Raw genomic sequence first — 53,616 nt, forward strand, 5'->3', positions numbered from 1 at the left:
ACTGCTTGTAGATATCACCTCTCGTCTACCAGAAGGGGAAATCACCCTGGATGATCAATCAGGAGATAATACCGGAGAAGGTATAATTGTTACTCTCAAACCTAAAAGCGGACGTTATCAAGTCCGAGCAATGGGCGCAGAAGAATTCCCCGAACTACCTGTAATTGAAAACGCTGAAGCCATTACTCTCACCACAGCCGCACTAATTGAAGGATTGAAAGGTTCTTTGTTTGCTACCAGTTCCGATGAAACCAAGCAAGTCCTCACAGGCGTACATTTAACCCTAAAACAAGACACTTTAGAGTTTGCTGCCACCGACGGACACCGATTAGCAGTTTTGGAAACTACAAATGAGCGCCCTGTAGAGGGTAGCGAACAGGTAGAGGTGACAGTACCAGCAAGAGCATTGCGAGAACTACAACGGATGTTAGGACATAACTCCACATCGGAAGAAACTGTAGCCGTATATCTTGATCAAGGTCAAGTAGTATTTGCTTGGCAAAATCAACGCCTAACCAGCCGCACTTTAGAAGGGCAATATCCCGCTTATAGGCAATTAATTCCTCGGCAATTTGAACGCCAAGTCACATTAGAAAGAAAGCAATTTATTAGCACTTTGGAACGAATTGCTGTGTTAGCAGATCAGAAAAATAATATTGTCAAAGTCAGCATTGATAATGCCAATCAAGAGATTACTTTATCTTGTGAAGCGCAAGATGTTGGTAGTGGTACAGAATCAATGCCAGCACAAATATCTGGCGAAGATATAGACATTGCTTTTAATGTCAAATATCTGATGGAAGGTTTGAAGGAACTACCATCTTCAGAAATTCAAATGCACTTGAATCAAAGTTTAACTCCGGTAATTTTCACGCCTTTGGGTGGATTAAAAATGACCTATTTGGCTATGCCTGTACAGCTTAGAAATTAGTTTTTGATCCGTCACACAATTTTAGATTTTAGATTTTAGATTTTAGATTTATGCCACGAATAAATTCGCGGGCTTAGATGGTGTTTGAAAAGTCATGGTTGCTGTATCAAATGTTTTACCCCTCCCTAACCCTCCCCTTATAAAGGGGAGGGAACTGGATTTTCTTGTTTCCTCCCTTGATAAGGGGACACTAAGGGGGGTAACAATGTGATGAAAATTACGGGATACCACTTTTAAAACATCCTCTTAAGACCTTTTTGGATTTTGAATCTTCAATCCAAAATCTAAAATTTAAAATCTAAAATCCCGTCAGGGAATCTATTTTCTGTTCCCTGACAATTTGTATGACTGAATCAGGATAGTTTAGTAATAAATTTTACCGCCACCCCATTTAGTGCCAACAACTTTTGGTTCTAAGAGAATGTGTCCGGCGATCGCTTTCAAGTCCTTCTCAGTCAGATTTCGCATAACTCGGAAAATATTTGCACTCTTCAAACTGGGGTGAATTTCCGAAATTTCTGTTGCACCATCATAGGTAGTGGGATTTTTCATATAGTCCACCAAACCTTCAATATTATTGCGCTTAGGTAAAGCCCCTGCTAAGGCTTCTGGTTCAAGTCCCACATTTTGGTTAGTCTTGGTAACTCCACCGGCATGGCATTGAGCGCAAGCGTAATTGAATAGTCGTTTACCTTCTTTGACTTGTTTTAAGCTGAGAACAACTGTATCGCCTTTGTCATTTAATGGTACTGTACGGATAGTTTCATCCAGTTCTAAAGCTGTTGCAGTACCGACAACCATCTGTAATGTCAGCAAAATAGTAGCAACAACAACACCAATTAGTCTTTTAAACATATTTCTCCTCAAAGATTTTATTGAGTCACTGTAATACCAATATCATGTTAGGAGTCCAATTTGTTGCCAAAAATACGATCCCTTAAACTCTTGTAATTTAAATTTCTAGATAGGATAGGATCAACAAAGCTAAAATTGTTGTTGTTTTAGTGATGCCGTAAAAGCCGTGCAAATGTGCTACTGCAACGCTTGTTTTTGCTGGGAAATGGTAAGGGTGTAGTTGAACCTGTCTTGTGACAAATCACCCATATACAATAGGTATTTGCCTGGCTGCCAGTAACCGGAGAATTCGGCTTTGCCACCACTATAACTATCAGCAAGCACACAGAAGCGTCCTCCTGGTCCAGAAATCAATAGTGTTGGCTGTCCTTGACTTTCTACCGTCAATCGTAAATAAGGCAATGGCTCTGTAACTTCAATTATTTGATTAGGAGCGGTGTTAATATTCCCACAGTTACTTTTTACACTCCCTCCAGATGTACCGTTTAATACTAATGGGTCTTGATCAAACTTAGAGTTAATTTCTAATTGTGGGGTTTTAGCAAAGCTGGACTGATTCAGTAATAAGCCCATTGTGAGTGCTAAGGAAGCAATTGTAACTAGGCTCAAAGTTTTCATGTTATTTCTATGCTCTTAAATGTTTATATCGTTGTCAGGTGTCAGGAAGAAGAAGTTAAGTAGGTTGGCGTTAAAAATTGTCGTTATGGAAAACTTGCTTTGGGTAAGGAGTGTGTACACGGTAGCCTCTTCAATAGGGGAATAAGAGGTTTTTTATGTGTTATTGATATATAAATGTCTTAGATTTATTAAGCAAATAATCAGTAATTCTGACAGATTATTTATTTAGACGGGAACAATTAGATTGTGTTCCTACTGAACATTTTATCATTCCAGAGTGGGGAAAACAATTGGAAGATTGCGTTAGGCTGGATGAAACTGCAAAACAGCGGATTGTCTGATCCGTATAAATCCTGATAAAATTTCCTGATGTTCAAACTAAAGCATCTTCAAACGACTAACACAGGGTGGTCTTTGGATCAACGAGATCCAAGGTTCATCGAATCTATGATGCCTATCTTGGGCTTGTTATATAACTGTTATTTTCGAGTCCAAACCAGTGGCTGGGAAAATATCCCAAATGGCAAAATTCTCGTTGTCGGTTCTCATAATGGTGGACTGGCTTCTCCTGATACTTCCATGATGTTATATGATTGGTTGCGTCGCTTTAGTGTCGAAAGACAGATTTATGGTTTGATGCACCCTAAGGTTTGGGATGTGTTTCCACCAGCGGCAGAAATGGCGATGAAAGCTGGTGCAGTGAGGGCGCACCCCAAAATGGCTTACAAGGCTTTGCGGGCTGGCGCTAGTGTCTTGGTTTATCCGGGTGGTGCTGAGGATGTCTTTCGCCCCCATGCGATGCGGGATAAAATTTATTTTGCCGAACGGAGGGGGTTTATTAAGTTGGCGTTGCGGGAGAATGTACCAATTGTGCCGGCGATTTCCTGGGGTTCACATGATACTCTGATTGTCTTGGCTGATATGTATGAAATCATGCAGCAATTTCATAAAATGGGGATGCCTTGGCTGCTTGGGGTTGATCCTTTGGTATTTCCCATTTATTTGGGATTACCTTGGGGATTGGCTTTTGGACCTCTGCCTAATATTCCTTTGCCTGTAACTATCTATACTAGGGTTTGTCCGCCAATTGTGTTTGCACGCTATGGAAAAGAAGCTGCAAGCGATCGCACTTATGTGGACGAATGCTATGAGTTAGTCAAAAGCAAAATGCAGCAGGAGTTAGATATTTTAATTCAACAAGCCAGTCATTAAAATCATCCTGGCGATGCTTTTGTCGCCAGGTATTTCAACTCACTACATCTTGCAAAGAATCACTTTTTTCTCGGACAAGATGACCGTCTTCCATATAAACAATGCGGTCAGCAATATCTAAAATGCGGTTATCGTGGGTGACGAGTAAAATTGTACAGCCATGCTCTTTAGCTAATTTCTGCATTAGTTCTACTACATCCCGTCCTGATTGTTTATCTAGTGCGGCGGTGGGTTCATCTGCTAGGACTATTTTTGGTTGACTGACTAAGGCGCGAGCGATCGCTACCCGTTGTTTTTGTCCCCCTGATAAACTATCTGGATAGTAATTGAGACGATTTCCTAATCCTACTTCTTCTAACATTTGCTGTGACTGCATTAACATTTTTTTTGCTGACATTCTCGGCTGTACTTCTAAACCCATCCTGACGTTTTGGATTGCTGTTAAGCTACCGTGTAAGTTATGGGCTTGAAAAATATAACCGTTATTTCTGCGGGCTTGGGTTAATTGTTTAGCATTGGCTTGACATAGTTCATTACCTAATACCTGCAAACTCCCAAACTGGGCAGAACGTAACCCACCAGCCAAGGTTAATAATGTGGTTTTACCAGAACCAGAAGGACCTGTCATGATTACAATTTCCCCTGCATTTATAGTTAAGCTAATATTAAATAAAACTTGTTTTCGTAGTTGTCCAGATCCGAAGTAATGATCAAGATTGCAGATGGAAATTACAGGTTTAGTAGAGTTAGTAGTTTTCATAGTTGAGGTTTTAAGGATTTTTTTGCACGCAGAGCCGCAGAGACAACAGAGAGGAATTTTGAGGAATTTAAAACATATCTGCTGGGTCGGCTGATTGGAGTTTATTTGTGGTGCTTCCACTACTGCATCCATCTGATTTATTTGTCCAAGTTCGACAATGCCGTTACCGGATACTACTTCACCCGCACGGCTATAAATGTCAAAAATTACACAATTTTGAGGTGTTTTAACATAACTTTGAGCGAAATTGGCTTGTGCCTGTGCGGCTACGGCTATTTTATTTAAGGTGGCTTTAGACTAGAATATGCTGCATTGTGAAGAGATTTTATCAATGGAGAGCGATCGCTTGATTGATAATCTAGTTAATTTAGCGTTGCTGATAGCCTGCGTGGCGTAGCCATGTTGAGGTATGAAATTCCCAAATTGAACCTTTAAAACTCAAACCTCAGTGCGTCTACTCTTCGAGATCACGAAGCGTGATTGCGCCTTTGCGTGAGACTAAAATTCATACCCTTAATCAGCAACGCCTATGGAAATCAAAGCAATCACGAGAGGTTGCCACCAGGATATTGACCAATTACCAATTACCAATTTCCTCTATATATTCGGCAGTGGGAATCACTGGTGAATATTGGTGCAGTATCTTAGTGATTGCCGTTAAATTACAAGTCAATTCAATTTGTTCCCTTTCTAGCAACCCCAGAATAAAATCGGGATTGTCTTTAGCTACCACTGGTAATTGATGTAAACCACGTAATGCCATCCGGTCTAAAGCTTCAGATACAGGTTCATCATCCCAAGCATAGAGAATATCTGTAGTACAAATATCTATCAGTTTTTGACTAGATAAATATTCCTGAATTTCTGGCAATGAATTAGGAAGATTTTGGCAGATAAAAAAAGTTCGTTTAATATCTTCTAGGGAAAGAATTCCCACTAGTTTACCCGTATCATCATCAATGATTAAAGCACTGCGGATTCGTTCCCGCGTCATTACTACCGCAGTCTCTAATACGCCTAAAGTTGCTGATAATTTTTTGGGACAGGTGTACATAGCATCTGCTACTAACATTTGCTGCCAAAGTTCTACCTTTTCATCTTTCAATTCAGGTAAACCAATCTGTTGCAGATTAGCATTAGCATCTACAGTTGGTTTGATTAGTTCCACCAACCAAACACTTAAGCCCACTGCTGCCATTAAAGGTAAAACAATGCGGTAATCACGGGTTAATTCAAATAACATTAAAATTGCTGTTAATGGCGCTCTCACGCTACCTGCTAAAACCGCCGCCATACCTACCATTGCATAAGCTGGAGGCGCAGCCATATATTCTCCAATTCCTGGGATGATCAAAGCCAAAAATTTAGCGTAGGCAGACCCAAAGGAAGCACCTAAAAACATAGCTGGGGCAAATAATCCGCCCACAAAACCACTACCTGAACTTACCGCTGTCATTAGCAGTTTTAATACTAGTAAAATGAGTAATAAATTGAGGGAAAAATCTTCATCCTGTAGTATCGCTTCTACAGTTCCATAGCCGATACCTAAAATTTGTGGGTATTGCCAACCGACTAAACCAAGAATTACACCACCAAAAATTGGCTGAATGGACTGAGGAATTTTACCTAATAACGTTAACCCTGAGAAATTGCCAGCAAAGATAGCTTTAGCTAAACGAATGGATTCAGTATAAGTAAGAGAAATTAAACTTGCACCCAAACCTAAACCCAGATAAAGCGGTAATTCTAGGTAACTGCGAACTTGATAAGCGGGTAAAGCAAAAGCTGGTTGTGAACCTAAACCAATTTGAGCAATTAAAGCAGCTACTACGGCGGCAAGTAACACCACACTTACGGCAGAAGTAGCAAAATATGTACTGCCCATGACTACTTCTAAGGCAAAAAATACTCCCGCAATGGGGGCATTAAAACCAGCCGCTAACCCAGCCGCAGCACCAGCCCCCAATAGTAACCGCTGACGCTCCTGAGATACTTGTAATACATCTGATAACAACACCCCAAAATTAGTCCCAATTTCTACACTTGGACCTTCTGGACCTAAAGATGCACCACTACCAAGAGAAACTGCCGCCGCGATCATTTTTGTCACCGGTCGCAGGGGTTTTTTCGCTTCTTTTCCCTGAGAAACAGCTATCAGAGATGAAAGTCCTGGACCAAAATCTTGAGTTCGCCAACGCATGAGGCCAACAATGATACCACCGAGAATAGGAACAGCCGCTAAGGTCCAAGCACCCCAAATTCCAATCTGTCCCATCAGATTTTCCAACATGAAGTTGTTAATTAGCTGGATTAAATAGTGAAAGGTGACTATACCCATACCTGTGCTACTGCCAATTAGCACGGCTAAAAACAGCACTACTGTTTCGGGAGAGGCTTGAAAACGATTAATTAACTGAGTGAACCGCATGGAATATGGGGGAAAGTAGGGTTTTAATCATTGAGGATTCTTAGATATTGATAAACGGGGTATAATGTTGGAAAAATCCGTTTTTTGTCTATTATTTCTTATTGTGGTTCATTATCAGAGAAACTGCCTGCTCAATAATTAACTAACAAAAATCACAAAATATTTAGAAAAAATAATTCTACTTTGTGGTGCTAACAACTTGGGTTAATATTGAGGGGAGTACGTCTTTGGAGCAATTGCATTCTTAAACTCCATAATAGTATTTTGCCAATCACTATCAGTGATTATGGCACGATTACTAGGTCTACAGTAAAATTCAATACAGATATTGTTATAAATAGAATCGAGGGACTAGGTGGACGAGGTAGATGAGTACAAATACTTTTCATAATCACTATGTTACTTGCCCAATTTGCCAAAAAAATAACAGAACAAAGCCAATAAAGTCTTATATTGGTTTGTTTACCTGTCCTTATTGTCAAGAAAAATTAGTTGTTTGCCAAAGTGGCCACTATGTGCGTGATCCATTTATTTGGAGACAAATAATGATTTCGTCGGCTCTCCGTCGTCAAAGCCGACCTTTGGCAAGGATTATCAGAGATTTTATTGTCATTAAGCATCCTTTACTGTCTTTAGTTGTGGGAAGTGCAATTTTTTTCGGGATTGTGACTATGACTCAAGACAATATGAGTCGTAATGGTCAAGAAATTCCCCAAATTGAAAAAATGAATAGGGGTGAAAAATAGATTTCAAATTCAGGCGTTGCTGAATTGAGGTATGAAACTCAAATATTCTATTTCTCAAACTCTTACTCTCTGCGTCCTCTGCGCCTCTGCGTGAGAAAAAATCATACCTTTATTCACCAACGCCCAAATTCAATACTATTGCCAAAGCCCTGAAACCCTATTGATAAGTAATTGGACAAAAATATTTACAGTCATTGCGAGCGAAGGGAAGCAATCACAACCCTTGGAATTGCTTCATTTCACTTAGTTCCATATGGCTAACGCCACGCAACGCTTACACAATGACATTGTGTAATTAATTCTGTCTCACTACTTATCGTCACGATTTTATTGGGTTTCAGACATATTTTGGAAAACTGGCAATAGTATTGATATTTATACGGGTTTGAGCAAATACGGGTGTTGTTTCTATGTTTTTTGGTAAGGAAATACGGGGGGTTGCCAATACGGTTCTGGGCAACCACGGGCTGTTGCACCTACGATAACGGGTTTATAATGAGTTATTTTCTTTTGTAATTAATTGCCAGTCTTTTACTTGGTCTATGACTTTGATGGATTTAAATTGGAGGTTTTCTAAGGTAGATGTGTTAATGAGAAAATAAGGTTGGCTATCATATTGCCAGTAATATTGTAGTTCACCGATAGAAGCGGGAATAATGGTGCGATCGCTATAAAAATCCAAGGAAGGACGATGATAGGGAAAAGATGTATAGATTTCCTTAACTGCTGGATTAATTTTCGTGATCATTGCCGCTACGGGTTTAACGGGATAGGCTGTATTTAATTCCCAAACCCAGTAATTAGATTTCATTAATAATAATAGAGAAATATAACTTCCCCAAATTAAAATTTTCAGAAATTGTCTATCACCGCGTTCTGCTAAGATTGCGGATAAAGTCATAGTTAAAGCTACTGCGGCAAAAATAATCTGTAACTCGGCTTTGTCTAATGTTCTTCCCCCAAAATAAATACTGCTTGCAGAAGCCACTACCGCCAATATCGCTAAACTCGTTACCCAAGAGCGGGGATAGCCTGAGAATAAGGGGACATTTTCCATCTGGGCTAATTGAAACCCAAAAGCTAAAGCCAAACTAGGGTAAATGGGGAATATATACCAGGGGAGTTTAAAGCTAATGAGGGAAATAATTAATAGATAAACACCACACCAGATAATAATTAATTTCGCCCAACTTAAGTTATTATTTTCCCAGGTAATGCGGATAGTTTGGGGGAGAAATATCAACCAAGGCCATGTCCATTTAGCGATTTCTAAAAGATAATACCAAGGTGCTTGGGATGTGCCATTATTAATGGTTTGAATATGGGTTAAAGATGTATTGATGTCAATACTGAAGGGATATCCATAGTGCCATAATTGAAACCCATACCAGCAGCATACAGGTAGACAACCGATAAAAATACCTATCCAGAAATAATAACTTGTCAGTAGTCTGGGTGTATCCCAAAAAAGAAAGACTAAAACAATTGCACCTAAATAAATACCCATCATGCCTTGAGTTAGACAGATTAACCCAAAACTAATGCCTACACCTAAGCAGTAACGTAAATCCCGCCGCGATCGCAAGACAAACCACATCATCACAATTAAAAAACAGGCAACTGCCCCATCTAACATTGCCAACCTGCCATAACGTACCACAGGCAGCATTGTTAAATAAATCAAGGAACTATAAATAGCTGCCCAACGTTGACGAAATATCTCCCTTCCTAGACAATATAAGCAAGGCACAGAAGTTGCTGTCAAAATTGCACCAGGTAGGCGCGTTGTCCATTCATTGACACCACCCAGAGAATAAGCCCCAGCAATTAACCAGTGCATAAGTGGCGGCGTGTGATGATATGGTTCACCTCCCAAAGTGGGGTAAAGCCAGCGCATTGAATCTACTGGGGCTTGCCAAATTTCCCGCGCTACCCTGGCTACGGTTGCCTCATCGCCATCTTGTAAGGGCAAACCTCCAAGATTGATACTAAACAAAATCACCGCTGCTAATAACAATAGGATTAGCCATAGCCAATCAATCTTTTTTTCAATCACACGATGCTGTTTTTCTAGATGAGTCCAAACAAAGCTTCCTTCTTGCATATTCTATGCGAATCTTATAACTGCTAGGTTTAATCACATAGAGATCAAAGCGAATCTCCAATGTTGCCATCTAGGAACAATCTATATTCAAAGACAATGGCTAAATCCCAAATTAGCTCAGTTTCTCATGAATAGAGATAATTTTTTGGCGAAGATTTTCTTATTGATTTTTTAAGGAAGTTTACAAGCATCTTTACGATTAAATGATATAAATACTACCATTAGCATTTAGTCAACTACCCCGAAGGAGAATGTCAATGAACTTACCTTTTATTTTAGATGTGGCACTGGGTTTAATTTTTATTTACTTAATTTTAAGTTTACTGGCTTCGGAAATTCAAGAACTATTGACAACCGTACTGCAATGGCGGGCTGAACACTTGAGAAGATCAATTGAAATTCTTTTAGCTGGTGATGCTCAAACTTCAGAAAATCCCGAAATAATTCAACTTGTCAATAAAATTTATGGTAATCCTTTAATTCAAAGTATTAATCAAGAGGCGAAAGGTTTATTGGCAACTTTACCTCGGAAAGCGACTTGGGCAATTGGCTCATTCTTTAGTCTGTTTAGAAAGTCTAGTTCTAGATTTAAAAAAGAAACTGTGTTTGGTGATCAAAAACGTAGTGCGCCTTCCTATATTGGTGGTGAAAATTTTGCTAATACTTTTATGGATACACTCCAACTGCCAATATTGGTACAAAAATTAACTGAAATTAGGTTGGAGCAATTCAAAGCTGAACGGTTAGATGATGTTAGACAAATTTTGATTCAGTTACAAGTTTACATTAATAACCAGGAGCTATCTAGTGAATTTGCCACCAATATTGCCGCAGATTATAGACGGTTGGAGTTAGAGTATAACCTGATTATTGATGAATTCAAAAAGGAAAAATATGATATCTACATGGTGATAAATAGGATGGGAGATAGCCTAGCTAAATATATAGAAAGTTTTGTAGCGAGTATAGCTGATCATGAATATATTTTAGATAAGCCTTTGCGGGAACTAAAATTCTTAAAACAAGATATTTTTGAAAGTGCAGAAAAAGCCATAGTGATAGGAGGCTTAAAACCTAATATTAATGAAATTATCAAATCTATCAAGAAAGGTAGTGATATTCATGGTGAAGTCATAGCAGCTATCCAAGATAAAGATAGTGAAACATATAAAAAAGTTAAAGAATTGATTGATATTTTGCCAAGTTCTGTAGTTGATAACATTGAAACTATGGCAAAACGCGCCCAGATGAGAGCTAAAAGCACGGAGGAAGGTATTACTCTTTTGCGAAGAGAAATTGAAAATAGTTTTGATAGCTCAATGGAAAGAGCCGGTGGTGTTTATAAACGTAATGCTAAAGGAGTGGCAATTATCATTGGCATAACCTTAGCTATCACAACCAATGCCGATACTTTTCATATCATTAACCGTTTATCTAAGGATTCTTTATTGCGGGAAATAATTATTAACCAGGCTGTAAAAGTAGCACCACAAGACTCTAATCCTTCAGATATCAATAAAATAGATCCTAACGAGATTTTAAAGGAAGTTGAATTACCAATTGGTTGGACAAGTGCTAACGTACAACAGCAAATCAACAGCACAAAATATAGAGTTAATGGGTTGCCTGTTTTCAGTGTTTTAAGTATGATTGCTGGTTGGTTTGTCAGTGGTATTGCTATTGCGATGGGTGCGCCTTTTTGGTTTGATTTACTAGGAAAAGTGATGAATGTCAAAAATGCAGGTAAAAAAGGCAAACAGTCCCCCAAAAATCAAGATGAATAATCAATGATTCAGATCCCCGACTTCTTTGAGAAGTCGGGGATCTGGTGGTTTAGAAAATAAAAATTATTTGTACATCCCATTCTCTATTTTGGCGGATAATTTGAATTTGTTGGATAAATTCACGGAAGTAAAATCTTCGTTCTACCTCTGATAAATCTAGCCAAAATTGGGGAATGGAAACAGCTTCAGCTACGGAACGCAAATTCACAGGAGGAAGAATTGCTAACTTGGCTTGAAGTTCGGAAATTTCTGTGCGAAGTTTGTAAGCTCTTAATTTTGCAGTTTCTATATCTAAAATCCCCGTTTCTATGAAAGTGGGTAATTGCTGGAGGATTTGTTGCTGACGAGATATATCATTGCCTAAACTATTTTTAATTGCATCTAATTGGGGAAAATTTATCCCGGCGACAGCTAAAGGTAAATCTCGACAAACATGATCAATGGTTTTTTCTAAAACTACTTGGTAAGGGATAGCACGACATTTAGGCTGTTGAGGACAGTCGGTTGCACGTAAATATAAATACTCTTGATCCTGATGACGCTGAGTAACACTGGTGACAATCATCTGTAATTGACATTGATGACAAATGACTAAACCAGCTAAAGAACGGGGCGCACTAGCTGTCCGCGATGGTAAGCGGCTGTTGCGTCGTAATAGTCTATCAATTTGCGCTGCTTCTTCTCTGGATATAATTGCTGCATGAGTATTAGAGATAATTTCCCTGTTTTGATAGGCTGTATCACCGCGATAAACTGGATTAGTTAACCACCGTCTGGCTGTAGTGACAGAAATATTTTTACTGTATTTTTTACTTATATAACGGACGGTAGCACGGACAGAACCATAGAGTAAAAAATATTCAAAAAAGTCTTTAACAACGGGTGAGGTAGTGCGATCAATAATATATTTACCTTGTCCTCTCCGGTAGCCATAGGGGGATTTTCCCGGTGGTGGTGAGGTTTCTAGGCGATTACGAGCGTGTCCCTGACGAATTCGGCGGCTACGTTGTTGATATTGAATTTCTGGTAATAATTGTAGTATTTCGGTGGGGATTTGACTAGATTTGGAGGCATAGGGTTGTTGTGTCGTAATGACTATGACTCCCATTGTTTCTATTTGATTGAGGCGATCGCTCACTTGGGATAAACTATCACCTAATTCTTCTAATCGGCGCAGCAGTAGATAATTTACAGTTTCGGTTTGACAATCAATTAATAATTGTTGTAATTGGGTGCGTTTTCCTAAATCTTCATAAATTTTATCTACTTCCCAACCCCAATCATCTGGGCTGGGAACAGTATCTAGGAGTGGATCAGTATAAATATAAACAATAATTTTCATGGGGAGAAATAAGGGAGAATTGGATCTTTTCCTCAATTATTAATTGCAAAAACTCGACTAATCTCCTAATTATGCAATACTGATGACATTTTCTGAGGTGTTTTATAAACTGTGAGTCTGCAAACTGATATTGAAACAACAAACTTTTTGTTGAAAAATACAAAAGCAAAAGATAGCAATTTATCAGTAATTATATCCACTCTCTAATTTGTCATCAATTGACATGATAATATGAATTCTCTTCCAGTTGACATAGTTGAACCACTGGATATTCAGACTTCCAATCTTGACTCTTCACTAATTAAACAGTTTCCTAAGCAATTTACTAAAAACGATATTCGTACCAGTTTACAAGCTTCTGCGGCAGATGCTATTTTTGCATCTATTTTTTCTTTGAGTACGGGGGGAATTTTAGTCAGTAATTTGTTAGTCGAGTTGGATGCTACTCCAGTGATATTTGGAATGCTATCCTCAATTCCCATGCTGGTAAATTTTGTTCAACCTGTGGGTGCTTACATTTCCGAACAGACTACCAGTAGATTCAAGTATTCTCTATTAACCTTTGGAACTTCTCGTTTGTTATGGCTAATTCTGGTAATTGGTATTTTTGCTAATAATTCCAGTGTCCTAAATTCCCAACAATTGGTAGTATTAACACTGTCAATTGTTCTCTTTAGTCATCTTTTAGGAGGATTAGGAAGTGCATCTTGGCTAAGTTGGTTAGCAATTATTGTTCCCCGCAGGTTACGAGGGAGATATTTTGGGATTCGGAATAGTGCTTGTCATCTGACGAATTTAATATGTATTCCTTTAGCGGGATTAGTAATATCACATTGGTATGGTGGAACTATCCAAGGTTATGGATTAGTTCTATCTTTAGGGACTATTTGCGGGATTATTAGTTTGTTTTGCCAGTATTTCCAAGTAGATGTCAATCCGCAATTACAAAATCAGTATAGTTTAAATGGTTGTGAAAATCCTCCTGAAGATATTTGCCAAGAAAAAACTAATTGGACTAGTATTATTGGGGAGAACTCTAAATTCTTACTATTTCTACTTTATTTCAGTATTTGGATGTTGGCTGTGCATTTGAGCGCACCTTTTTTCAACTTCTATTTATTAGATACTTTAGATTTAGATGTGACTTTAGTAACTATTTATAGCAGTCTTCAGACTGGGGCAAATCTGTTAGTGTTGATTTTATGGGGGAAATTAGCTGATAGAATTGGTAATCGTCCCATTCTCATCTGTGTTGGCTTTTTAGTCGCAATTACACCATTATTATGGTTAGGAATTGGTAATCATCAACTTGACTTTTGGCTATGGTTGCCGCTTTTACATATTTTCACTGGCATCACTTGGGCAGGTGTTGATTTATGTAGCACTAATATGTATCTGGGAATTGCTCCTGTGAGGAATAAATCTATCTATTTTGCCATTGTTGCGGCTGTAGGGGGGGTAAGTGGAGCTTTAGGTACAACAATCGGCGGTTTTATTGCCCAAAGTCCTAATTTTGGCGGTTTATTAGGTTTATTTGCCCTTTCTAGCCTGTGCCGACTATTAGGGCTACTTCCCCTGATTTTCGTCCAAGAACCGGGAAAATGAAGAATGAAGAATGAAGAATGAAGAATGAAGAATGAAGAATGAAGAATGAAGAATGAAGAATGAAGAATGAAGAATGAAATTTCTCCCCTACTCCCCCTACTCCCCTACTCCCCTACCCCCCCCTACTCCCCCTACTCCCCCTACTCCCCTACTCCCCTACCCCCCCTACTCCCCTACTCCCCCTACTCCCCCTACTCCCCCTACTCCCCCCTACTCCCCTACTCCCCCTACTCCCCTACTCCCCTACTCAACAGTAGCGGAACTCAATTTCATTGTTTCCCACAAAACCATGTTTGGTGTTGTTGTGGGGAGTGGTTGATGGAGGGCAATTAGTTGTGCCAAGGTAGTTTTTAATTGTGTCCGGGGGACGATATCATCAACAAATCCGTGTTTAAGTAAGTCTTCGGCGGTTTGGAAATCTTCTGGTAGTTTTTCTCTGAGGGTTTGTTCAATTACCCGTCTGCCGGCAAAACCAATTGTTGCTTTGGGTTCGGCGATGATGAGATCACCCAACATGGCGAAACTGGCGGTAACACCTCCGGTAGTGGGGTTGGTTAAAATGGGAATATATAATAGTTTAGAGTCTCGGTGACGTTGGAGGGCGGCGGATATTTTTGCCATTTGCATTAAAGACAGCATTCCTTCCTGCATTCTCGCACCGCCTGATGTGCAAATGATGACTACAGGATAACGGCGTTGGGTGGCTTGTTCAATCATGCGGGTGAGTTTTTCACCGACGACAGAACCCATGCTTCCACCCATGAACCGGAAGTCCATGACTCCTAATGCTATGGGTAAGGTGTTAATTTGACCTAGTCCAGTTTTGACAGCATCTACAAGTCCTAGTTTTTCTTGTGTTTCTCGTAAGCGATCGCTATAGGGTTTGCGATCGCGGAATTGTAAGGGATCAGTAGGATGTAAATGCTCATCTAATGGTTTCCAAGTATTAGCATCAATTAATTGGCGAATCCGTTCATCACTATCAACTCGATTATGATGACCACAATCAACGCAAACCATTTGATTAGCTCTTAAATCTTTTGCATAGCTCAGAACACCACACTTAGGGCATTTATGCCATAAACCATCGGCAATTTCCCGTTCTTGGCGTTCTGAATTGGTGCTTCCCGATTTACGCCGATTTGCGAACCAATCAAATAGAGACTTTAAACCGCGTGATTCTTCGTTGTTTGCCATTTTTATTTTATGTAATTAGGTATTAGGTCAAAATCAGAACTATGATTTGGCTGATTAAATGTCTTAACTATGATTTGTGTGACTGTTTTGATTTGGATGATTAGTTAATCGTAAAAATCATAAAAATCATAGTTTAGACATATTACCAACATCTCAAATCTCAATGGGGTAATAGCAGCTACAGTCAGTATGGATACAGGCTTGGGTTGATAAAACCATAAGCATGAAAAAAAGATTTAAAAAATGATCTTAATATCCAGGCAAAAATAATCTCAGATAGTTGGACAAAATAGTTTCACCACAAAAAACAGTGATTACCGCACCTAACGCGAGGAAGGGTCCAAAAGGCATTTTTTGTCCCATTTGGTGACGGGAGAGGATAATTGCGCCCCCACCGATGAATACTCCCAAAATGCAGGAAATAAACCCCGCTATGAGTAAATAACGCCATCCTAACCATGCTCCCATCATAGCAGCTAATTTAGCGTCACCTGCACCCATGACCGTTTTGCCAAAAGCCATAGAACCTAAAAGGGCGATCGCATCAAACAACCATAAACCCAGAACGGCACCGGCTATTCCGGTTATTAAGCGTTTTGATAAGCCCACCGCAGTCGGTTCTGATAGCCAACCAACAGATATTTGAAAGACTATTCCTAAAATTAAACCCGATTTAGTCAACGGGTTGGGTAGGGTCATTGTATCTAAATCTATAAGAGATAGAGCCAATAACCAACTACAAAAAGCCCAATATCCCAGGGTAAAAATTGAAAATTGAAAAACCCAAAATACTATTAAAAATATTATCCCTGTTAACGCCTCTATTAATGGATAACGGCGAGAAATCTGAGTTTGGCAATAACGACACCGCCCTTTTAACCACAACCAACCAAAAACTGGGATATTATCATAGGCTTTTAACCTATTTAAGCACTTGGGACAGCGAGAAGGTGGCCACAGCACTGATAACCCAGTCGGTAGCCGATAAACTACAACATTAATAAAACTACCGAGAGATGTCCCCAAGACAAAAACAATGATACTTGCTGGAATATAAATCAAAATGTCCATATTGTTATTTGTCAGTTGCTAGTTGACTAATACATATAGGACTCAATTTGATTTAAGGGGACAAAGCATTCCTGTGGTAACAGCACTGGGTAATGAGTAAAAATCACCTTACCCCGATGAGTTACCCGACTAATTGCTACCCCTGTAGCTTTTCCTACTATTTCTGGATGGACTTCACAGTAGGTATAGTAAATATGACTAGCGGCTCTAATTACAGTAGGATCAATCAAAGACGGGTGCTTTTTTGGTGAGGTAAAGTTTGCTTGTTCTTGTTGTAAAGCGTACACTATTTGCTTTTATGTAAGTTATAGATTTGCTCTTAGTTTATCTGAAAATTTTCACAATAGATGCTGAAATTTCCAGATTTATCCTTTAACGTGATTTTAATTCGAGAATTTCCATGAGTGCTTCACCCATAGCTTGACAACCGACTAGTTTCATTCCTGGGGACATAATATCTCCTGTGCGATAACCTTGTTGTAAAACTTGTAACACACTATTTTCAATTAAGTCTGCTGCTTCTGGTTGGTTGAAAGCATAACGCAACATCATGGCGGCACTTAAAACCTGTGCTAGAGGGTTGGCTTTATCAAGTCCGGCAATATCTGGGGCTGAACCGTGAACTGGTTCATAGACACCAGGACCATCAGCACCCAAACTGGCAGAAGGTAACATTCCTATACTACCAGTTAACATCGCCGCCGCATCGGAGAGAATGTCACCAAATAGGTTGCCTGTGACAATTGTATCAAATTGTTTGGGGGCGCGAACTAATTGCATGGCAGCGTTATCCACATATAAATGAGATAATTCCACATCAGTATACTCTAAGGAAAGTTGAGTGATGCGATCGCGCCACAATTGAGATACTTCTAACACATTGGCTTTATCCACAGAACAGAGTTTCCCACCCCGTTTTTGCGCTGTTTCAAAGGCTACGCGCCCAATCCGTTCAATTTCCGATTCTGTGTAAACCATCGTATTTACACCGCGTTTTTCTCCAGTTTCGGTAGCAAAAATGCCTTTGGGTTTACCAAAATAAATCCCGCCGGTGAGTTCCCGCACCACCATAATATCTACACCTTCCACAACTTCCCGTTTCAAGGTAGAAGCGTCAATTAATTGGGGAAGAATTTTTGCAGGCCGTAAATTAGCAAATAGTTCTAACCCAGCCCGCAATCCTAATAAACCTGCTTCTGGGCGTAAATTCGAGGGCAGAGAATCCCATTTATAACCACCAATAGCAGCCAGGAGGACGGAATCACTATTGCGGCACATATCTAAGGTGACAGCAGGTAGAGGTTCGCCGGTTGCGTCAATAGCAGCGCCACCAATTAAGGCTGTAGAAAATTCAAAGCTAAGATCAAATCGGTTCCCTACGACTTTTAGCACGTCCACCGCTACGGACATAATTTCAGGACCAATGCCATCGCCAGGAAGTAAGGTAATGCGGTAGTTTTGAGTCATAGTCAGGTTTTGCTGGGTAAATGTTTGTAGATAAAATATCATACCTAGCAATTGTGCCAAATGGCGTGTTTAATTTTTTGGGCAATTTTGTTGGTGATTGGTGATTATAAAAACTATTATCTAAGTAGGGTTTGCTGAAAAAGTTGTCTGTGAGGGCAGGGAACTCTTAACTGGGAACTTTCTAACAGTTTCAACTATCTGGATATCCTCAATTTTCCAAATCCGACAAAGAAAAATGCACCTATTTTGAGACACCATCAGCGAAAACCTTGCACTTTTTTGTGATAAAAATCCAGGAAACCCTTATTAATAAATGGTTTTAGCTTTATTTAGCAAGCCCTAAGTAGGTTAGCATTGAAAATTGTCGGTATGGGAAGGCAAGAGTGAAGAAGCTTTGGGCGATTTTACTTTTCTTTACACACTTTGGTTTTATTGTATTCACCTACTTAGTCCCCCTGGGCTATTTCATTCTAAATCCCATCAATTTCAATTAACTTTTGTCGAGATGTTGTCCCAGATTTAATTGTGATCGAGGATTTAGAAACATCAAAATTTTTAGCTAATAGTTTAATTAACTCTTCATTAGCTTTACCATCTACAGGTGGTGATTTTAAATGTACAGTTAAACTACCATCTGCTGATTCTTCAATCTTTTGCTGTTTGGAGTTTGGTTTAACTTTGACTCTTTTTTGCATGATTTATTCTCCAGAGTTTTTCTAACCACAACTAACCCAAAATAGGATCTAAAAGATAATGAAGAAAATCCCACTGCACCATAATTATTTAACCATTCATGTCCTATTCCTGGATAATATTTAAAGAAAGAAACTATCACAACAACGATGAGTTTGACACTCCCCGGTCTAAAGACGCGGGGATTCTTAATCGAATAATTGTCAAGACAACTGCTCGAATAATATCCGCTTTTCAGGTATTACCTTAGATGTACGGTTCTTGCCCTGATCCTGTTTGCCATTACTGGCAGAATCATCTCTGACAAGCGTAACTTTCCCGCAGTCCGCAGGTAGGTTTTTAATGTCTTTGCTGACAAATTTTAAATTAGCTCTTCGTAAAATTGTCCGGGAGGCTTGAGTATCAGCATGGTCAATATGACCGCAGTTTTCACAAATGAACTTTTCGCCATCTCTGTTAGCTTTACTAATATGATGACAAGCCGAACATTCTTGAGAAGTAAATTTAGGATTAACGGATAATACTGGCTTACCAGACTTCAATGCCAGCCAAGCGATTTTAGAAAATAAGTCACCCCAACTGGCATCAGAAATAGAGCGATTTAACCCACGTTTTGCAGATTGACCATTAGGCATAAATCGCCCTTTCTGCCGTTTAGGTTTGCAGCGGGACTTCATCGCCTTAACATTTAGATCCTCTTGGACAATTGCCTCAGCGGTGTTAACAACTTTATTGGCTGCTTTCCATTGATGATCATTCCGTTTATCTGCAATCTTTTTATGTAGTTTGGCGACTCTTTTCCCGGCTTTTTTACGATTATTAGAACCCTTGACTTTACGGTTAACCCGGCGCTGTCTGATTCTTAATTGACGACGGACTTTTTTGTTAGTTGCAAATTTAGGATTTTCAATAAATGAACCATCCGACAAAGAAATTAATTTAGGTAGAGTCGAGGGCGGGTATTATCCCGCGCCCCTCTCTGTTAAATCTGGACGTGCCACTTTCACGGCATCCAGCTTCCGATGTTCTTAGCTTTCGCTTTTGCTCATGTGAATATAATCGTGGCAGCTTTCATGAATTGCTAGAAGGTTTTTAGGTTTACCATTCTTATGGTTTCCATCTATATGATGTAAGTGTACCTTCTCATCACTGAGCATTTTTAACCCACAATTACCACATTTATGGTTTTGCCGTTTGAGGGCTTTAGAGGTGTTACCGTCATATAACTTACTGTTGCGTTCGCTCCAGTAGGTTATATCTCCGTCGTAGGGTGATTTTTCACCTTTGACATTGATATGTTTATTTTCGGAGTAAGGGACTGCTGGGAACGCCTTATCTAGTAATTGCTTACTAGTGTAGCGATTCTGCTTTGTTTCCTTGTTGAATACCCTAAATGCTCTAGTTTCGATGTGGAATAACGAGTTTCTTGACCCGTCCATCTTGCAGAAGCGGTGGTAATTCCTCCAACCTCTAACTACAGGGGCTAATTTCTCAGCCTTTGTGGTAGAACCATAATTCGAGTTGTTGACGATGTGTTTTACTTTCTTGCGGAAAGCTTTGAAATTGTCCGCTGATGGGACGCATCTAAACTTCCCGTTTTTCTGGACTTTAAAATTCCAGCCGAGGAAATCAAACCCCTCTGTCGCGGCGGTTAACTTTGTCTTTTTCTCACTGACTTTCATTCCCCGCTCTGCTAAGAACTGACTGATTTTGTCAAGTATATCAGTTGCATCGTCTTGTGGTCTGAGTATTATTACCATATCATCGGCGTAGCGAATTGATGGCTCAATAATCCTTTCCTTTGGGGTCTTGTCTGTGATTCTGTAGCCTGACATCTGGTGATATCTGTGAATACTTTCAATCCCATTTAAGGCGATGTTAGCTAAAAGTGGACTTACCACCCCGCCTTGAGGTGTTCCTTGTTCAGGAAACTCTGGATTAACTCCGGCTTTGAGACAGCGGAATACTCCCTGTCTTATACTCTTAGGAGCGATAAGTTTATCCATGATGGCGGTATGGTTTATCCTGTCAAAGCATTTTTCAATATCGAGTTCTATAACTCGTTTATCTATTCCATTGCAAAATGAGCGTAGGTTGTTGAACAGGATTTTCTGGGCATCGTGAGCCGAACGCCCCGTCCTAAACCCATAGCTGTATGCGTGGAAGGTTGCTTCGTGCGCTGGTTCTAATGCGTATTTGATAAGGCATTGATACGCCCTATCGGCAATAGTGGGGACTTTGAGAATCCGGGTTTTACCATCCTTTTTAGGGATGGGTATTTCACGCAATCCCTGGTGATTCCAGTTATTGCATTCTGTTCTAAGTTTTTCATTTAGTTCAAACCTTTGCTCGAATGAGAGCGCGGTTTTCCCGTCAATTCCCGCTGTCTTTTTCCCAGCATTTAGCTGTGTTACTTGACGAATAGCCAGTAATCTTGCTGCGGTTGATTTCAGAATCAGCTTTTGTAGGGACTTAGCTTTGCGCTTGTCGCCAACTTGAACCGCTTTGTACACTCGTTTTTGTAGGCGGAATAGGTTACGGCGGAATTTCTTCCAAGGTAACGTTTTCCAGGATTCACTAGAGTTTTCTCTGTGTCTAATCATGCTCTGCTCCAATTTGTGTATTCTGAACACCTCAGACCAATTACGGTCTGTCCTACCCGAATTGAAGGAGTTCCGCTGCTCGTCTAGCCTACTTTAGGGTTCGACCTCCCTAAGACCCTCAATCCGTTTTTATTCGTTCCCTCGGTTAGATTGTTAGTTCCTTTAGGTGTAGCCATTTCAACTACTGGAATCCCTAGACTCTTGCCGCTATTAATTAAAGATGCGGCGGGAATTAATTCCAGTTAAGTCAGGATTTTTAATGTTGTGTCCTGCTTCGTAGTTAGTCGCTTTTCTAGGCTCTGTTTCACCGTGGGAACTCCCCATTAGCACCAGTGTCACCCCACAACGGATGTCTGATTGCGCCCTGTTCCTAGCTTCGACCTCCCGAAACCGAGTCGGGTCATCGTAGGCAGATAGGGAGTCATACCTGAGTCTGGTAGATGGGACTTACACCCATATCAGACCGAGAGTTCAACCTTTCCTCTATTACTAGAGTTGGGTTGGTTAGCTTATGTACGGGCTGGATACCGTGATTCAACTAACAACGAATCGCACTTAATTCCTACGTCAATACCCACCGCTGATTTGACAGTTTCAATTTCTGTGACTTCAGGTAGCGATTCAGGTAAATTGAGTAATACACTCATGTACCATCCGTCAGCTTCTTTAATTACTGTTACCGTCCTAATGTCAGCATCTACGGGAATAGTCCGACTATCAAAATAGCGCATAGTCCCCAGTCCAGGAAAGTAGGCATGGGAATAGCATCGGGGCTGATTGGATTCACGATTAACGGTTAATTTTACTTGTCCTGGCTTGAATTGAAAAGTTTTAAAATTAGCTGCTTTACGAAACGCAGGAAAACCCCTTTTGTGTTGAAAAAATCCGTTATAAGCAATATCTAATTTAGCTAAATTACCTTGTAAAACATCTGAATTAATTCGGCTATACCATTCAGATTCAGAACGTAATTCAGTTGTTCTCTTACTTTGAATATCAGTCGCACTACCCCAGCTTAAACCATGCTTCTTACTATTTTTTGTTAGCCCAGAGGACATTACGCCATGCTTAACGATAGGGCAGGTTAATGGGCAATAAGAACCATATTCAATACGACTATCTAAGTCTGAAAATGCGCCATATTGGTACATAACAGACTCATCTGATTTTTGGTTATTAGTTTCAAATCCGCGCTGACGTTCTGCTAAACAATAATTTCTGTGTTTCCGCAAAGTAACAAGCCACTCAGACATTAAGGCTTGTTGCCCAATATTCGGTTGTAGCTTGAATCTCCAGCGTATTTGCACAGGTTTATTTTGTTGATATGATTGACGATATGACTATCTTAGTCTACAATTTAAAGGAAGTCAATAGCTAAAATATATGAAAAAAAGTTCTTATGAATATCGGCATTATAATCACGCTGTCGGATTGAGCGTGATTCATTTAGTCTGGATACCTAAACGCCGAAAAAAAGTGCTTGTAGGGAAAATCAGGGATAGGATTTTTGAGATATTTTCGGCATTAGCTATTGAAAAAGATTGGAATATTCGGGCGTTAGAAGTTGCACCAGATCACATTCATTTATTCGTAGAGATTCATCCAACTGATGCAATATTTCAGGTAGTTAAAGCATTTAAAGGACGCTCATCTAATTACCTAAGAAAAGAGTTCCCAGAATTAAAAAAGCTACCGTCACTTTGGACTAGCAGCTATTTCTTTTCAACTGCTGGAAACGTTGCTGCTGATACTATAGAAAGATATATTAATGACCCGCATCATGGTTGAGAATATTGGAAGCGGTTAAAACCGTGGTCAGTGAGCTTGTCGAACTGCACGAGTAGGCTTTCCCCCGCGCTCTAAAGAGACGCGGCTCCCAGCCTTCCCGCAATCTCCTGGTGGAAATGATAATTAATTTCGTTGGTTGACGGTTGTGGAGTATTTTTTATGAATAGGTAATTAGCTATTTATAGCCAAATTTACCCAATACCCAACATTCTATTCACTTGTGGTAATGCTAAAGGTTTCCGTTCGATATTTTGGAAACATTCAATTTTTTTAAGTTGTATACAAGCAGTTTTGAAATTACTGATTTTTAATAAAACAATATCTTGATAAACTGCATCTTGGGGACTTTTTATTTCTGTCACTAAATCCTGTAATTGATTTTGGCTAATAGCTAAATTCAGATATTTCAAAAATACTTCTCTTTTTTTAGAACGGACACTTACTAAATACCAATTATTAGTGGTTTGTTCTGATGAGTTTGAATCTATAGTTTCGATTGGTGGCATGATTGACAGTGTAATTTTCTTGAATTTATTTAAAGAGCGAATTTTCAACTGTGATTTTTTTGATTTGTTTGACTAATTAATCATGAAAATTAAATGAATACTAGAAATCATAGTTCCGACTAATTAATCATCGAAATTAAATAAATCACGCAAATCATAGTTCTGAATTTAGCCAATATTTATAAGCTGCATAAGCTAATGTGACTACTCCAGTAATAATAGCAGATTCATCAACTTCAAATTGAGGATGATGCAAGGGATGGTTAATTATTCTCTCTTCATAGCCTACACCTAAACGAAACATTGAACCAGGGGCGTGTTCTAAATAAACAGAAAAATCTTCTGCACCTAAAGATGGTTCTGGTAAAATTCGTACACAATTATTAGTCCAAGCTTCTTCCGCTGATGATTGTAATAATTGTGTTAGGGCGTTATCATTTTGGACACTGGGTACACCTCGATGATAGTTAACTTGATATTTTGCATTGTAAGAATTACAAACATTAGCAACTATATTTTCAATCCACTGTGGTAGTTTGTCGCGGGTTTCTGGGTGAAGCGATCGCACTGTTCCCAATAATTGTACTTTATCAGCAATCACATTTGGCGCTCTTCCCCCATTAATTTGTCCAATACTCAACACTACGGGACGCAAAGGATTTTGAGTACGGCTAATAGCTTGTTGCAATGATGTAATCACTTGCGCTGCAATCCAGATTGCATCTATGGCTTCATGGGGACGCGCACCATGTCCAGATTCACCAATAATAATAATTTCTAAATTGTATGCTGCGGCTGTTAATGCACCGTAGCGAATACCCACTGAACCCGCAGGAATGGAAGGAAAAACGTGCAACCCTAAAATAGCCGCGACATTATTCATCACTCCATCTCTTACCATCCAATTTGCACCCTGGGCAATTTCCTCAGCGGGTTGAAATAAAAACCGCACCTTTCCACCCAATTCTGAGGCAATTTGGGAAAGTACCATCGCTGTCCCCAAACCTACCGTAGTATGAATATCATGTCCACAAGCGTGCATAACTCCTTCAATCCGAGAGGCATATTCTAAGCTTGTCCGTTCTTGAATGGGCAAAGCATCCATATCAGTGCGAATTGCTAAGATTCTATCGCTAGATTGAGTTCCTTGTAATTCACCAATGACACCTGTTTTACCTATACCTTCTTCTACGTGCAAGCCATTAGCGGATAACACACCCGCAACAAAGGCAGCAGTTTGATATTCTTCGCCACTAAGTTCTGGATGCGCGTGAATATGGCGGCGGATTTCAACTAAGCGGGATGATATGTTTGTTGTTAAGTCTTTGATTCGGTTTAGCATAGGAATAATTTTAATTCATTCACCTTATTTAAATCTAGAATTTTGACAGCTTTAGCTGCTACCAGCATTCTGACTAATTTTATCGGCTTACCTGCTAATTTTTCAGCATCAAAGAACACACCCAAATTACCTCTCTTTAAGATAAAAGTCTTGACATTAACACTAGATTTTACTATATATCCTAACTCTTGCAAACACATTGTGGGCATTAGCTGCGATCGCTCCTTCCCCAATATACAACAATGGGTGATGACTTTCTCTAATTAATTGAATTGCCGCATTAACTTGGGGAGGATTTCCATTTAATAGATGACTCTTTATGAATATATTTTCATTATATTATATTACCCATTACCATAATTTACTAATTTGAACTAAATTTAGATAGTTTATGAATAATATAATATCTTGCGAATTGTTAAGTAGGTGGGCGGAGGAAAATCAAAATATATTTTGTTTTTTGAAATGGCTAAAACTCAACGATAATAACGCATCGAGGTGAATTTACATATCGTTACACATTTTGGTTATTTCACGTCCACCTACTTACAGCGATTTCCAATCATATAAGGTACATCTTAGCCCCCTCATCGCTTGCGGGGAGGGGGTTGGGGGTGGGGTTCTTGTTCCGGGTTTGATGACAATTTGCTGTAATAGGTAATCAACAACAAGCAATCAAAGATTTACAAACTCAGCTTAAAATAATGAGAATATGGTAGGGGTTTAGCAATGCTAAACCCCTACATTTAATGTTAGAATAAACCTAGATGTAACCCTCATGAAAACTATGAAAAGTCGCAGTTTCACAGTCATAATTTACAAAGAAGATGATATGTATATCGCTGAATGTCCAGAAGTTGGTACAGTAGATCAAGGAGAAACAATAGAACAAGCAATAACAGGTTTAAAAGAAGCAACACGACTTTATTTAGAAGAATTTCCTTTACCAGAAACCTCTCCTAGATATGTAACTAGCATTGAGGTTACTTGTGCCTAAATTACCACGAACTTCTAGCAAAGAAGCAATTCGCACATTAGAACGTTTGGGTTTTTATCAAATTAGACAAACTGGTAGTCATATAATCATGAAAAAACAAACACTCAATGGTGAAATTGGTTGTGTTGTACCATTACATCCAGAATTAAAAGTTGGTACATTAAGCGGTGTTCTTAAACAAGCACAAATTACACCTGAAGAATTTATAGAAAATCTCTAAGAAAAGATAAACATAATATTGAATAGGTAAGGGTAAAGCATAATACTAAACCCCTACAAAATCTAACTACAACTTTGTTCCACAATCAGAACAGAAATTATGATTAGCTTGGTTTTGAGTGCCACAATTGCTGCAAGAAATTGATTCAACTGCGGTTCTTGGTGTTGGCTTAGGTAAACCAACCATTTGCGAGTTGTTCTTACCAGGGGCTACCATGGGATAGCAGTTTTCATCTCTGGTAACGTGGACATTGACAATTACAGGTCCATTGTGTGCCAGCATTTCGGCAATTTTATCTGCCAACTCTTCCCGCTTGGTAATTACCATGCCTTTGATGCCATAAGCCTGTGCTAAAAGCTCAATATCAGGCATTCCCACTTCCATGTTAGAAGATGAATAACGCTGTCCATAGAAGGCTTCTTGCCACTGACGCACCATTCCCTGCCAACCGTTATTTAAGATCAAGGTCTTGACATTAATCCCATATTGTGCTAGTGTTCCCAACTCCTGCAAACACATTTGGAAACTGGCATCACCGCTAATACAGACTACTTCTTCGTCCGGGAATGCTACCTTTACACCCATAGCCGCAGGGACACCAAAACCCATTGTTCCTAAACCAGCGCTAGAAATCCAGCGTCTTGGTCCGTTTTTGAGGAATTGGGCAGCCCACATTTGGTGTTGACCGACATCTGTGGTGTAAAATGCCTGGGGCGCTTGAGTGCCAACTTCGACAATTACCTCTTGGGGAGAAATGCTGTCAGCGTGATGGGGAACAATTAAAGGATAATCTTGTTTCCAACTGTTAATTAAGTTTAACCATTCTTGATTTTGGTTAGGTGTGGCTTTAGTATTTGCGTCTTGACATCGGCGTAATAAGTCTTTTAAGACGTTTTTAACATCACCAACAATGGGAACTTCGGGAACGCGGTTTTTACCGACTTCTGCGGGGTCAATATCAATGTGAATGACTTTAGCTAAAGAGGCAAATTCATCTAATTTACCTGTCACGCGGTCATCAAATCTAGCACCGACGCAAATTAATAAATCGCAATCTGTAACAGCAAAGTTGGCGTAAGCTGTACCGTGCATTCCCAACATTCCCAACGACAGGGGATGATGTTCGTCAAATGCACCGATACCCATTAAGGTGGTAGTGACGGGGAGATTAAATAATTCTGCCAGTTGTTTGACTTCTTCGTGGGCATTAGCAGCGATCGCTCCTCCCCCAACATACAACAATGGACGACGACTTTCTCGAATTAATTGAATAGCCGCATTAATTTGGCGGGGATTTCCCTTGACTGTGGGACGATAACCCGGTAACTTAATCGAACCCGGTGCGACAGGAACATAATCAAATTCCTCCAATGCCACATCTTTGGGAACATCAATTAAAACAGGCCCCGGTCTACCAGTGCTGGCAATGTGAAAAGCTTCAGCGACAATCCGCGCCATATCTTTGGCATCACGGACTACATAGGAATGCTTAACAATGGGTAAAGTAATCCCGTAAATATCTGTTTCTTGGAAGGCATCTGTACCAATTGCAGCGCGGGGTACTTGTCCCGTCACCACAATCATGGGAATAGAATCCATGTAGGCTGTAGCAATCCCTGTAACTAAATTGGTTGCCCCAGGACCGGAAGTACCAAAGCATACTCCCACTTTACCAGTAGCACGGGCGTAACCGTCGGCGGCGTGGGAAGCACCTTGTTCATGTCTAACTAAGATATGTTTGACCGTACCCCCAGCTTCTATTTTATAGAGGTCATCATAAATCGGTAGAATCGCGCCACCGGGATAACCAAAAATATGCTCAACACCATGACGGATGAGACTATCTATCAACGCGAAACCGCCAGATGCCCGTTTTGGTGAGGGAACTGACGAATTAGATACGGGAGACTGCTGATTATTTTCAGATTTTGGGAGACTGATTTGAGAAGACGAAACCACAGTTAACCTCAAAGTATAGCTAAAATTAACGCCTAGATTCTGTATTTAAAACTTCATTTTAATGTAAAAATTCTCACAATTGCAGAGAAAGCCGTATTTATTAGCATTAAGAACGGATCATAATTGTACAATTTCTAGATCACATCTTGCAATACCCGCCGAGTATTTTGCCATGTCCAAACACCAATAGCCCCGACAACTATACTCATTCCGAATAACACTGCCGACAATCCAAAGGCATTAACTAGCTTTGTCGTAATTAATAGAGGTGCTGTCAGAGCGATATTAATGGCATGATTTTGAAAGCCAAAGACTTTACCGTGCATTTCTGATGGTGCTTGTTGTTGAATTAAAGTTTGCATTGGCACGTTGACAAAAGCTGCACCCACACCCAAGAAAATACAAAGTCCTAATGCTAAGGGTTGGTTATCAATAAAAATGAATAAACCCAAGGAAAACGCCATGATCAAAAATCCGATTAAAGGCAAAGGTTTATTGTATAGTCTATGTCCAAAATTGCCCAGAATAGCCGCACCTATCACCATACCTACCCCCGCCGCAGCGACGAAAGAACTAAATTCTTCTGGAGCTAAATGTAACCTTGCTGCCATACCAATGGCTAATTCTATCAGGGCGGCAAATACGCAGTATAAGGTGACAATTTGCAGCATAGCATTCCACACCAGCCGATTTTGTCTGAGATAGCGCAGTCCTAGCACAAATTCCGCCCAGGGATTAATTGCGGGTGCGGTTTTGTCAATATGTCTGTGTTCTCGAAACTGAATTGGCATCATAATCACGGCAGAAATCAGGTACAAGCAGCCGACAACCAATTCTTTGCCAAAACCTTTATTAAAGGTTTCAAACCAATTTAACATCGGAGTAGCCACTGCATTACCAATAATTAATGCTGCCATCATGGTGCTACTAAATAGGGCATTAGCAGCCATTAAACCTTCCTTTCTCACCAACAAGGGAATTGACGCTTGTTCCGCTGGGGCAAAAAACTGGGTAACGGTGGAGATACCAAAGGTGAAGAATAAAAGTATCCCAAATTGTCGTGGCAGGAAGGGAATTAACACCATGAATATTCCCCGCACCACATCTGAACCTACCATAATCAGTTTTTTTGGTACACGGTCAACGATAACACCACCAGCAGAGCCAAACAATATTGCTGGTACGGTAAATGCCATGTATAAATAGAAGCGTGCATCACCGTTTATCTCATTACTGGGTAGGTAGAGTTTGAGTAGGGCAATCATTAACACAAAGAATACCTTATCAGCTAATTGAGAAATTAGTTGACCAATCCACAGGAGCATAAAACCCCGGTTTTTCAGCAGTCCGGTAAAACCGTTATTAATAGCAGTAGGTTCAGGAGGAAGCATTAGATACTTGGGAATGGGGAATAAATAATCACTATTTCTTGTTATAACGTTCTAATAGGAAATTGAGAAATTCAGATGCACTGAGGTATTGTTTGGGTGGAGAGAACCCAACGGAGGGATTTGTCCACTGTCCTTGGACAGATTGGGGGGACTGCCACATTGATAAATGGTCAACTGCTGGATCGGCGTAAAAGTTGTTTTCTCCCATACCGAGGTAAGCTGAAGTCCAATGGGTGTAATGATCATGACTTAAACGATGTATGGGGAAATTGCCCCCTAGAGGGACTCCCCAACCATCAATAGCAATGAAGGCTTGAACATGACCTCCCCAAAGTTGCCATGCTGTGGCTGCACCTATACCGCCAATGACACCAGCACTAAAGCATAAGAATATAACAGGCGATTCTAGCTTATTACCGAGGCGATCGCACAAAAAATGTAAAATATGAAATGTTGATAAAGTTAAATAACCCTGTTCAGGATAAACCAGTATATCTATGGATTTTTCACCAGCTTGATTTAAGCACCCTTGGATAAAGCTTTTAGTTAATTCTGGTGCATGGATTCCCGGACAAATAATAATGGGCATTTAGTTTTTACTTTGGTATTTGTGACAGTTTTAAAATGAAAATTAAACGCAGATGCACGCGGATAAACGCGGATAAATAAAGATGATAATTATTCGGTTTAGCTTTACGGATCATTGGTATTATTCGTAAATAGTTAGTTTATAACAATTGGCAAGTTTTTCTTAATTATGCTAACTCACAATTTATTAAATCTTCCTCTCATGGGTTGCGGAACTTGGGCTTGGGGAAATCAACTGCTCTGGGGATACGATGAAAGTATGGATAACCAGTTACAAGAGGTGTTTAATCTATGTGTGAGCAATGGGATTACATTATTTGATACGGGTGATTCCTACGGTACAGGTAAATTAAAGGGACGGAGTGAGTTACTTTTAGGGAAATTTGCCCAAGCATATCAGGGAATAAATCAAGAGAATATTTGCATTGCGACTAAGTTAGCCGCATACCCTTGGAGATGGACTAGAAATTCAATTATATCAGCTTGTCATGCCTCTGCAAAAAGATTAGGTAAAAATGTTGATTTGGTGCAAATGCACTGGTCTACTGCTAATTATGCACCTTGGCAAGAGGTGGGTTTATTAGATGGTTTAGGTGATTTGTATGAGCAAGGTTTGGTGAAGGGTGTGGGATTATCTAATTATGGAACTAAAAGACTTTTATGGGTGCATAAAAGATTTCAGGAAAGAGGTATACCGATTAAAACTTTGCAGGTGCAATATTCACTTTTATCTACTTATCCGGTGACGGAATTAGGTTTAAAAGATGTTTGTGATGAGTTAGGAATTACATTAATTGCTTATAGTCCTTTAGGGTTGGGTTTATTAACCGGAAAGTTTTCGGAAAATGGCAGTTTTCCCAAAGGTATTCGGGGATTTTTATGTAAGCAGTTATTACCAGGAATGAAGCCGCTTTTAGGTTGTTTGCAGGAAATAGCAAATACACGCAATAAAACTATGTCTCAAGTTGCTATTAATTGGTGTATTAGTAAAGGCACAATTCCCATTCCTGGGGCTAAAAGTCTAAAACAAGCAAAGGAGAATATTGGGGCTTTGGGGTGGGTTTTGAGTGATGGTGAGGTGGTAGAGTTGGATAATGCTGCTGATAGGGTAGAGAAGAAAATGGTGCAGAATATTTTTCAGACAAGATGAAATTTCTTATAAATTGTGCAACACATATAATATATATATGTTACACAATAATATAGAAACAGTATAGGACTCACGCATCAGTCACAGAATAACGAACCACAGAGGCACAGAGGTCACAGAGAAATGGGAGTTTGAGAGGTATTTCGCGTAAGTCATAATTCATTTCAATCTATTTGGGTATCCAAATAAGTTTTCCTTTCTGACCAGGATAAGCAGATCCTTCTTTCATGCGCCACTCGAAATATACTTCAACTGGTATGTTCAGGTTTTTTGAGAGATGTAGAGTATTCCGCCATGCTAGATTTGCTTCTACTCCTTGGATCGAAATATCTATCTCTCGTAAGTAGTGGAAACCAGGGTCATTGCTCTCTCCCTTGACAACCCTTGCCAAACTAAGTTTTATTAGAGCTTCTGAAGATAAACCTTGTTTCCATGCAAGTATATGTGCCTCATCAAGTATTTTACTCCAGTTTGGCTGACGAATTTCCTTACCACCAATAACAGATCGAATAACCCTCGTATGGCGTAAATTACTAGATGCTTCAGGATCAAGAACTAGATATTTTTCGCTCTCCTCTGATTTTTGTGTCTCTATATCACCCGATTGCTGAGGCTTTTGACGTGCTTCATATTCACTCAACAGTCGCTCAATGACAGTAACAGGGGTGTCTTCAAAGGGAATAGCTATAGCTTGGAGTCTTTGGTAGATAAGATCAGGTATTCTAATGACTGGCATCATATTTATGATATCTAATTTTTCTATATATTTGTAACATATATATAGAAATGATGTCAATAGGAATCGCGTAATTAGAAAAAATAAGTATTTTATACGTATTGCAAGATTTTTTGTGTAATTTATTACTTTTACAGGAATTACCACTAATCATTCTCGCGTGAAGAGATGTAATTTATAGTTCAATACAATTCAGTTAAGAATTTGTTCTTCTATTTTCTCTGTGTCCTCTGTGCCTCTGTGGTTCGTTTTAAAAAAGAGTTTTAGGCTTAACTGAACCCTGAAAAATTACGACAACTCACCTTAAAACAAGAAAATTCCAGATAATTTCTGCGCGTGTTGCTTTAGTTAAAAACGCAGTTTCTTTATTAGCATATTTAGGAAATTTACTTTTAAAAAATGGTGTAGTTACCTTAGTATCAAGAACTCTTGCAGAATATCCATTGATAAATTTAGCCATGTGTAACCTAATATCTTGCTTAGGTTTAATTATTTTCTTGAGTAGGGTGGTAATAATTACCTGAATTAAAGATTTATCGGTTTCTATTTTTTGAATAAAAATATCTACACAGTTTTTTATTTCTTGATCAAATTCTGTAAATGATTGATTTTCAACTAATTCAATTGCTTGCTGATAGGATTTTTCTAATCTTTCTATTTCTTGATTATAATCATATTTCATATAAATAATTCCTGCTGCTGAGAATCAGATTCTTCCATACGGTTATTAGCTAAGTTTACATAATCAGGATTGATTTCAATTCCTAAATAATTTCTATTTAAATTTCTAGCTGCTATACAAGTTGTACCACTACCACAAAAAGGATCAAGGACAAAATCACCTTGTTGAGTTAATAATTTAATCAGTTCTTGAATAATATACATCGGATAAACTGCTGGACGATGATTATTTTTAGTAATCTCTACAGGACTTTAAATGATGTCCTTTTTCATCGTGTTCCCCAAAATTCTAATAATAGTAAAACCATTATTTTTGATTTGGTTATTTCTTCCTCCATCTTGTCCACCATTTCCATAATTACGTTGCTGAAAATATGGTGGTGAAGTAATGATTAAATCAAAAGTATCATTTTCTATTTGTTTGAGTACAGATAAATTATCCCCAAGAATAATTTTATTTTTGAGGTCTGATATTGCTCGTAATTTCATGTGACTTTATGCAATTTAAATTTAATCTCTAATTATGTATTTCAGTGTAACAGGCTTTGTATTTTTTAAAACATTCTCTCAATAAAATTTAATAATTTAACTTTTCAAGCATCAATCACACGCACATAAGCACTACATCAGAAAAACGTGATATTTTGAGTATAATTTAAGTTACAGGTTAAATACTCAATATTCAAGAATACTATAAAATTAGCAATGCTAGAAAAATCAAACTTGTTTTTCCCAACAATTCCCAAGTATAATTATCAACCCCAAAGCCAAGATACAGCAATAGAATCTGATATTTATTTGTTTCAAAAATGGCGACAACTATCATTAAAACAACGCATAGAAAGATTTATTTCCCATGAACGAGGAGTTAAAAAACTATGTCTTGTAGGAATTAAATATCGACATCGAAATTTAACTATACAAGAAATTCGTGATCTATTTACTCGTGCTGTATTAGGAGAAAAATTTACTCCTGACTTTCAACCAAAAGGTATTAATGAAAATATGTGGATTCAAGATTCAATTTCTTTAGCAGGAGAACTACATCAACTTTTTGAGTCAATTAATATTGATTATTATGTAAGTAGAGGTGTTGCTAGTTCTATTCATGGAGAACCACGTTCTACTCGTGATTTAGATTTGGTGGTAGAAGTTAAACCAAATCAAATAGATTTGCTGGTAAAAACTTTAGAAGCATTTGGATATTATTGTCCAGTAGGTGCGGTAGAAGATTTGCAAAGAGGTTTGGGAAATATGTTGAATATTACCCATACAGAAACTATTGCTAATGCTGATATTTATATTACTGATAATTCACCTTTTGCAATATCTCAAATGCACCGAAGAATATTAGTTGATTTAGATGGAATTCCTGCTTTTTGGATAGCTTCAGCAGAAGATATTATTTTACAAAAATTGCGCTGGGGAAAGGGAAGTAAATCAGAAAAACAATGGCGTGATGCTTTGGGGATAATTAAGTTACAAGCAGAAACTTTGGATTATGGTTATTTAATAGAATGGGCAGAAAATTTAGATTTAGTTGCTGATTTGAGTGAGGTATTAACTCAAGCTGGAATATGAAATTAATATGAAAATTACTCATGTTGGAAAACCCAATCTTTCTAAAAAATCAATAATTTTATGTTGATCACCCCCATAATTTGCTAAACTCCAAATTTAGAAAAGCAAACAAAAATCTGAGTATTGGGAATTGAGAGAGGTTCGCAAAGTGGTGGAAAGTGGAGATATAGAAAAAATTCATCCCCAGGATTTTTCATGGCGGTTTTGGCCTGTTGTGCCAATTTATCCTTATGGTCAACGGCGCACTATCCGTAAAGAAGTTATTAAAGATACTATCTGGACTTTTGATCAATTACAGGGAATTTTCTATGTAGTTGTGCCAATCCGCATGACTGTAGTTAAGCTGGAACAGGGCGGTTTGCTGGTTTATGCACCTGTCGCACCGACTGGAGAATGTGTCCGGTTGCTGAATGAGTTGGTGGCAGAATACGGTGATGTTAAGTATATTATTTTGCCTACGATATCGGGAATAGAACATAAAGTATTTGTTGGTCCTTTTGCGAGACGCTTTCCCACTGCACAGGTTTTTGTTTCCCCTGGACAATGGAGTTTTCCCGTAAATTTGCCTTTGAGTTGGTTGGGTTTACCTGGTAAACGGACTCGCATACTGCCTGAAAATAGCCAGGAAGCTCCTTTTGCTGAGGATTTTGATTATGCAATCCTTGGACCGATTGATTTGGGGTTGGGTAAGTTTGCAGAGGTGGCTTTTTTCCACAAGCGATCGCACACTCTCTTACTTACAGATACCATAGTTTGTGTACCAGCAGAGCCACCAGCAATTGTTCAACTTGACCCCTATCCCTTACTGTACCACGCCAAGGATAAAGCCTTTGACATGGTTGCCGATACCTCAGCAAATCGCCGCAAAGGGTGGCAGCGAATCACATTATTTTCCTTGTATTTCAGCCCTAGTGTGTTAGAAGTACCTACATGGAGTGAAGCATGGGGTGATGCTCAAAAAGCACCAGAACGTTCGCGCAAAGCCTATTTTGGGTTTTTCCCCTTCCAATGGCAAGAAAATTGGCAAGAGTCATTTAATATTCTGCAAGGAAATGGGCGAATATTTGTTGCCCCAATTTTACAAAGTTTGATTCTCAATCGCGCCCCGCAGGAAACTATAAATTGGGCTAATAAAGTTGCTAGTTGGGATTTTCAATGGATTATTCCCTGTCATTTTGATGCTCCAATTAAGGCAGAACCGCAGCAATTTCGGCAAGCATTTACGTTTTTGGAAAAATGTAGTTTATTTAGTAGTAATTATCCTTTACCGGAGGATGATTTTAAGTTATTGAGAAATATTGATTCAGGGTTAAACAAGTTGGGTATTGTCCCACCTGCAAGGGAGAAGGTGTAGAATTTAGGGTATTATTCAAGTTTCTAAATTCAACAAGTTCCTGAAAAACTTAGTTAAATTTTGAATTGCTGGAATTTGAGCTTCTGTTTCAGGACTAATCCAACTGTTATCACTAATACTTGTTTGATTAGTTTTACCTGGTTTTAGAACACTGACGACTGTAGCAATTATCGCCTTTTCTTGATCAAAAGGTTTCCATCTTAAAGGCTTTTTCTTCTTCTCTTCTTCAGAAAATTTATTTATATATTCTCTTGCTCTTTGCATATATTCAGGATAAACTAAATCTCCACAATCACAAATCAAAGTATCTAATACACCTTGTTGAGAATTATCTGGTAATATGTAAATTCCTAATCTTGGTAAACCTTCTATGACATTACCACTTTGATTAACTATAGTTGGAAAATTAGGGAAATATTCTTTAAAACCATGATGATATTTTTCTGCAACTTTGTTAGGTGTATCGTCATCAGCATCAGCTACAATTGCAAAAGCTAAAAAAGTAGAATAATCAATATCAGATAATTTATCATTCAAATTAGTAATTAAATTACTTCCTTCACCTGCATATAAAGCGATTGATAAAGTCTCTGTATACAAAATTGCAGGCATATCAAGTCTTACATATAACTTTCCCCCTTTAGGGTAATTAGGGATAAATTTCCGCCAAAAAGGATCTAGTTCTGATATCTTCCCATCAAATTTAGAGAAGCCTAATAATTTACACAAAATCTTAGAGATAAAAGCCTGATCATGATTCCCCTCAACACCAATTAAAACATATTGCCGACTCACCAACGCACCTCCTGACCTAATTCTTCTCTTAATCGTCTTAATCTATGTCCATCATGTCTAACTACTTTTGTTTTTCCTTCCTTTGGTTCTAAGCGATAAAGCACCAAATCTGAATCTGATTCAGTAACTTCTAATAAAGTATCAACAGCTTCAAGACTATGAGTAGTTGCAAATAGTTGAATATCCATTTCTGTACACCACTTAACTAACCATCGAAAAGAATTTTGTAAGGCTTCTGTATGAATTGTTGACTCTAATTCATCAATTAAAAGAATACCACCTTTGACGCTGGCAAGTTTAAGAGCTATATGTAATAAGCGACGAATACCATCACCAAAAGTGCTAACTGGTGCAAGTCCCAGTCTTTCATGTTGAATATATATATTAAATCGAGAACTTATAGATTCTGGAGATAACAAAATTTCTATGTCAGAAATATTTTTATCCATCTGTTGTAATAATTTCACCACATCGGCTTTAAAATTTTGAAATGTTGCTTCTGAAAGTAATCGAAATTGACTAACTTCTGAACGATGAGATGATGGTGTTACTACAGATGTCTTTAGACTTGGTTCTCTCTTTCCAGATAATCTATAAAAACGTTCATCCTCCCATAACAAAAAATCTGTAATCAAATCAGATGGTTCACCAAGTAAACTTAACTGATAACCATCATCTGGAAATACCCCTATTTTTAGCTTAATTCCTTTCCTAACTCTTGGTGTATCTTCATTTTCAATTTCCTGTTCATTATCATTTTCAATTTCTTCTTCGTTGCTAAGATTTCTGATATTGCTTTCCTCTGATAACCATATTTCCTCCTGTTCTTCATAGCTTGCTATTAACTTCTTTACAGAAAATAAACCGGTGCTAGAAATAAGAATAATAGGTTTATCGGGTTCTACAGTGGACGCAGAATTATGTGTAAATAACCACTTTATTGCATCCAGTGTCCGAGTACGATACACTCTCATATCCTGCTCTCGTTGATTTGCTGTACTCAGCCATACTTTAATATCTAATGGATGACAGTAGACAGATAATGCTTCTAGAACACTAGTTTTCCCTGAGTTGTTAAGACCAACAAGCAGGTTAATCCGTCTGAGATCCTTTAGTTCTAAATCTCGAAGTCCTCTAAATTGATGAATTGTGACGTTTTCTAAATTGCTCATAGACTTATTTTAGCTCAAGCTGTATACCATAGATTATTTTTCTGAAAGCTGTCAATACATAACATACCATATTGATAATGTAAATAGAGTCATCTACCATTTATTTTATCGTGAATAAATCTGATATATTAGATGTTAATAATGATGATTGTTTGATTAGATCATATCTCATTAATTCCTCTGAAATTGAAGTTAATCATCAATGTCAAATCTTACTGATCCAAAAAATCAATCCCGCGTTATCGTCATTGGTGCGGGTATAGGTGGACTTACAGCCGGAGCATTATTAGCACATAGAGGTTATAATGTCCTAATTCTTGACCAAGCAATTGTTCCTGGTGGTTGCGCTTCCACCTTCAAACGTCAAGGATTTACTTTTGATGTTGGTGCGACGCAAGTAGCGGGTTTAGAACCTGGGGGAATTCATCACCGCATTTTCTCAGAATTAAATATAGAATTACCCGCTGCGACACCTTGCGACCCAGCTTGTGCTGTATTTCTTCCGGGAGAATCTACACCCATTAATGTTTGGCGTGATTCTCAAAAATGGCAAGCAGAACGTCAAAAACAGTTTCCCGGAAGTGAACCTTTTTGGCAATTATTAACCACTTTATTTAATGCTAGTTGGGAATTTCAAGGACGTGATCCGGTTTTACCACCCCGGAATTTATGGGACTTAGGACAATTAATTAAAGCTGTCCGTCCGAGGACATTTATTACTGCACCTTTTACTTTATTCACTGTGGGGGATGCTTTACGATTATGTGGGTTAGGAAATGACCAAAGACTGCGGACATTTTTAGATTTACAACTGAAATTATATTCTCAAGTTAGTGCGGAAGAAACGGCTTTACTTTATGCAGCTACAGCTTTGAGTGTATCCCAATTACCCCAAGGGTTATTTCATCTGCAAGGGAGTATGCAAGTTTTGAGCGATCGCTTGGTAGAATCTTTAGAACGAGATGGTGGTAAGTTATTAATGCGCCACACCGTTGAAAAAATCCAAGTTGCCCATAACCAAGCCAACGCCGTCATCATTAAAAATCAGAAAACCGGGGAAACTTGGACAGAATCAGCAGATCATATAGTTGCTAACGTCACCGTTCAAAACTTGGTTCAATTATTAGGAGAAGATGCCCCTTCTGGATATAAACAAAGGGTTGAAAAACTCCCACCAGCTTCCGGTGCTTATGTGATTTATTTGGGTGTAGATAAAAGTGCAATTCCTCCTAATTGTCCACCGCATTTACAATTTTTATATGATGTAAATAAACCTATTGGAGAAAATAATTCCCTATTTGTATCTGTGAGTCATGAAGGAGATGGTCGCGCACCATTAGGAAAAGCCACAATTATCGCTTCTTCCTTTGTTGATTTTATCCCCTGGTGGGAAACTCAAAATTATGAAGAGTTAAAACAAAAATTTACTCAAGATGCGATATCCAAACTTTCTGAATATTTCTATTTGAAACCAGAAACTATTATTCATGTAGAAGCTGCCACACCTCGTACCTTCGCTCATTATACAGGTAGAGAATCAGGTATTGTTGGTGGTATTGGTCAAAGAATTCCCACCTTTGGACCCTTTGGTTTTGCTAATCGAACACCTATTCGTAATTTGTGGTTGGTTGGTGATTCTACTCATCCTGGAGAAGGGACTGCGGGCGTTAGTTATTCAGCTTTAACGGTAGTTAGGCAAATTCAAAGTCAAAATTAGCAATACAATTGAGGGCGGGGCATTGGTGTCAACTTAGCCCTGTTTTGTCACTCTCGGAAAACAATAATCGAATCCATCTTTTGTAACTCTTATTTCATCAAGGTTTGGCGGTTTTTTATGTATCAAAAAATAAAATTGTTGCATAAAACGTCAAAACCAAAGCCCCGTAAACCTTTCAGGTATTGTATTTTCCAAATCTGACAGAACAGGGCTAAAGTAAGTAGTGAGACAGAATTAATTACACAATGTCATTGCGTAAGCATTGCGTGGCGTTAGCCATATGGAACGAAGTGAAATCAAGCAATCGCCAGGGTTGTGATTGCTTCCCTTCGCTCGCAATGACTGTAAATATTTTTGTCCAATTACTTAAACTGGGGATTTTTAGTCATCTTCAGATGACTTTTGCTATGAGACTGGGAATATGGCTAACGCCACGCTACGCTATCATTCCCAGGTGGGCTATGGGTTTTACGTTAAGTTGACACCAATGAGGGCGGGATCTCTTCGCCCCTACAATCTGTCACCACAAAATTAAAGAGAGATTACATTTGTATAAACTGGCGGAAAGTCTGGCATCATAGGCGTAAAACTTGGTGAGGGGTGTTACCCTAATGATAAAGTTGCCAAAATATTCATCTAATCGTCAACTTTCTCCGTGAGACGCTAGGCAAACAGCGAGTATCAATGTTGAAAAAACTACAGAAAACACAAATTTATCTACTTGCTGGTGCTGGACTATGTGCCTTTTTAGCCGGGGCAATGGTATCAGCCCCCCAAGCCAGCAAAACCGTCAGTCAATGGTTGAACTTGGGTCAGAGTAAGCCGGAAAAACTATCTGAGGCTGCAAAAGTTAAGTCAGTTGTCTTTTCGCTATTGTCTCAATCTGTACCAGAAAGATTAACAAAACTCACGGAAATTGCTGAAAAAGGCAGTTCCCCAGATCGGGAACGCGCCCGTTATCTACTCTCTTGTGATTATGTAGAAACTTCCCAAGGCAAAAAAGCCCTGAGTCTATTGACAGGACTGGAAAAAGATTATCCTGTATTAGCACCTTATATTTTACTTAAACAAGCCCAGGCTCATGATATTTTAGGTGCAGATAAGCAAGCTTCCGATTTGCGCCGCAAGGTGGTAAAAGAATATGGCAAAGAAGCAGCCGTAGTCAAGGCTATATATGCGATCGCCCAACCAAAATTATCAGATCAAGCGATCGCTCAATTTCCCTCCCATCCCCTCACCTGGGAAATTATCCGCAAACGGTTAAACGATAATCCAAATCAACCCAAATTACAATTAATCTTGGCTCAATACGCCGCAGACGAGCCGGGGATTGTGGGCGTATTAGATCAATTGGTAAAACAGCCACAACTCAAACCCACAGATTGGGAACTCATCGGTTCAGTCTACTGGGATAACAATGAGTTTACCAAAGCTAAAAATGCTTACATTCAAGCCCCAAAAACAGCCATTAGCCTCTATCGTATCGCCAGAGGATTACAATTAAATAAAGAGCAAGATCAAGCCATTGTAGTTTATAAACAACTATTACAAAAATTTCCCACCGCCAAAGAAACAGCAACCGCCCTATCAAGATTAGCCGATATTGCTAAAGGTAAAGATGCCATTATCTATCTTGACCAAATAATTAGTAATTTTCCCGATCAAGCACCTCCAGCATTAGTTAAAAAAGCCAAACTTTTAGAATCTCTCAAAGATAATAAATCAGCTAATACGACAGAGAAATTATTGCTAGGAAAATATAGCAGCACCGATGAAGCCGCAGAATTTCGCTGGAAAATCGCCCAAAATAAAGCCAAAAACAATGATTATTTAGGAGCATGGCAATGGGCGCAACCAATTACTATTAATAACAAAACTAGCATTTTAGCTCCTAGAGCCGGATTTTGGGTGGGCAAATGGGCAACAATACTAGGCAAACAACAGGAAGCTATTACTGCTTATAAATCTGTAATTAGTGAATTTCCTCAATCTTATTATGCCTGGCGTTCTGCCAGTATTTTGGGTTTAAATGTGGGGAATTTTAATACTTTGCGCGTGATGAATCCGGCAATTATTCCCCCCCAACGTCCTGTTCCTCCCGCCGGTTCTCAGACTTTCCATGAATTGTATTTACTAGGACAAGATCGTGATGCTTGGTGGCAATGGGAAACAGAATTTAAAAATAAAAAACAGCCTAGTGTTGCTGAACAGTTTACCGAAGGGTTGATGAGATTAACTAAGGGTGAATATCTCATTGGTATTGACAAAATCGCTAAATTGGAAGACCGAGAAACCCCCACTGAAAAAGCCGAATATGCAGCTTTAAGTCAACAACCCATCTACTGGCAAGCCCGTTATCCTTTTCCTTATTTTCAAGAAATTGAAAAATGGTCTACTTCCCGTCAACTTAATCCTCTCTTAGTTACAGCTTTAATGCGGCAAGAATCCCGCTTTCAATCCAAAATTAAATCCCCCGTCGGTGCAACAGGTTTAATGCAAGTTATGCCCAGTACAGGGGCATGGATAGCCCCACAAATCGGGTTAGATTTCAAAAAACTCAACCTAGAAAATCCTAACGATAATATTATGTTGGGGACTTGGTATTTAGATCATACTCATCAACAGTATGGCAATAATTCCATGTTAGCGATCGCTAGTTATAATGCCGGACCCGGCAACGTCGCCAAATGGCTACAAACCATACCCAAACAAGATCCCGATGAATTTGTCGAAGAAATTCCTTTTGACGAAACAAGAAATTACGTCCGCCAAGTTTTTGGCAACTACTGGAATTATCTCAGACTTTATAACCCAGAAGTGTCTGCCATAGTCAGCAAATATTCAGCAACACACCCACAATTACCAGCAAATTAATGAACCCGTAGGGGCGCAGGGCCTGCGCCCTTAATCAATTTAATAATATTCAATCCGATGTCAAATTCATTTTTTAGCCTAAACTAGATAAGGAGGAACTTAGATAAAACACAAATCAGATTAGGTCATCTTCTATGATTGCAACTCCCAGCTATAACTATCTTTCCCCCACAGAATATCTCCAAGGGGAAGAAACCAGCCCTATCAAGCATGAATACAGAGACGGAGACGTTTACGCAATGGCAGGGGCTAGTAATACTCATGTAGTTATTACGCTCAATATTGCTTCAATGCTGAGAAATCATCTACGTGGTAGTGGATGTCAAGCCTACATTGCCGATACTAAAGCACACATTGAATCAATTAATACTTATTACTATCCCGATGTCATAGTCAGTTGTGACCAAAAAGATAAAGCCTTTCATAACTTTTTGCGTTATCCCTGTTTAATTATCGAAGTCCTATCTCCCACCACAGAAGCATTTGACAGAGGTGATAAATTTGCTGATTATCGCCACTTAGAATCACTTCAAGAATATGTATTAGTAAGTCAAACGCGAAGAAATGTAGAAATTTTCCGTCGTAATTCCGAGGGACAATGGGTATTTTATAGTTATGGACAGGGAGAAAATGTGCATTTAGCCAGTGTAGATTTTCACTGTCCTATAGAAGATGTCTATGAAGACGTGAATTTTGAATCCCCTGCTGTAGAAAATTCGCCCAAACCCTGACTGGGCGCAGACCCTGCGCCCCTACTGACTGTGATTTTACCCCCATGTAGTTCTAATAGCTACTACAATTGTTTACCGCACCTTTTACAAAATTCGGCATCTGCATCATGAAAAGCTAAACCGCACCCTTGACAAACAGTTTCCACTTGATTTGCCGTTTTTACCAATCGTCTAATTAAGTCACCAATCTGCCAAGGAATCAGAGCCACGCCTGTTAAAATCATCAATACCGTTAGTAAGCGCCCTAACTCAGAAATTGGTATCACATCACCAAATCCCACGGTTGTCATTGTCACAACTGAGAAATAAAAAGCATCTAAAAAAGTATCAAAATTCTGGGGATTAACTGGATGTTCAACTTGATAAATTAACCCGGAAAAAACAAAAACTATCGCAAATAAAGTAAATAATATTCTCGCAAAAATTACACTATCTTGATTACTGATACTACCAATTAGAAACTTTTTATCAATAAATCTCAGCAAACGCAATATTCTAAACCAACGTAATAGCCGGATAAAACTAGTATTTACTAATCCTATACAAGATGGCAAAATTGAGATTAAATCAATAATTGCATAAAAACTCAGAATATATTTAATTCTATCTTTTGTACTCCATAAGCGCAGTAAATATTCTCCAGCAAAAATTATTAATACACAATTATCTAATACTCTTAACTCCCAGCGAGCCTCTTGAGAAAGATCATAAGTTTCCGCCACGAAAATTCCTGATGATACTAAAACCAACAGAGAAATAGCTACACTAATTACCTTACCTATAGGAGTTTCTATGTCTGTTAAGTAAAAATCTATTTTCTCTCGGTTTAGCACCATCTTTTCCAAAATTCAACATTAAAAATCAAAAGGTTACAAAATTTTTACCAATTAAGAATTAAAATTTTAACCCAACTCCACCTTGTAAAGATAAAGCTGTACCACCAGTATTTCGGTAGGCATCAAAGGCAATAATAGCATTACCAAAAATCACAGTATTACTATTAGGAATAACATAGTCAATTCCCGGTTGCAGAGCAAAGCTAATTTTATTACCAACAGGGGAAGGCGTATCACCACTAGTTAAGACTAAACCAGCACCTAAATAAGCATCAGTTTGCCAGTTGAGGGGGATGTCATAGGAAACAGTCGGAACTACTGCTGTTCCCCTACCAATTAAAGCTTGAGTGCGGAAAGAAATGGGTGTTTCTAGTAATTTGTAACGAAAAGCCAGGACTCCGCCCAATTGAGTACCATCTGTCAACCCCACAGTCGGACCAATACCAACATAACTGCCATAAGCTACTTGTGCCTGTGCTGGTTGAGAGTTTACCACTAAACTCACAACTGTTCCGATTCCGATTATCCCAAGCCAATATTGAAAACGTTTCATTAGCCTACTCCTGACACACTCTGAATTTAATATAACTTAGGTAAGAGGTTTACTGACAGAGGGTGTTTTAAAAGTCCCTGATGATGTACCAAATATTTATTACCCCCCTTAATCCCCCCTTATCAAGCTACGGTGTACACACAAGTTATCGAATCACCATTATTCCTCAAATTACCCCACCCTAACCCTCCCCGATGCTTTGGGGAGGGAACTAATTTTTCCGGTTTCCCCCCAAAGTATCGCGGGGATTAAGGGGGGTAATTTAACTTGTGTGTACACGATAGCCTTATCAAGGGGGGAAACAAGAAAGTCTACTTCCCTCCCCTTCATAAGGGGAGGGTTAGGGTGGGGTATAACTGTGCTAAAAATCACAGAATAATACTTTTCAAACATCCTTTCGTGTGATTATGGACAACGGGAATTTAGTCCACCTTGAGTACAAATAAATGCCAATTGTTGCGGATCTAAATTTTTAGCTTGACTGAAATCTACTCCTTTAATTGAGGCACTTTGAGAACCAATATCAGGTGTTTCCACAAACTGATCTGCTAGATTTTGTTTACCAACAAAGAGAATTGTGCCTTGAAAATCTGCTCCAGCGACATTTGCTCCTCGTAAGTCAGCACGACTTAAATCAGCACTTCGCAAATTAGCGTTTTCTAAGTTAGTCGAGCGTAAACTAGCGCCAGTGAGTCGAGTAGCACTTAAGTTAGCATGACTGAGATTAGCATAATCTAAATAGCTTTCCGATAAATCTGCACCTTGCCAGTCCGTTTTAGTTAAATTCGCGTAGGCTAATTGTGTACCAATGGCAGAAACCCGGACTAAATTGGCGGCATATAAATTTGCTTCTGTTAAGTTAGCGTTGCTTAAATCTGCATTTGTAAGGCTGGCATTTTCTAAAATTGCATTTCGTAAATCTGTACCTACTAACTGGGTACTACTGAGATTAGTCCCAAATAAACGGGTGTATGATAAGTTGGCTTTGTTAAGATTAGCCCTACTTAAATCACTACGACTCATGGAAACCCGACTCAAGTTGGTATTACTTAAGTTAGCTCGCTTTAGTTGAGTGTTATTTAAATCAGCGATCGCATCATCATAAGTATCCCAACGTCCATCTTCACCAACGCTGCGAAAACGGCTACCTTGGAAGTTAGCTTGGTTAAGGTTTGCTGATTTCAAGACGACTCCTGATAAATCAACGTTATTTAATACCAAGTTAAATAAGGGCTTTTCCCCAGATGCTTGAGAACCTAATTGAGCATTGCTCAAGTCAATGTTGTTAATTTTGCCACTGTAGATAGCCAGAATTTTATTAATTACCTGCTGGGTGAGAATTAACTGATTTTGTCTAATTTCCCCATTGGGACTTTTACCCACAGATGCTAGTTCTCCAGCGAGAAACTGATTCATCCGATTTAATTCGGGGATGGCTTTAAAACCAGCATTAGTTAAGGCTTGTTGAATGGTATCCAGGGTTTTGGGGTCTGTTTCTTTAACTAATAAGTCAATTAATAATTTGATGGCTTGTTTATCATCAACACTACCCAAGGCTAAAATAACTCTTTGGCGGTCTTCGTTGGTAACACCGTTGTTGGGATTGAGTGCTTTGATGAGTTCAAGGAACTTTTGACTATTAGTTTGTTCGCTTCTCCGTTGGCTTTCTTGGGTTTGGATGTAGATTTGTGTACCTATTAAGGTTGATAACACAGCAATCATGCTAGTTAACCCTACTAAAAACAGGCTGATACTAGGATTATTTCTGGGGGAAGCAGGGGAAGGAGATTGTGAACTATCTACATTATTTTCGGTTATTGTTGAATGCTCCCCAGGAGGAATAACAGTGCTGGTTGCATCTATTGTATATGTCCCTGCAAGTTGATCATGGAAAGAGCGGGGACGCTTTTGGTTAGGACAGCCTTTTGATTCTGCTAAGATCATTAACATTGTTAAAGATGTAAACAGAGCCAAGTTGGGGAAAACAAAGCTGTAACGCCAAAGTAGATATGCGACGGAAACTGGGATTGTCCAACGTCCTAATCCTTCTCTAACTATGACTGCGCCTAAACCTGGGGCTGTTCCAGCTTCGTTTACGACTCGCACACCAAACCACCGTTTGGGAATGGTGCTGCCTGTTTTAGCCAGTAAATACAATTGCCACCCACAGAGGCTTGTGGGCAATAATAGGGCTAATGTCCACAGGATATTGGTCGGCCAGGCGACGTTGCGAATACCATAACTGATGGGTAATGCTAGTGGTCTAGCGATCGCTTTTTCTGTGACTACCAAGACAGGATTCAGCGGCACTCGCCGAATCTCACTACGAGAATTTACATATACGCCTAAACTATAAGGAACTAACCCACTGGCAATAAAGAGTGTTATTTCCACCGTCCAAGCTACAAAGCGCCTCGTTGCTAATGGTGTAATCTTAGATTTTTTCGGTTCTTTGGGGCGGCTAGACTGACTACTACTTTTGCCGATCATTGGATTCGCCATTGCATAATTACCTGTGATTTTTTTACGCCACCATTGGCATGACTCAAATAGGCTATTGCTTATTTTCCTTGTCCATTAGCAATAAAAAATTTGTATCCAAGATACACTAACACTGCCAAAACCGCCAGACTAATTACAGAAGCAACTAGAGCAAATACTGTTTGCAACATCCAAATGGTTATCAACATGACTATACCTGTCACTACCAGCTTTTTAATTGTTGATAAGCCATTAAACCAATTTCTGGACTTTTCTAAATATAACTTCCATTGAGTAACGCTAGTTACAGGTGTCTCTGTTTCTGATTGACGAGCATTTACACCGGCAGATTTGATTTCTGCTGCTAGGTTTTGGAGACGACGTTGTAAATCTTCTTCTGGTTGAGAGTTCATAAATTATAATGTCTAATTTTGGATGAGAATAATATGACCATAGATAATAATACTTTGGATTTAGTGGCTGGAGGATTAGCGATCGCTATTTTGATAGGGGGAATGTTGATGATGTTCACCACCATCTTCAGCACCAAAAAATAATTTTCTCCCAGGTAAATGAGGTATAAAACTAATGCTGGAACTCTGATTCCCACATTATCCCCCTTAATCCCCCTTACCAAAAGGGGAAACCGGAAAATTCTCTTCCTTACCAAGAGGAGGTTTAGCTATACCCTTAATAAAAATGTTACAATATGTTAAGAATTATATTAGCACAATGTGGCAGTATAGTATTGTATTGCTTATTGACTTTCCAGTAAATCTACTAGCTTAGATTATGCCTCACATTTCGGTGGTGATCCCAGTCTATAAAGCAGAAGACTGTTTGTAAGTTTTGTATAAGCGTTTTGCGGATTCATTAGAGACGATTACACAAGACTTTGAATTAATCTTAGTTGAGGATTGTGGGGGCGATCGCTCTTGGGATATAATTACTGAATTAGCTAACAGTGACTCACAGGTAAAAGGAATTCAATTTAGTCGGAATTTCGGTCAACATTATGGTATAACCGCAGGCTTAGACCATTGTGATGGTGACTGGGTTGTAGTTATGGATTGTGACTTGCAAGACAGGCCAGAAGAAATTCCCAGACTTTATGCCAAGGCTCAAGAAGGTTATGATGTTGTCTTAGCTAGGAGGGGAAAACGAAAAGATTCTCCCTTAAAACGAGTGACATCATGGCTATTTTACCAGATTTTCAATTATTTTACTGAACTGCAATATGATGGTGAAGTTGGCAATTTTCGGATAATATCTCGACAAGTTGCCCAGAGTTTTTGTCTAATGCGTGAACGACTGAGATTTTTTGGAGGTTTAGTAGATTGGATGGGATTTCCTACTGCTAGTATTGATGTTTTCCATGAAGAACGCTTTGCTGGGAAAAGTACCTATACCTTTGCTAAATTATGGAAATTAGCTAGTGAAACAATTATAGCTTATTCTGATAAACCCTTGAGATTAGCCATTAAACTAGGTTTTATCATTTCTAGTTTTGCTTTTATTTATGGACTTTATATACTTATTGAAGTTTTGGTTTATGGTGCAACTGTAACAGGTTGGAGTAGTATTATTGTTTCCCTATATTTTTTGGGAGGAATTATTATTTCTATTTTAGGAATTTTAGGCGTTTATTTGGGGAAAACTTTTGATGAAATCAAGAAAAGACCTTTATATTTAGTCAGAAATAAAACTAAAAATTTAGATTTTGATGAAAATGAAAACCGAAAATAAAATAACAATTTTTGCAATGACAGAAAAAGGTTATAGAGTTTTACAGAAACTATTAACCAAATTTAAACATAATATTGAAATAGTCATTGGTTCTCGTGACTCACAACTGCAAAAAGATTTCTACTCAGAAATAAAGTGTTTATGTGAAGATAATTATATTCATTTTGTCGACAGAAAAGACTTTGGAGAAATAACAACTCAATACGCAATAGCTGTATCTTGGCGATGGATTATTAATACGGATAATAGCAATTTGATTGTTTTTCAAATTAAAAAGATTTATTGATGCTGTGGGTTATCCATATAAGGGCGCTGCTACAACACTAAATGGTGATTTAGTTAGAATTTTAGAAGCTGAAATAGTAAAAGATGTTGTAATTGAAAATCGTACACCCGGGAAAGTTATCTTCATAGAAAACTCACAGCCTATAGTTGTTTGTGGACAAGGATTGTTGAAAATACAAAAACTGATGGATGATAAAGAAAATAAATCTTTAATTCCTTTATCTAAGTTTAGATCAAGGTTTGGATAAATTAATTTATAAATCAATACCTTGTCCAAATTAGAAAAAGCCTTGATTTGTAGGTTGGGTTGAAGCATGAAACCCAACAAATGCGTTGGGTTGCGCTGTCGCTTAACCTAACAAACCAGGAAATGGACAAGGTATTGATAAATAGAAACACTTTTACCTATTCTTTCAATGAAAACTGACAAATTATTTTACGGAGATTCTCTAGAACAAAACGAGGCTGCTGACTGCTTAGAAAAATCGGCGTTGCTGAATCGAGGTATGAAATTCCCAAATTGAATCTTTAAAACTCAAACCTCAGTGCGTCTTTGCGCCTTTGCGTGAGACTAAAATTCATACCCTTAATCAGCAACGTCGAAAAATCCATCGCTCTTCCCTTTGATGATTAGTACCAGCGCAGGGGAAACGCATCTTATCAATAAGGACTATTTAATCTCAATAATGACTCAAACATTTGCATTAACGTCTACTTATTGACAATAATTTAAACCATCACGATGACTCTGAAAAAATCAATCAAACGATAAATACCGATTCTTTCGTTTATACACAAAAATGGTGTTCTGTCAATAAAATTTAGATGCGTTTCCCCTGAGTACCAGCGCGGACAGCACTAAAATCTACGCTATATCTAGCAATGCGTAAAGTTGAACTTGTATCTACTCTCAATATTCATGAAAAGGAAGTAAAACAGATTCTAAATCCCCACCAGTCCACAAAATTATCTACAATGGAATCAACTCTAGCGGTACTTGGACAACGAGTTGAATGACAAATTAGTGCAAAGTAGAATCTGATACAAGCAAAACGAACATAATATTTTTTCCACTGTAAAAGTTTAAATCTCACCCGTGTTTAGTATACATCAATCATGACTTTTTAAACGCCCTCTTAGTTAAAAAATCAATAAGCATTAGCTTTACTCAACTATCTGTACATTCTGAAAAATGATGAAACTCACAAAACCTCTCTATGAATCTGATTTCAATTTGTGGATAGAACAAACCGTAAACCTGCTAGAAAAAGGAGAGTTTGCTCAGTTGGATATTCAGAATCTTATCGAAGAAATTGAGGACATGGGCAATAATCGTAAAGATGCTTTAGAGAGTAATCTGATCAGAGTTTTTCAACATTTACTCAAGTGGAAATATCAACCACAAAAACGCTCTAATAGTTGGAAAGCGTCAATTACTGAACATTCTTTGCGTTTAAACAAGTCATTAAAAAAAAGTCCTAGCTTAAAGAGATACTTGGAAGAGGTATTTGATGAATGTTATCATGATGCCAGATTAATTGCTTCTCAAGAAACAGGAATAGATATTCATGTTTTCCCGGAAATTTGCCCTTTTAATAGTGCTAATGTTTTAAATCCCCAGTATTTACCAGAGGAGGATATTTAGTAAGCTGCGGTGTCTGCAAAAGTTGAATTACCACGCTTTTTCAATAAAAATACCATGAAAATCTGCCCTCAATGTCACCACCATTTTAACCAAGAAAATTGGCATTGTCCAGCTTGTGGATATACCCCCCCATCCTTAAATGGACACTTGACCTTTGCACCAGAACTGGCTGCGGAAAGTGCTGGATTTGAAGCTGAATTTTTTCCTAAATTAGCACAATTAGAAGCCAAAAACTTCTGGTTTCGTTCCCGAAATCGGCTGATAATTTACGCCATAAAACATTATTTTCCCCAAGCCAAAAACTTCCTAGAAATTGGTTGCGGAACTGGTTTTGTCCTGCAAGGAATTGAAAAAAATCTCTCTCATCTTACCTGTTCAGGTAGTGAAATATTTACCGCAGGGTTAGAATTTGCTAGAGAACGTCTATGTAAAACAACTCTATTTCAAATGGATGCTCGGAATATCCCCTTTGCTGAGGAATTTGATATTATTGGAGCTTTTGACGTTCTTGAACACATAGAACAAGATACAGACGTTCTAGCAAAAATGTATCAAGCTGCACAACAGCTTATCATACTGACCGTTCCTCAACATCCTTGGCTATGGAGTCAAGCTGATACTCATGCTCATCATGTCCGTCGCTACGTTAAAAAAGATTTAATCATTAAATTAAAACAAGCAGGATTTAAAGTAGTTAGAGTCACATCCTTTGTTTCTTTCTTATTACCATTAATGCTAATTTATCGCATCAACAATCGCTCCAACTCCAAAGATTATGACCCCACCAGCGAACTGAAAATTAGCGGATTTTTAAATTACCTCTTAGAGAAAATCCTTGATATGGAACGCTGGTTTTTGACATTAGGTTTTTCCTTTCCTTGGGGTGGTTCTTTATTAGTAATTGCTTACAAAAAATAACCGGAGAATTTGACAAAAACATGAGTGAAAGAATAGACCATGACCGTTTATTTAAAGAATTGATATCCACATTTTTCATAGAATTTATAGAACTATTCTTTCCCGAAGTTCTTAAATATATAGATATCAACTCAGTCTCATTATTAGACAAAGAAATATTTACAGATGTTACCGCAGGAGACAAATATGAAACCGACTTAATAGCCAAAGTCAAATTTCTCGGTGAACCTTCTTACTTTCTCGTTCACATTGAAGCCGAATCAGGAGCAAAATCGAAATTTAATCAAAGAATGTTCCGTTATTTTTCCAGATTACACGAAAAATTTGACTTACCAATTTATCCCATAGTCATTTTTTCATATTCTTCTCCCAAAACCTTAGCCACAAATAACTATCAAATCAACTTTCCTGATTTGGAAGTGCTAAAATTTAATTATCAAGTCATCCAACTAAATCAGCTAAATTGGAGAGACTTTTTAAATAGTCAAAATCCAGTTGCATCTGCTTTAATGTCGAAAATGAATATAGCACCAGCGGATAGACCAAAGGTGAAAGCAGAGTGTTTAAGGTTGTTAGTAACTTTAAAATTAAATCCGGCAAAAATGCAATTGATATCAGGATTTATTGATACATATTTGCGACTGAATAAAATAGAAGAAGAGAAATTTACAGCAGAAATAGGTTCATTAATACCAGCGGAAAAGGAGGAAGTTATGCAGATAGTTACTAGTTGGATGGAACAAGGGATTGAACAAGGTCGTCAAGAAGCAATTACCAAGGAAAAAGATTTAATTGTCCGTCAAATCAAGAGGAAAGTAGGAAATATTGACATAGAATTAGAAACCCGGATTAAAAGTTTAAATCTAGAGGTAATTGAAGTACTAGCAGAAGCAATATTTGATTTCGCTACTGTGGAAGATCTACGAAATTGGTTAGACAATTTACATGATTAAGTTAAAATATACCAATAATTAAAGAATCTATGTGACAAAAACATGAGTGAAAAAATAGACCATGACCGCTTATTTAAAGAACTGATATCCACATTTTTCATAGAATTTATAGAACTGTTCTTTCCCGAAGTTCTTAAATACATAGATACCAACTCAGTCTCATTATTAGACAAAGAAATATTTACAGATGTTACCGCAGGAGACAAATATGAAACCGACTTAATAGCCAAAGTCAAATTTCTCGGTGAACCTTCTTACTTTCTCGTTCACATTGAAGCCGAATCAGGAGCAAAATCGAAATTTAATCAAAGAATGTTCCGTTATTTTTCCAGATTACACGAAAAATTTGACTTACCAATTTATCCCATAGTCATTTTTTCATATTCTTCTCCCAAAACCTTAGCCACAAATAACTATCAAATCAACTTTCCTGATTTGGAAGTGCTAAAATTTAATTATCAAGTCATCCAACTAAATCAGCTAAATTGGAGAGACTTTTTAAATAGTCAAAATCCAGTTGCATCTGCTTTAATGTCGAAAATGAATATAGCACCAGCGGATAGACCAAAGGTGAAAGCAGAGTGTTTAAGGTTGTTAGTAACTTTAAAATTAAATCCGGCAAAAATGCAATTGATATCAGGATTTATTGATACATATTTGCGACTGAATAAAATAGAAGAAGAGAAATTTACAGCAGAAATAGGTTCATTAATACCAGCGGAAAAGGAGGAAGTTATGCAGATAGTTACTAGTTGGATGGAACAAGGGATTGAACAAGGTCGTCAAGAAGCAATTACCAAGGAAAAAGATTTAATTGTCCGTCAAATCAAGAGGAAAGTAGGAAATATTGACATAGAATTAGAAACCCGGATTAAAAGTTTAAATCTAGAGGTAATTGAAGTGTTAGCAGAAGCAATATTTGATTTCGCTACTGTGGAAGATCTACGAAATTGGTTAGACAATTTGCATGATTAAGTTAAAATATACCAATAATTAAAGAATTTATGTGACAAAAATATGAGTGAAAGAATAGACCATGACCGCTTATTTAAAGAATTGATATCCACATTTTTCATAGAATTTATAGAACTGTTCTTTCCCGAAGTTCTTAAATACATAGATATCAACTCAGTCTCATTATTAGACAAAGAAATATTTACAGATGTTACCGCAGGAGACAAATATGAAACCGACTTAATAG

At 38.4% G+C, this 53,616-nt stretch carries 51 protein-coding genes and 1 pseudogene (1 of these 52 cut by a window edge); 22 read left to right on the plus strand and 30 right to left on the minus strand.

What is annotated here, in order from left to right:
- Positions 1-931, plus strand: partial view of a DNA polymerase III subunit beta gene (gene dnaN, locus HEQ36_RS15975; protein ID WP_039204433.1) — the 3' portion only. It extends 221 nt beyond the left edge of the window; 931 of the gene's 1,152 nt are visible here — the last part of the coding sequence; its start codon lies off the left edge, out of view; the stop codon is at positions 929-931.
- Between the two features lie 363 nt (positions 932-1,294).
- Here dnaN and psbV read toward each other — a convergent pair whose 3' ends face one another.
- Complete coding sequence (psbV, locus tag HEQ36_RS15980; RefSeq protein ID WP_053538391.1) at positions 1,295-1,786, minus strand: photosystem II cytochrome c-550; 492 nt, start codon at positions 1,784-1,786, stop codon at positions 1,295-1,297.
- Positions 1,787-1,963: 177 nt separating this feature from the next.
- The gene (locus HEQ36_RS15985) at positions 1,964-2,404 is read right to left on the minus strand and encodes a hypothetical protein (RefSeq protein WP_053538390.1); all 441 of its coding nucleotides are present in this window, start codon (positions 2,402-2,404) and stop codon (positions 1,964-1,966) included.
- A 369-nt stretch (positions 2,405-2,773) separates the two neighbouring features.
- Here HEQ36_RS15985 and HEQ36_RS15990 point away from each other — a divergent pair, with 369 nt between their 5' ends.
- On the plus strand, positions 2,774-3,616 hold the full coding sequence (locus tag HEQ36_RS15990) for a lysophospholipid acyltransferase family protein (RefSeq protein ID WP_168637140.1): 843 nt from the start codon (positions 2,774-2,776) through the stop codon (positions 3,614-3,616).
- A gap of 34 nt (positions 3,617-3,650) precedes the next feature.
- Here HEQ36_RS15990 and HEQ36_RS15995 read toward each other — a convergent pair whose 3' ends face one another.
- Entirely contained in the window at positions 3,651-4,376 is a 726-nt protein-coding gene (locus tag HEQ36_RS15995; protein ID WP_053538388.1) for a DevA family ABC transporter ATP-binding protein, read from the minus strand.
- Between the two features lie 577 nt (positions 4,377-4,953).
- Positions 4,954-6,804: a chloride channel protein gene (locus tag HEQ36_RS16000; RefSeq protein WP_053538387.1), complete on the minus strand. Its 1,851-nt coding sequence runs from the start codon at positions 6,802-6,804 to the stop codon at positions 4,954-4,956.
- 368 nt (positions 6,805-7,172) lie between these two features.
- Between HEQ36_RS16000 and HEQ36_RS16005 the strand changes: the two genes are divergently transcribed.
- Entirely contained in the window at positions 7,173-7,550 is a 378-nt protein-coding gene (locus tag HEQ36_RS16005; protein WP_039204428.1) for a hypothetical protein, read from the plus strand.
- A gap of 490 nt (positions 7,551-8,040) precedes the next feature.
- Here the strand turns inward: HEQ36_RS16005 and HEQ36_RS16010 are convergent, their stop codons facing one another.
- Positions 8,041-9,654: a glycosyltransferase family 39 protein gene (locus HEQ36_RS16010; protein ID WP_168637141.1), complete on the minus strand. Its 1,614-nt coding sequence runs from the start codon at positions 9,652-9,654 to the stop codon at positions 8,041-8,043.
- A gap of 257 nt (positions 9,655-9,911) precedes the next feature.
- Here HEQ36_RS16010 and HEQ36_RS16015 point away from each other — a divergent pair, with 257 nt between their 5' ends.
- A complete protein-coding gene (locus HEQ36_RS16015) occupies positions 9,912-11,438 on the plus strand; it encodes a hypothetical protein (protein ID WP_168465521.1) in 1,527 nt (508 codons plus the stop codon).
- A gap of 49 nt (positions 11,439-11,487) precedes the next feature.
- Here HEQ36_RS16015 and HEQ36_RS16020 read toward each other — a convergent pair whose 3' ends face one another.
- Positions 11,488-12,780 (minus strand): recombinase family protein, encoded by a 1,293-nt coding sequence (locus tag HEQ36_RS16020; RefSeq protein ID WP_168637142.1) that lies wholly within the window; start codon positions 12,778-12,780, stop codon positions 11,488-11,490.
- A 231-nt stretch (positions 12,781-13,011) separates the two neighbouring features.
- On the opposite strand from HEQ36_RS16020, the gene HEQ36_RS16025 reads away from it, so the two are divergent.
- Positions 13,012-14,385 (plus strand): MFS transporter, encoded by a 1,374-nt coding sequence (locus tag HEQ36_RS16025; RefSeq protein WP_168637143.1) that lies wholly within the window; start codon positions 13,012-13,014, stop codon positions 14,383-14,385.
- 243 nt (positions 14,386-14,628) lie between these two features.
- Here HEQ36_RS16025 and accD read toward each other — a convergent pair whose 3' ends face one another.
- The 8 genes from accD to HEQ36_RS16065 form a co-directional block, all read right to left on the minus strand.
- Complete coding sequence (accD, locus tag HEQ36_RS16030) at positions 14,629-15,582, minus strand: acetyl-CoA carboxylase, carboxyltransferase subunit beta (RefSeq protein WP_053538381.1); 954 nt, start codon at positions 15,580-15,582, stop codon at positions 14,629-14,631.
- Positions 15,583-15,831: 249 nt separating this feature from the next.
- The gene (locus HEQ36_RS16035) at positions 15,832-16,653 is read right to left on the minus strand and encodes an A24 family peptidase (RefSeq protein ID WP_039200932.1); all 822 of its coding nucleotides are present in this window, start codon (positions 16,651-16,653) and stop codon (positions 15,832-15,834) included.
- A gap of 26 nt (positions 16,654-16,679) precedes the next feature.
- A complete protein-coding gene (locus HEQ36_RS16040) occupies positions 16,680-16,940 on the minus strand; it encodes a hypothetical protein (RefSeq protein ID WP_027402002.1) in 261 nt (86 codons plus the stop codon).
- Between the two features lie 85 nt (positions 16,941-17,025).
- On the minus strand, positions 17,026-18,120 hold the full coding sequence (gene leuB, locus HEQ36_RS16045) for a 3-isopropylmalate dehydrogenase (protein ID WP_168637144.1): 1,095 nt from the start codon (positions 18,118-18,120) through the stop codon (positions 17,026-17,028).
- Positions 18,121-18,590: 470 nt separating this feature from the next.
- Positions 18,591-18,815 (minus strand): DUF167 domain-containing protein, encoded by a 225-nt coding sequence (locus HEQ36_RS16050; RefSeq protein ID WP_053538378.1) that lies wholly within the window; start codon positions 18,813-18,815, stop codon positions 18,591-18,593.
- Positions 18,816-19,016: 201 nt separating this feature from the next.
- Complete coding sequence (locus tag HEQ36_RS16055) at positions 19,017-19,742, minus strand: transposase (protein WP_290708045.1); 726 nt, start codon at positions 19,740-19,742, stop codon at positions 19,017-19,019.
- A 99-nt stretch (positions 19,743-19,841) separates the two neighbouring features.
- Complete coding sequence (locus HEQ36_RS16060; protein WP_290706444.1) at positions 19,842-21,416, minus strand: reverse transcriptase domain-containing protein; 1,575 nt, start codon at positions 21,414-21,416, stop codon at positions 19,842-19,844.
- A 509-nt stretch (positions 21,417-21,925) separates the two neighbouring features.
- Positions 21,926-22,723: a transposase gene (locus HEQ36_RS16065; protein ID WP_290708047.1), complete on the minus strand. Its 798-nt coding sequence runs from the start codon at positions 22,721-22,723 to the stop codon at positions 21,926-21,928.
- A 76-nt stretch (positions 22,724-22,799) separates the two neighbouring features.
- On the opposite strand from HEQ36_RS16065, the gene tnpA reads away from it, so the two are divergent.
- Positions 22,800-23,204: an IS200/IS605 family transposase gene (tnpA, locus tag HEQ36_RS16070; protein ID WP_039202577.1), complete on the plus strand. Its 405-nt coding sequence runs from the start codon at positions 22,800-22,802 to the stop codon at positions 23,202-23,204.
- A 191-nt stretch (positions 23,205-23,395) separates the two neighbouring features.
- Here the strand turns inward: tnpA and HEQ36_RS16075 are convergent, their stop codons facing one another.
- The 3 genes from HEQ36_RS16075 to HEQ36_RS16085 form a co-directional block, all read right to left on the minus strand.
- Positions 23,396-23,710, minus strand: coding sequence for a hypothetical protein (locus HEQ36_RS16075; RefSeq protein WP_052149829.1), 315 nt, complete (start codon positions 23,708-23,710; stop codon positions 23,396-23,398).
- 154 nt (positions 23,711-23,864) lie between these two features.
- Entirely contained in the window at positions 23,865-25,052 is a 1,188-nt protein-coding gene (locus HEQ36_RS16080; protein ID WP_290708049.1) for a M20 family metallopeptidase, read from the minus strand.
- Entirely contained in the window at positions 25,046-25,261 is a 216-nt protein-coding gene (locus tag HEQ36_RS16085) for a hypothetical protein (RefSeq protein WP_168637124.1), read from the minus strand. Before HEQ36_RS16085 ends, HEQ36_RS16080 begins: the two co-directional genes overlap by 7 nt.
- A gap of 569 nt (positions 25,262-25,830) precedes the next feature.
- Here HEQ36_RS16085 and HEQ36_RS16090 point away from each other — a divergent pair.
- On the plus strand, positions 25,831-26,049 hold the full coding sequence (locus tag HEQ36_RS16090) for a type II toxin-antitoxin system HicB family antitoxin (protein ID WP_233455595.1): 219 nt from the start codon (positions 25,831-25,833) through the stop codon (positions 26,047-26,049).
- Positions 26,042-26,269, plus strand: a complete 228-nt coding sequence (locus HEQ36_RS16095) for a type II toxin-antitoxin system HicA family toxin (RefSeq protein WP_168637145.1) — start codon at positions 26,042-26,044, stop codon at positions 26,267-26,269. Before HEQ36_RS16090 ends, HEQ36_RS16095 begins: the two co-directional genes overlap by 8 nt.
- A gap of 66 nt (positions 26,270-26,335) precedes the next feature.
- Here the strand turns inward: HEQ36_RS16095 and ilvB are convergent, their stop codons facing one another.
- The 3 genes from ilvB to HEQ36_RS16110 all read right to left on the minus strand — a co-directional run bounded on the left by ilvB (position 26,336) and on the right by HEQ36_RS16110 (position 30,208).
- Entirely contained in the window at positions 26,336-28,228 is a 1,893-nt protein-coding gene (gene ilvB / locus HEQ36_RS16100; protein ID WP_053538372.1) for a biosynthetic-type acetolactate synthase large subunit, read from the minus strand.
- 134 nt (positions 28,229-28,362) lie between these two features.
- Positions 28,363-29,619: an MFS transporter gene (locus HEQ36_RS16105; protein WP_053538371.1), complete on the minus strand. Its 1,257-nt coding sequence runs from the start codon at positions 29,617-29,619 to the stop codon at positions 28,363-28,365.
- A 31-nt stretch (positions 29,620-29,650) separates the two neighbouring features.
- The gene (locus HEQ36_RS16110; protein ID WP_053538370.1) at positions 29,651-30,208 is read right to left on the minus strand and encodes a hypothetical protein; all 558 of its coding nucleotides are present in this window, start codon (positions 30,206-30,208) and stop codon (positions 29,651-29,653) included.
- 168 nt (positions 30,209-30,376) lie between these two features.
- Between HEQ36_RS16110 and HEQ36_RS16115 the strand changes: the two genes are divergently transcribed.
- Positions 30,377-31,357 (plus strand): aldo/keto reductase, encoded by a 981-nt coding sequence (locus tag HEQ36_RS16115; RefSeq protein WP_053538369.1) that lies wholly within the window; start codon positions 30,377-30,379, stop codon positions 31,355-31,357.
- A gap of 169 nt (positions 31,358-31,526) precedes the next feature.
- Here the strand turns inward: HEQ36_RS16115 and HEQ36_RS16120 are convergent, their stop codons facing one another.
- The 4 genes from HEQ36_RS16120 to HEQ36_RS16135 all read right to left on the minus strand — a co-directional run bounded on the left by HEQ36_RS16120 (position 31,527) and on the right by HEQ36_RS16135 (position 33,263).
- Complete coding sequence (locus HEQ36_RS16120; protein WP_233455596.1) at positions 31,527-32,096, minus strand: hypothetical protein; 570 nt, start codon at positions 32,094-32,096, stop codon at positions 31,527-31,529.
- A gap of 295 nt (positions 32,097-32,391) precedes the next feature.
- Positions 32,392-32,775: a hypothetical protein gene (locus HEQ36_RS16125; RefSeq protein ID WP_053538368.1), complete on the minus strand. Its 384-nt coding sequence runs from the start codon at positions 32,773-32,775 to the stop codon at positions 32,392-32,394.
- Positions 32,772-33,014 carry a site-specific DNA-methyltransferase gene (locus HEQ36_RS16130; RefSeq protein ID WP_290708064.1) on the minus strand — a complete coding sequence of 81 codons (243 nt, stop codon included), beginning with the start codon at positions 33,012-33,014 and terminating at the stop codon, positions 32,772-32,774. The genes HEQ36_RS16125 and HEQ36_RS16130 overlap by 4 nt, the downstream gene beginning before the upstream one ends.
- 12 nt (positions 33,015-33,026) lie before the next feature.
- Positions 33,027-33,263, minus strand: a complete 237-nt coding sequence (locus HEQ36_RS16135) for a site-specific DNA-methyltransferase (protein WP_053538366.1) — start codon at positions 33,261-33,263, stop codon at positions 33,027-33,029.
- Positions 33,264-33,479: 216 nt separating this feature from the next.
- Between HEQ36_RS16135 and HEQ36_RS16140 the strand changes: the two genes are divergently transcribed.
- Together HEQ36_RS16140 and HEQ36_RS16145 are read left to right on the plus strand one after the other, a co-directional pair.
- The gene (locus tag HEQ36_RS16140) at positions 33,480-34,355 is read left to right on the plus strand and encodes a hypothetical protein (RefSeq protein WP_168637146.1); all 876 of its coding nucleotides are present in this window, start codon (positions 33,480-33,482) and stop codon (positions 34,353-34,355) included.
- A gap of 148 nt (positions 34,356-34,503) precedes the next feature.
- Positions 34,504-35,709 carry a DUF4336 domain-containing protein gene (locus HEQ36_RS16145; protein WP_168637147.1) on the plus strand — a complete coding sequence of 402 codons (1,206 nt, stop codon included), beginning with the start codon at positions 34,504-34,506 and terminating at the stop codon, positions 35,707-35,709.
- Positions 35,710-35,724: 15 nt separating this feature from the next.
- Here HEQ36_RS16145 and HEQ36_RS16150 read toward each other — a convergent pair whose 3' ends face one another.
- Positions 35,725-36,504: a DUF3226 domain-containing protein gene (locus HEQ36_RS16150; protein ID WP_168637148.1), complete on the minus strand. Its 780-nt coding sequence runs from the start codon at positions 36,502-36,504 to the stop codon at positions 35,725-35,727.
- Positions 36,501-37,676 carry an ATP/GTP-binding protein gene (locus tag HEQ36_RS16155; RefSeq protein ID WP_168637149.1) on the minus strand — a complete coding sequence of 392 codons (1,176 nt, stop codon included), beginning with the start codon at positions 37,674-37,676 and terminating at the stop codon, positions 36,501-36,503. The genes HEQ36_RS16150 and HEQ36_RS16155 overlap by 4 nt, the downstream gene beginning before the upstream one ends.
- 202 nt (positions 37,677-37,878) lie before the next feature.
- Between HEQ36_RS16155 and crtD the strand changes: the two genes are divergently transcribed.
- From crtD to HEQ36_RS16170, 3 genes are all read left to right on the plus strand, one after another.
- Positions 37,879-39,393 (plus strand): C-3',4' desaturase CrtD, encoded by a 1,515-nt coding sequence (crtD, locus tag HEQ36_RS16160; RefSeq protein ID WP_168637150.1) that lies wholly within the window; start codon positions 37,879-37,881, stop codon positions 39,391-39,393.
- A 684-nt stretch (positions 39,394-40,077) separates the two neighbouring features.
- On the plus strand, positions 40,078-42,267 hold the full coding sequence (locus tag HEQ36_RS16165) for a transglycosylase SLT domain-containing protein (protein ID WP_168637151.1): 2,190 nt from the start codon (positions 40,078-40,080) through the stop codon (positions 42,265-42,267).
- 134 nt (positions 42,268-42,401) lie between these two features.
- Entirely contained in the window at positions 42,402-42,998 is a 597-nt protein-coding gene (locus HEQ36_RS16170) for a Uma2 family endonuclease (protein WP_027401978.1), read from the plus strand.
- A 62-nt stretch (positions 42,999-43,060) separates the two neighbouring features.
- Here the strand turns inward: HEQ36_RS16170 and HEQ36_RS16175 are convergent, their stop codons facing one another.
- The 4 genes from HEQ36_RS16175 to HEQ36_RS16190 form a co-directional block, all read right to left on the minus strand.
- Positions 43,061-43,834, minus strand: coding sequence for an ion transporter (locus HEQ36_RS16175; RefSeq protein WP_168466269.1), 774 nt, complete (start codon positions 43,832-43,834; stop codon positions 43,061-43,063).
- 58 nt (positions 43,835-43,892) lie between these two features.
- Complete coding sequence (locus HEQ36_RS16180) at positions 43,893-44,387, minus strand: hypothetical protein (protein ID WP_053538358.1); 495 nt, start codon at positions 44,385-44,387, stop codon at positions 43,893-43,895.
- Positions 44,388-44,792: 405 nt separating this feature from the next.
- Positions 44,793-46,889: a pentapeptide repeat-containing protein gene (locus HEQ36_RS16185; RefSeq protein ID WP_053538357.1), complete on the minus strand. Its 2,097-nt coding sequence runs from the start codon at positions 46,887-46,889 to the stop codon at positions 44,793-44,795.
- A gap of 59 nt (positions 46,890-46,948) precedes the next feature.
- Positions 46,949-47,281: a hypothetical protein gene (locus tag HEQ36_RS16190; protein WP_053538356.1), complete on the minus strand. Its 333-nt coding sequence runs from the start codon at positions 47,279-47,281 to the stop codon at positions 46,949-46,951.
- A gap of 436 nt (positions 47,282-47,717) precedes the next feature.
- On the opposite strand from HEQ36_RS16190, the gene HEQ36_RS16195 reads away from it, so the two are divergent.
- The 8 genes and pseudogenes from HEQ36_RS16195 to HEQ36_RS16230 form a co-directional block, all read left to right on the plus strand.
- Positions 47,718-48,614, plus strand: coding sequence for a glycosyltransferase family 2 protein (locus HEQ36_RS16195; protein WP_199924392.1), 897 nt, complete (start codon positions 47,718-47,720; stop codon positions 48,612-48,614).
- Positions 48,598-48,900 carry a hypothetical protein gene (locus tag HEQ36_RS16200; RefSeq protein ID WP_168637152.1) on the plus strand — a complete coding sequence of 101 codons (303 nt, stop codon included), beginning with the start codon at positions 48,598-48,600 and terminating at the stop codon, positions 48,898-48,900. Before HEQ36_RS16195 ends, HEQ36_RS16200 begins: the two co-directional genes overlap by 17 nt.
- Positions 48,901-48,904: 4 nt before the next feature.
- Positions 48,905-49,147 carry a hypothetical protein gene (locus HEQ36_RS16205; protein WP_168637153.1) on the plus strand — a complete coding sequence of 81 codons (243 nt, stop codon included), beginning with the start codon at positions 48,905-48,907 and terminating at the stop codon, positions 49,145-49,147.
- Between the two features lie 947 nt (positions 49,148-50,094).
- A complete protein-coding gene (locus tag HEQ36_RS16210; RefSeq protein ID WP_081424161.1) occupies positions 50,095-50,544 on the plus strand; it encodes a DUF29 domain-containing protein in 450 nt (149 codons plus the stop codon).
- Between the two features lie 54 nt (positions 50,545-50,598).
- Positions 50,599-51,462, plus strand: a complete 864-nt coding sequence (locus HEQ36_RS16215) for a bifunctional 2-polyprenyl-6-hydroxyphenol methylase/3-demethylubiquinol 3-O-methyltransferase UbiG (protein ID WP_081424349.1) — start codon at positions 50,599-50,601, stop codon at positions 51,460-51,462.
- A gap of 20 nt (positions 51,463-51,482) precedes the next feature.
- Positions 51,483-52,415 (plus strand): DUF4351 domain-containing protein, encoded by a 933-nt coding sequence (locus HEQ36_RS16220; protein WP_290708059.1) that lies wholly within the window; start codon positions 51,483-51,485, stop codon positions 52,413-52,415.
- Positions 52,416-52,457: 42 nt separating this feature from the next.
- Complete coding sequence (locus tag HEQ36_RS16225; RefSeq protein WP_290708061.1) at positions 52,458-53,390, plus strand: DUF4351 domain-containing protein; 933 nt, start codon at positions 52,458-52,460, stop codon at positions 53,388-53,390.
- A 42-nt stretch (positions 53,391-53,432) separates the two neighbouring features.
- A pseudogene (locus HEQ36_RS16230) lies at positions 53,433-53,616 on the plus strand (flagellar assembly protein H); the annotation flags it as partial.

Origin of the sequence: Anabaena sp. 54 (genome assembly GCF_017355725.1) — a bacterium.
GTDB lineage: Bacteria > Cyanobacteriota > Cyanobacteriia > Cyanobacteriales > Nostocaceae > Dolichospermum > Dolichospermum heterosporum.

What these genes read in the sequence shown, in the direction of transcription:
- psbV (WP_053538391.1), bottom strand. Translation starts at nt 1,786, where the DNA reads ATGTTTAAAAGACTAATTGGTGTTGTTGTTGCTACTATTTTGCTGACA.
- HEQ36_RS15985 (WP_053538390.1), bottom strand. Translation starts at nt 2,404, where the DNA reads ATGAAAACTTTGAGCCTAGTTACAATTGCTTCCTTAGCACTCACAATG.
- HEQ36_RS15990 (WP_168637140.1), top strand. Translation starts at nt 2,774, where the DNA reads ATGTTCAAACTAAAGCATCTTCAAACGACTAACACAGGGTGGTCTTTG.
- HEQ36_RS15995 (WP_053538388.1), bottom strand. Translation starts at nt 4,376, where the DNA reads ATGAAAACTACTAACTCTACTAAACCTGTAATTTCCATCTGCAATCTT.
- HEQ36_RS16000 (WP_053538387.1), bottom strand. Translation starts at nt 6,804, where the DNA reads ATGCGGTTCACTCAGTTAATTAATCGTTTTCAAGCCTCTCCCGAAACA.
- HEQ36_RS16005 (WP_039204428.1), top strand. Translation starts at nt 7,173, where the DNA reads ATGAGTACAAATACTTTTCATAATCACTATGTTACTTGCCCAATTTGC.
- HEQ36_RS16010 (WP_168637141.1), bottom strand. Translation starts at nt 9,654, where the DNA reads ATGCAAGAAGGAAGCTTTGTTTGGACTCATCTAGAAAAACAGCATCGT.
- HEQ36_RS16015 (WP_168465521.1), top strand. Translation starts at nt 9,912, where the DNA reads ATGAACTTACCTTTTATTTTAGATGTGGCACTGGGTTTAATTTTTATT.
- HEQ36_RS16020 (WP_168637142.1), bottom strand. Translation starts at nt 12,780, where the DNA reads ATGAAAATTATTGTTTATATTTATACTGATCCACTCCTAGATACTGTT.
- HEQ36_RS16025 (WP_168637143.1), top strand. Translation starts at nt 13,012, where the DNA reads ATGAATTCTCTTCCAGTTGACATAGTTGAACCACTGGATATTCAGACT.
- accD (WP_053538381.1), bottom strand. Translation starts at nt 15,582, where the DNA reads ATGGCAAACAACGAAGAATCACGCGGTTTAAAGTCTCTATTTGATTGG.
- HEQ36_RS16035 (WP_039200932.1), bottom strand. Translation starts at nt 16,653, where the DNA reads ATGGACATTTTGATTTATATTCCAGCAAGTATCATTGTTTTTGTCTTG.
- leuB (WP_168637144.1), bottom strand. Translation starts at nt 18,120, where the DNA reads ATGACTCAAAACTACCGCATTACCTTACTTCCTGGCGATGGCATTGGT.
- HEQ36_RS16050 (WP_053538378.1), bottom strand. Translation starts at nt 18,815, where the DNA reads ATGCAAAAAAGAGTCAAAGTTAAACCAAACTCCAAACAGCAAAAGATT.
- HEQ36_RS16060 (WP_290706444.1), bottom strand. Translation starts at nt 21,416, where the DNA reads ATGATTAGACACAGAGAAAACTCTAGTGAATCCTGGAAAACGTTACCT.
- tnpA (WP_039202577.1), top strand. Translation starts at nt 22,800, where the DNA reads ATGAAAAAAAGTTCTTATGAATATCGGCATTATAATCACGCTGTCGGA.
- HEQ36_RS16075 (WP_052149829.1), bottom strand. Translation starts at nt 23,710, where the DNA reads ATGCCACCAATCGAAACTATAGATTCAAACTCATCAGAACAAACCACT.
- HEQ36_RS16080 (WP_290708049.1), bottom strand. Translation starts at nt 25,052, where the DNA reads ATGCTAAACCGAATCAAAGACTTAACAACAAACATATCATCCCGCTTA.
- HEQ36_RS16085 (WP_168637124.1), bottom strand. Translation starts at nt 25,261, where the DNA reads ATGCCCACAATGTGTTTGCAAGAGTTAGGATATATAGTAAAATCTAGT.
- HEQ36_RS16090 (WP_233455595.1), top strand. Translation starts at nt 25,831, where the DNA reads ATGAAAACTATGAAAAGTCGCAGTTTCACAGTCATAATTTACAAAGAA.
- HEQ36_RS16105 (WP_053538371.1), bottom strand. Translation starts at nt 29,619, where the DNA reads ATGCTTCCTCCTGAACCTACTGCTATTAATAACGGTTTTACCGGACTG.
- HEQ36_RS16110 (WP_053538370.1), bottom strand. Translation starts at nt 30,208, where the DNA reads ATGCCCATTATTATTTGTCCGGGAATCCATGCACCAGAATTAACTAAA.
- HEQ36_RS16115 (WP_053538369.1), top strand. Translation starts at nt 30,377, where the DNA reads ATGCTAACTCACAATTTATTAAATCTTCCTCTCATGGGTTGCGGAACT.
- HEQ36_RS16120 (WP_233455596.1), bottom strand. Translation starts at nt 32,096, where the DNA reads ATGATGCCAGTCATTAGAATACCTGATCTTATCTACCAAAGACTCCAA.
- HEQ36_RS16125 (WP_053538368.1), bottom strand. Translation starts at nt 32,775, where the DNA reads ATGAAATATGATTATAATCAAGAAATAGAAAGATTAGAAAAATCCTAT.
- HEQ36_RS16135 (WP_053538366.1), bottom strand. Translation starts at nt 33,263, where the DNA reads ATGAAATTACGAGCAATATCAGACCTCAAAAATAAAATTATTCTTGGG.
- HEQ36_RS16140 (WP_168637146.1), top strand. Translation starts at nt 33,480, where the DNA reads ATGCTAGAAAAATCAAACTTGTTTTTCCCAACAATTCCCAAGTATAAT.
- HEQ36_RS16155 (WP_168637149.1), bottom strand. Translation starts at nt 37,676, where the DNA reads ATGAGCAATTTAGAAAACGTCACAATTCATCAATTTAGAGGACTTCGA.
- crtD (WP_168637150.1), top strand. Translation starts at nt 37,879, where the DNA reads ATGTCAAATCTTACTGATCCAAAAAATCAATCCCGCGTTATCGTCATT.
- HEQ36_RS16165 (WP_168637151.1), top strand. Translation starts at nt 40,078, where the DNA reads ATGTTGAAAAAACTACAGAAAACACAAATTTATCTACTTGCTGGTGCT.
- HEQ36_RS16170 (WP_027401978.1), top strand. Translation starts at nt 42,402, where the DNA reads ATGATTGCAACTCCCAGCTATAACTATCTTTCCCCCACAGAATATCTC.
- HEQ36_RS16175 (WP_168466269.1), bottom strand. Translation starts at nt 43,834, where the DNA reads ATGGTGCTAAACCGAGAGAAAATAGATTTTTACTTAACAGACATAGAA.
- HEQ36_RS16180 (WP_053538358.1), bottom strand. Translation starts at nt 44,387, where the DNA reads ATGAAACGTTTTCAATATTGGCTTGGGATAATCGGAATCGGAACAGTT.
- HEQ36_RS16185 (WP_053538357.1), bottom strand. Translation starts at nt 46,889, where the DNA reads ATGGCGAATCCAATGATCGGCAAAAGTAGTAGTCAGTCTAGCCGCCCC.
- HEQ36_RS16190 (WP_053538356.1), bottom strand. Translation starts at nt 47,281, where the DNA reads ATGAACTCTCAACCAGAAGAAGATTTACAACGTCGTCTCCAAAACCTA.
- HEQ36_RS16200 (WP_168637152.1), top strand. Translation starts at nt 48,598, where the DNA reads ATGAAAACCGAAAATAAAATAACAATTTTTGCAATGACAGAAAAAGGT.
- HEQ36_RS16210 (WP_081424161.1), top strand. Translation starts at nt 50,095, where the DNA reads ATGAAACTCACAAAACCTCTCTATGAATCTGATTTCAATTTGTGGATA.
- HEQ36_RS16215 (WP_081424349.1), top strand. Translation starts at nt 50,599, where the DNA reads ATGAAAATCTGCCCTCAATGTCACCACCATTTTAACCAAGAAAATTGG.
- HEQ36_RS16220 (WP_290708059.1), top strand. Translation starts at nt 51,483, where the DNA reads ATGAGTGAAAGAATAGACCATGACCGTTTATTTAAAGAATTGATATCC.
- HEQ36_RS16225 (WP_290708061.1), top strand. Translation starts at nt 52,458, where the DNA reads ATGAGTGAAAAAATAGACCATGACCGCTTATTTAAAGAACTGATATCC.